The sequence below is a fragment of the Capnocytophaga stomatis genome (assembly GCF_002302635.1).
Classification (GTDB): domain Bacteria; phylum Bacteroidota; class Bacteroidia; order Flavobacteriales; family Flavobacteriaceae; genus Capnocytophaga; species Capnocytophaga stomatis.
The window spans coordinates 1207293-1264963 of record NZ_CP022387.1 but is presented as its reverse complement, the minus strand read 5'-3'; the positions used below and the strand labels follow the sequence as shown (position 1 = coordinate 1264963).

General features: G+C 35.7%; 56 protein-coding genes, 2 tRNA genes and 1 riboswitch (2 of these 59 cut by a window edge). Of the genes, 38 read left to right on the top strand and 20 right to left on the bottom strand.

The annotated features are described in order from the left end of the window. Positions 1-2178 carry the 5' portion of a DNA gyrase/topoisomerase IV subunit A gene (locus CGC58_RS05730; protein WP_095897128.1) on the bottom strand. Its footprint begins 414 nt before the window's first position, so 2178 of the gene's 2592 nt are visible here — the first part of the coding sequence; it begins with the start codon at positions 2176-2178; its stop codon lies beyond the left edge, outside the window. Between the two features lie 364 nt (positions 2179-2542). Between CGC58_RS05730 and CGC58_RS05725 the strand changes: the two genes are divergently transcribed. The 8 genes from CGC58_RS05725 to CGC58_RS05690 all read left to right on the top strand — a co-directional run bounded on the left by CGC58_RS05725 (position 2543) and on the right by CGC58_RS05690 (position 7167). Continuing rightward, a complete protein-coding gene (locus CGC58_RS05725) occupies positions 2543-2971 on the top strand; it encodes a hypothetical protein (RefSeq protein ID WP_157909206.1) in 429 nt (142 codons plus the stop codon). A 102-nt stretch (positions 2972-3073) separates the two neighbouring features. Beyond that, a complete protein-coding gene (locus CGC58_RS05720) occupies positions 3074-3898 on the top strand; it encodes a hypothetical protein (protein WP_157909205.1) in 825 nt (274 codons plus the stop codon). A gap of 87 nt (positions 3899-3985) precedes the next feature. Continuing rightward, complete coding sequence (locus tag CGC58_RS05715; protein ID WP_095897127.1) at positions 3986-4585, top strand: hypothetical protein; 600 nt, start codon at positions 3986-3988, stop codon at positions 4583-4585. 1 nt (position 4586) lies between these two features. Further along, complete coding sequence (locus CGC58_RS05710) at positions 4587-5192, top strand: hypothetical protein (protein WP_095895716.1); 606 nt, start codon at positions 4587-4589, stop codon at positions 5190-5192. 71 nt (positions 5193-5263) lie between these two features. Beyond that, a complete protein-coding gene (locus CGC58_RS05705) occupies positions 5264-5854 on the top strand; it encodes a hypothetical protein (RefSeq protein WP_232748867.1) in 591 nt (196 codons plus the stop codon). A 375-nt stretch (positions 5855-6229) separates the two neighbouring features. After that, positions 6230-6811: a DUF1287 domain-containing protein gene (locus CGC58_RS05700; protein ID WP_198540764.1), complete on the top strand. Its 582-nt coding sequence runs from the start codon at positions 6230-6232 to the stop codon at positions 6809-6811. Positions 6812-6822: 11 nt separating this feature from the next. Continuing rightward, positions 6823-7014, top strand: a complete 192-nt coding sequence (locus tag CGC58_RS05695; protein WP_095895712.1) for a DUF5522 domain-containing protein — start codon at positions 6823-6825, stop codon at positions 7012-7014. A 77-nt stretch (positions 7015-7091) separates the two neighbouring features. Further along, positions 7092-7167, top strand: a tRNA-His gene (locus CGC58_RS05690). Positions 7168-7313: 146 nt separating this feature from the next. On the opposite strand, the gene CGC58_RS05685 is transcribed toward CGC58_RS05690, so the two are convergent. Together CGC58_RS05685 and CGC58_RS05680 are read right to left on the bottom strand one after the other, a co-directional pair. Next, positions 7314-8051, bottom strand: coding sequence for an LVIVD repeat-containing protein (locus CGC58_RS05685; protein WP_095895710.1), 738 nt, complete (start codon positions 8049-8051; stop codon positions 7314-7316). Between the two features lie 12 nt (positions 8052-8063). After that, positions 8064-8567, bottom strand: coding sequence for a hypothetical protein (locus tag CGC58_RS05680; protein ID WP_095895708.1), 504 nt, complete (start codon positions 8565-8567; stop codon positions 8064-8066). 329 nt (positions 8568-8896) lie between these two features. Here CGC58_RS05680 and CGC58_RS05675 point away from each other — a divergent pair, with 329 nt between their 5' ends. After that, positions 8897-9634: a hypothetical protein gene (locus tag CGC58_RS05675; RefSeq protein WP_157909204.1), complete on the top strand. Its 738-nt coding sequence runs from the start codon at positions 8897-8899 to the stop codon at positions 9632-9634. A 9-nt stretch (positions 9635-9643) separates the two neighbouring features. On the opposite strand, the gene CGC58_RS05670 is transcribed toward CGC58_RS05675, so the two are convergent. The 7 genes from CGC58_RS05670 to dut all read right to left on the bottom strand — a co-directional run bounded on the left by CGC58_RS05670 (position 9644) and on the right by dut (position 14592). Further along, on the bottom strand, positions 9644-9877 hold the full coding sequence (locus CGC58_RS05670; protein ID WP_095895704.1) for a SemiSWEET family transporter: 234 nt from the start codon (positions 9875-9877) through the stop codon (positions 9644-9646). Positions 9878-9897: 20 nt separating this feature from the next. Continuing rightward, on the bottom strand, positions 9898-11058 hold the full coding sequence (locus CGC58_RS05665; RefSeq protein ID WP_095895701.1) for an ABC transporter permease: 1161 nt from the start codon (positions 11056-11058) through the stop codon (positions 9898-9900). 37 nt (positions 11059-11095) lie between these two features. Next, positions 11096-11488 carry a 30S ribosome-binding factor RbfA gene (rbfA, locus tag CGC58_RS05660; RefSeq protein WP_095895699.1) on the bottom strand — a complete coding sequence of 131 codons (393 nt, stop codon included), beginning with the start codon at positions 11486-11488 and terminating at the stop codon, positions 11096-11098. Between the two features lie 93 nt (positions 11489-11581). Continuing rightward, a complete protein-coding gene (locus CGC58_RS05655; protein ID WP_095895697.1) occupies positions 11582-12013 on the bottom strand; it encodes a GNAT family N-acetyltransferase in 432 nt (143 codons plus the stop codon). A 33-nt stretch (positions 12014-12046) separates the two neighbouring features. Continuing rightward, positions 12047-13366, bottom strand: a complete 1320-nt coding sequence (locus CGC58_RS05650) for a murein hydrolase activator EnvC family protein (protein WP_095895695.1) — start codon at positions 13364-13366, stop codon at positions 12047-12049. 9 nt (positions 13367-13375) lie between these two features. Further along, on the bottom strand, positions 13376-14131 hold the full coding sequence (locus CGC58_RS05645; RefSeq protein ID WP_095895694.1) for a DUF4292 domain-containing protein: 756 nt from the start codon (positions 14129-14131) through the stop codon (positions 13376-13378). Positions 14132-14157: 26 nt separating this feature from the next. After that, a complete protein-coding gene (dut, locus tag CGC58_RS05640; RefSeq protein WP_095895692.1) occupies positions 14158-14592 on the bottom strand; it encodes a dUTP diphosphatase in 435 nt (144 codons plus the stop codon). Between the two features lie 98 nt (positions 14593-14690). Here dut and CGC58_RS05635 point away from each other — a divergent pair, with 98 nt between their 5' ends. From CGC58_RS05635 to CGC58_RS05615, 5 genes are all read left to right on the top strand, one after another. Then, positions 14691-16967, top strand: coding sequence for a GH92 family glycosyl hydrolase (locus CGC58_RS05635; protein WP_095895691.1), 2277 nt, complete (start codon positions 14691-14693; stop codon positions 16965-16967). Between the two features lie 87 nt (positions 16968-17054). After that, a complete protein-coding gene (locus tag CGC58_RS05630) occupies positions 17055-17321 on the top strand; it encodes a hypothetical protein (protein ID WP_095895690.1) in 267 nt (88 codons plus the stop codon). Between the two features lie 74 nt (positions 17322-17395). Continuing rightward, the gene (locus tag CGC58_RS05625) at positions 17396-17704 is read left to right on the top strand and encodes a hypothetical protein (protein WP_095895689.1); all 309 of its coding nucleotides are present in this window, start codon (positions 17396-17398) and stop codon (positions 17702-17704) included. A gap of 356 nt (positions 17705-18060) precedes the next feature. After that, a complete protein-coding gene (locus CGC58_RS05620; RefSeq protein ID WP_095895688.1) occupies positions 18061-18753 on the top strand; it encodes a DUF6261 family protein in 693 nt (230 codons plus the stop codon). Between the two features lie 96 nt (positions 18754-18849). Continuing rightward, positions 18850-20037, top strand: a complete 1188-nt coding sequence (locus tag CGC58_RS05615; RefSeq protein WP_095895687.1) for a transglutaminase domain-containing protein — start codon at positions 18850-18852, stop codon at positions 20035-20037. A gap of 63 nt (positions 20038-20100) precedes the next feature. Here the strand turns inward: CGC58_RS05615 and CGC58_RS05610 are convergent, their stop codons facing one another. Continuing rightward, entirely contained in the window at positions 20101-20895 is a 795-nt protein-coding gene (locus CGC58_RS05610) for an IS5 family transposase (protein ID WP_095894635.1), read from the bottom strand. 164 nt (positions 20896-21059) lie between these two features. Here CGC58_RS05610 and CGC58_RS05605 point away from each other — a divergent pair, with 164 nt between their 5' ends. The 15 genes from CGC58_RS05605 to CGC58_RS05535 all read left to right on the top strand — a co-directional run bounded on the left by CGC58_RS05605 (position 21060) and on the right by CGC58_RS05535 (position 39835). Beyond that, positions 21060-21914 carry a hypothetical protein gene (locus CGC58_RS05605; protein WP_157909203.1) on the top strand — a complete coding sequence of 285 codons (855 nt, stop codon included), beginning with the start codon at positions 21060-21062 and terminating at the stop codon, positions 21912-21914. Positions 21915-22032: 118 nt separating this feature from the next. Further along, positions 22033-22482 (top strand): hypothetical protein, encoded by a 450-nt coding sequence (locus tag CGC58_RS05600; RefSeq protein ID WP_095895685.1) that lies wholly within the window; start codon positions 22033-22035, stop codon positions 22480-22482. Next, the gene (locus CGC58_RS05595; RefSeq protein ID WP_095895684.1) at positions 22479-22697 is read left to right on the top strand and encodes a hypothetical protein; all 219 of its coding nucleotides are present in this window, start codon (positions 22479-22481) and stop codon (positions 22695-22697) included. The genes CGC58_RS05600 and CGC58_RS05595 overlap by 4 nt, the downstream gene beginning before the upstream one ends. 153 nt (positions 22698-22850) lie before the next feature. Beyond that, positions 22851-23510: a septal ring lytic transglycosylase RlpA family protein gene (locus CGC58_RS05590; protein ID WP_317043849.1), complete on the top strand. Its 660-nt coding sequence runs from the start codon at positions 22851-22853 to the stop codon at positions 23508-23510. Positions 23511-23636: 126 nt separating this feature from the next. Beyond that, the gene (nhaD, locus tag CGC58_RS05585; RefSeq protein WP_095895683.1) at positions 23637-24962 is read left to right on the top strand and encodes a sodium:proton antiporter NhaD; all 1326 of its coding nucleotides are present in this window, start codon (positions 23637-23639) and stop codon (positions 24960-24962) included. 44 nt (positions 24963-25006) lie between these two features. Beyond that, on the top strand, positions 25007-25633 hold the full coding sequence (locus CGC58_RS05580) for a hypothetical protein (RefSeq protein WP_095895682.1): 627 nt from the start codon (positions 25007-25009) through the stop codon (positions 25631-25633). Positions 25634-25825: 192 nt separating this feature from the next. Further along, complete coding sequence (locus CGC58_RS05575; RefSeq protein ID WP_095895681.1) at positions 25826-29332, top strand: leucine--tRNA ligase; 3507 nt, start codon at positions 25826-25828, stop codon at positions 29330-29332. A gap of 33 nt (positions 29333-29365) precedes the next feature. Further along, positions 29366-30439 (top strand): DNA-binding protein, encoded by a 1074-nt coding sequence (locus tag CGC58_RS05570; RefSeq protein WP_095895680.1) that lies wholly within the window; start codon positions 29366-29368, stop codon positions 30437-30439. A 4-nt stretch (positions 30440-30443) separates the two neighbouring features. Beyond that, entirely contained in the window at positions 30444-30878 is a 435-nt protein-coding gene (locus CGC58_RS05565; RefSeq protein WP_095895679.1) for a type II toxin-antitoxin system death-on-curing family toxin, read from the top strand. Positions 30879-30984: 106 nt separating this feature from the next. Next, positions 30985-34305 carry an N-6 DNA methylase gene (locus tag CGC58_RS05560; protein WP_095895678.1) on the top strand — a complete coding sequence of 1107 codons (3321 nt, stop codon included), beginning with the start codon at positions 30985-30987 and terminating at the stop codon, positions 34303-34305. Positions 34306-34327: 22 nt separating this feature from the next. Beyond that, on the top strand, positions 34328-34849 hold the full coding sequence (locus tag CGC58_RS05555; protein ID WP_198540763.1) for a restriction endonuclease subunit S: 522 nt from the start codon (positions 34328-34330) through the stop codon (positions 34847-34849). Positions 34850-34861: 12 nt separating this feature from the next. Further along, the gene (locus CGC58_RS05550; protein WP_095895676.1) at positions 34862-35770 is read left to right on the top strand and encodes a DUF5655 domain-containing protein; all 909 of its coding nucleotides are present in this window, start codon (positions 34862-34864) and stop codon (positions 35768-35770) included. 154 nt (positions 35771-35924) lie between these two features. After that, a riboswitch (SAM-I-IV-variant riboswitch) is annotated at positions 35925-36023 on the top strand. Positions 36024-36083: 60 nt separating this feature from the next. Further along, positions 36084-36353 carry a hypothetical protein gene (locus CGC58_RS05545; RefSeq protein WP_095895675.1) on the top strand — a complete coding sequence of 90 codons (270 nt, stop codon included), beginning with the start codon at positions 36084-36086 and terminating at the stop codon, positions 36351-36353. A gap of 396 nt (positions 36354-36749) precedes the next feature. Then, on the top strand, positions 36750-38414 hold the full coding sequence (gldJ, locus tag CGC58_RS05540; RefSeq protein ID WP_095895674.1) for a gliding motility lipoprotein GldJ: 1665 nt from the start codon (positions 36750-36752) through the stop codon (positions 38412-38414). A gap of 80 nt (positions 38415-38494) precedes the next feature. Then, complete coding sequence (locus tag CGC58_RS05535; RefSeq protein WP_095895673.1) at positions 38495-39835, top strand: UDP-N-acetylmuramoyl-tripeptide--D-alanyl-D-alanine ligase; 1341 nt, start codon at positions 38495-38497, stop codon at positions 39833-39835. Between the two features lie 56 nt (positions 39836-39891). On the opposite strand, the gene CGC58_RS05530 is transcribed toward CGC58_RS05535, so the two are convergent. The 4 genes from CGC58_RS05530 to CGC58_RS05515 form a co-directional block, all read right to left on the bottom strand. Continuing rightward, entirely contained in the window at positions 39892-43176 is a 3285-nt protein-coding gene (locus CGC58_RS05530; protein ID WP_095895672.1) for a glycosyltransferase family 117 protein, read from the bottom strand. A gap of 369 nt (positions 43177-43545) precedes the next feature. Then, entirely contained in the window at positions 43546-44100 is a 555-nt protein-coding gene (locus CGC58_RS05525; protein WP_095895671.1) for a DNA adenine methylase, read from the bottom strand. A gap of 13 nt (positions 44101-44113) precedes the next feature. Continuing rightward, complete coding sequence (locus CGC58_RS05520; protein ID WP_095895670.1) at positions 44114-44560, bottom strand: antA/AntB antirepressor family protein; 447 nt, start codon at positions 44558-44560, stop codon at positions 44114-44116. Between the two features lie 3 nt (positions 44561-44563). After that, complete coding sequence (locus CGC58_RS05515) at positions 44564-44779, bottom strand: hypothetical protein (protein WP_095895669.1); 216 nt, start codon at positions 44777-44779, stop codon at positions 44564-44566. A gap of 102 nt (positions 44780-44881) precedes the next feature. Here CGC58_RS05515 and CGC58_RS05510 point away from each other — a divergent pair, with 102 nt between their 5' ends. From CGC58_RS05510 to CGC58_RS05500, 3 genes are all read left to right on the top strand, one after another. Next, entirely contained in the window at positions 44882-45532 is a 651-nt protein-coding gene (locus CGC58_RS05510; RefSeq protein ID WP_095895668.1) for a S24 family peptidase, read from the top strand. A gap of 662 nt (positions 45533-46194) precedes the next feature. Continuing rightward, positions 46195-47337 (top strand): energy transducer TonB, encoded by a 1143-nt coding sequence (locus CGC58_RS05505; protein WP_095895667.1) that lies wholly within the window; start codon positions 46195-46197, stop codon positions 47335-47337. Between the two features lie 114 nt (positions 47338-47451). Beyond that, positions 47452-47522: transfer RNA gene (locus CGC58_RS05500), tRNA-Gln, on the top strand. A 105-nt stretch (positions 47523-47627) separates the two neighbouring features. Here the strand turns inward: CGC58_RS05500 and CGC58_RS05495 are convergent. The 5 genes from CGC58_RS05495 to CGC58_RS05475 all read right to left on the bottom strand — a co-directional run bounded on the left by CGC58_RS05495 (position 47628) and on the right by CGC58_RS05475 (position 52585). Next, complete coding sequence (locus CGC58_RS05495) at positions 47628-48104, bottom strand: S-ribosylhomocysteine lyase (RefSeq protein ID WP_095895666.1); 477 nt, start codon at positions 48102-48104, stop codon at positions 47628-47630. A 61-nt stretch (positions 48105-48165) separates the two neighbouring features. Continuing rightward, positions 48166-49611: a tRNA (N6-isopentenyl adenosine(37)-C2)-methylthiotransferase MiaB gene (gene miaB / locus CGC58_RS05490; protein ID WP_095895665.1), complete on the bottom strand. Its 1446-nt coding sequence runs from the start codon at positions 49609-49611 to the stop codon at positions 48166-48168. 137 nt (positions 49612-49748) lie between these two features. Then, the gene (locus CGC58_RS05485; RefSeq protein ID WP_095895664.1) at positions 49749-50192 is read right to left on the bottom strand and encodes a hypothetical protein; all 444 of its coding nucleotides are present in this window, start codon (positions 50190-50192) and stop codon (positions 49749-49751) included. A 100-nt stretch (positions 50193-50292) separates the two neighbouring features. After that, positions 50293-52263 (bottom strand): DNA primase, encoded by a 1971-nt coding sequence (gene dnaG, locus CGC58_RS05480; RefSeq protein ID WP_095895663.1) that lies wholly within the window; start codon positions 52261-52263, stop codon positions 50293-50295. 4 nt (positions 52264-52267) lie between these two features. Continuing rightward, the gene (locus CGC58_RS05475) at positions 52268-52585 is read right to left on the bottom strand and encodes a YbjQ family protein (protein WP_095895662.1); all 318 of its coding nucleotides are present in this window, start codon (positions 52583-52585) and stop codon (positions 52268-52270) included. A gap of 119 nt (positions 52586-52704) precedes the next feature. Here CGC58_RS05475 and CGC58_RS05470 point away from each other — a divergent pair, with 119 nt between their 5' ends. From CGC58_RS05470 to CGC58_RS05445, 6 genes are all read left to right on the top strand, one after another. Then, complete coding sequence (locus tag CGC58_RS05470) at positions 52705-53322, top strand: hypothetical protein (RefSeq protein ID WP_095895661.1); 618 nt, start codon at positions 52705-52707, stop codon at positions 53320-53322. A 14-nt stretch (positions 53323-53336) separates the two neighbouring features. Further along, positions 53337-53882 carry a hypothetical protein gene (locus CGC58_RS05465; RefSeq protein WP_095895660.1) on the top strand — a complete coding sequence of 182 codons (546 nt, stop codon included), beginning with the start codon at positions 53337-53339 and terminating at the stop codon, positions 53880-53882. Positions 53883-53884: 2 nt separating this feature from the next. Beyond that, positions 53885-54475 (top strand): hypothetical protein, encoded by a 591-nt coding sequence (locus CGC58_RS05460; protein ID WP_095895659.1) that lies wholly within the window; start codon positions 53885-53887, stop codon positions 54473-54475. An 83-nt stretch (positions 54476-54558) separates the two neighbouring features. Continuing rightward, the gene (locus CGC58_RS05455) at positions 54559-56247 is read left to right on the top strand and encodes a glutamine--tRNA ligase/YqeY domain fusion protein (protein ID WP_095895658.1); all 1689 of its coding nucleotides are present in this window, start codon (positions 54559-54561) and stop codon (positions 56245-56247) included. Between the two features lie 65 nt (positions 56248-56312). Next, positions 56313-57017 (top strand): hypothetical protein, encoded by a 705-nt coding sequence (locus tag CGC58_RS05450; protein WP_095895657.1) that lies wholly within the window; start codon positions 56313-56315, stop codon positions 57015-57017. A gap of 475 nt (positions 57018-57492) precedes the next feature. Continuing rightward, positions 57493-57671, top strand: partial view of a phospholipase A gene (locus CGC58_RS05445; protein ID WP_095895656.1) — the beginning only. It continues 748 nt past the right edge of the window; the window shows 179 of its 927 coding nt (coding positions 1-179); it begins with the start codon at positions 57493-57495; its stop codon lies beyond the right edge, outside the window.

The following is a 57671-nucleotide window of genomic DNA, read 5'->3' as shown; positions in this document are numbered from 1 at the left end:
AGGAATCCATTTTTCCATAATCAAAATATTGTCATCGAAATGCAAACTCAGGTCGGGAATAACAGTTTTTACATTGCCATCTTTTGTAGCTAAAAGCAAACGGTCGCTGCCTTTGAAGGCTCCTAGTAGTTTTCCTCTTTCGTCTGTATTTAAGCGTTTTACGATGTCGTCAAACCAAATTTTTCGCGGTTTGAGAGTAGAAACGCCTTTTTCCTTCAGTTCGATGCGTTTGATTGGATATTTTGAAACGAGATTTCCTTTTACGCTACGCCCTTTTATCATCGTATCAGCAAAATCAATGTCCCATTTTAGTTTGCGAATGCTTCCTACCTGACGTAAATTCACGGTAACGATTTCTGCTTCTCCATTCGGATTAGCACTGAAATACAATATTTTAGAGTTTTTGTTGCTTGGGATAAGTTCGTATTCTTTATCGCGAATAACGCCTGTTACGTTAAAACGCTTGATGTATGAAAATCCCGTTTGTCCGTCTTTGTAAATTAGGTTGTAAATGGTGCGTTTGTCGTCTTTTTTGAAAACCGCAGCGTGGATAATATTCTTATCAACGTAAGTTTTGTCGCTGACTTTCACCACTTTCATTATTCCGTTTTCGGTGAAAACAATCACATCATCAATGTCGCTACAATCACCTATGTAATCGTCTTTTTTGAGCGATGTTCCCACAAAACCTTCCGCTTTATTGACGTACAATTTGATATTCCGAACAACTACTTTTGTGGCTTCAATATTGTCAAACGGACGAATTTCGGTTTTGCGTTCTTTTCCTTTTCCGTAAGTTTCTTTCAAACGTTTAAAGTGGTTGATGGCATAATCAATCAGATTTGCTAAATGATTCTTAATCTCCTCAATATCAGCTTCAATTTTTAGCATATTTTCATCTGCTTTGAAGGTGTCGAATTTGGTGATACGAATCATCGGGATTTGCGTCAAACGTTGCAAATGTTCGTTTGTAATTTCTTTGATAAGTTGTTCTTTGAAAGGCTCGAAACGGTTACGCAAATATTGGTAAAGTGTCTCTCTTTCAGAATATAACTTAAAATCAATGTACATTTCTTCTCGGATGAATATTTTTTCCAAAGAAGAAAAATGCCATTGTTCTTCAAGCTCGTGAAGTTCTACTTCCAATTCTTTTTTCAGAAGCTGAACGGTGTTGTCGGTGGAACGTCGCAGGATTTCCGAAACGGTCAAAAAATGCGGTTTGTTGTCCTGAATTACGCACGCAAGCGGAGAGATTGATGTTTCGCAAGCAGTAAAAGCATAGAGAGCATCAATGGTTTTGTCAGGCGAAATGCCAGGTGGTAAATGGATGAGAATATCTACATTTTTGGCAGTATTGTCATCAATTTTTTTGACTTTTATTTTTCCTTTGTCATTGGCTTTCAGGATGGATTCAATAAGCGAACCTGTGGTGGTTGAAAAAGGAATTTCGGTAATACGAAGCGTACTTTTATCCACTTGTGAAATTTTTGCCCGAACCCGAACTCGTCCGCCACGTTGCCCGTCGTTGTAATTGCTTACGTCCATAATTCCCGCAGTTGGAAAATCGGGATAAAGTTCAAAAGGCTGATTTTTCAAATATGAAATAGAAGCGTCAATCAGTTCTAAGAAGTTGTGTGGCAATATTTTAGTAGAAAGACCTACCGCGATTCCTTCCGTTCCTTGTGCCAATAATAAAGGGAATTTCACGGGTAAGTTAACGGGTTCTTTTTCCCGACCGTCGTAACTTACTTGCCATTCGGTCACCTTTGGGCTGAAAACCACATCTAACGCAAATTTGGAAAGCCTTGCCTCAATGTAACGTGAAGCAGCGGCGGCATCTCCTGTGAGGATATTTCCCCAAGCTCCCTGAGTATCAATTAGTAATTCTTTTTGTCCGAGTTGTACCAATGCATCGGAAATACTGGAATCACCGTGCGGGTGAAACTGCATTGTGTGTCCTACAATTTTGGCAACCTTATCCAAATGCCCTTTGTACAATTCCCTCATAGAGTGCATAATGCGACGTTGTACGGGTTTGAATCCGTCTTCTATGGCTGGCACGGCACGTTCCAAAATAACGTAGGAGGCATAGTCCAAAAACCAATTTTGGTACATTCCTGTGATTTTGATGATGCTTTCGCCCGATTGTTGCGGAGTTTGCGGTGTATTTTCTTCGATTGACATAAGGTAAGGATTTTGATAGCTTGCAAATATATGGAAAAATTGGCAAACTTCGGAATTTTGATTTTTGTTTTTAGCTGGGATGTGAAATGCTTAGAAATAAACTTTTGGAAGAATATCAAATGTTTGATTTTTAAGAATTAACCTTTTTAACGATTGCTTTTTGAACAATTATTTCAGAAAGTTAATAAAATACATTTCGGATATATTTTTAACAAATCTATTTTGATAAATTGAAAATAAAATCAAATATTTTTTATGATATAAATGTTAAATTTTGCTTTTTTATCGATTACTATTTTTTATTATCGAAAAATAGTTTTTATATTTGACATATAAAATTGTAATAGTTAAGAATGCTATGAAAGTTTTTTTTATATCTCTATTTTTCCACTTTTTTGTTCAAGCTCAAAATGATAAAACGTTTTATGTTTTAGTGAACCAAACTGAAAAACAGCATTTTGAGTTTAATAAAAAATATTCTGAGAAAGATAAAATATACGTGGTAAAGGTGAAAATTTTTCATAAAGATGAGATTGCGAAAAATAACGTGAAAAATAAGATTGTAAATCAGCCTATTACGAAAAACTATTATGAATTTGAATCTTACGAAAATCCTATTAGGGTAGAATCAATTGATAATCTGCGGGTTTATACTATTGACGACCTTCGCAAGAATTGTTATCCCATAAGTTTAATATGGTCTGATACAAGTTATTCCATAGTGTTTATTGAGAAAATAAAAACAGAATATTATCTGTGGGAAATGACACCAATATATGAGGAGTAAGCCATACTTTTAATTTTTTCAATTATGAAACAAAAACTTTTAATCATAACATTTTTATGCTCTTTTCTCGGGTTTTCACAATCTGAGAAAAGGTTTGTACTTTTGAGTGATATATTTCCTACAAATAGTAAAAGATACACACTCAATACCGAAAAAATGTATGGAATTAAGGCTCAAATAGAACTGTATAATCTTGACCATTATCAAGGATTATTTCTGTTTAGTGTGCTTCCTGATTTGGAAACGGGCGAAAATTGGGAAGAAATTTCTTATGTACTCATAGAAAATGTACTATTCACTGCGGAAGAATTTCAAAAAACTATATTGAACTCCAATGAACTTAAAATTTTCAATAAATATAGGTTAGTGAAAAAGGTTGGAAATAAATTTTTTGTAGCAAAAAATGTGCTTATCGAAAAGTTTAGAGTGCTTGATATTGAGACATCACTTAAAATTTCGGGCAGTAATATTATCAATCTTAAAGACAAAATTATGACTTACCAAGATGTTAAAAAAGCCTATCTGTCTCAAATTAGTGATAATTTTCCGATGGAAGGTTATGCGGACAAATATTCTTGGATAAAAAAAGAGTTTAGAGCGATTTATCTTTCAGAAATAGAACAAAAAAACAACGAAAAAGTATATCGTTTTTGGACTTTTGACGATTGGAATAAAGATTTTGAAAAACAGTATAAACGTTATGACGAAGGAATTAAGAGCACAGAAAGTTACAACTACCATCGTGGCATTGACCGCTTTGCGTATATTGAAGGCAAGGGGATTGTGGGTGGTTCGTATGATTTTTATTTTGACAGAAAACCTGATGGTTTCAAACGTGCTGTACGCCACGATATTATGTGGGCAAAAGAACCTTTCGAGCCTGATAATGAAACAAAAACCTCAAAAAAAATGAATTATCAAAGATAGCCTTGAAAAGGAATGAAAACTTTAATAAAATTAATTTTCTGTTCTTGCGTAAATTACGCAGGCACAGAAAAACTAAAACTACAAATAATGAGAAACAAGTTAATTATAGCACTATTTTTGTTTGCTTTTAAGTCGTATGCACAAATACCGAATAAATCGTTCTTTATAATCATTGATAATAAAGATGGAATTCAAAAAACGGAAAGCAGAAAAGTCAGAGCCAACGACGAAGGTACTGAATTTTATACAGAAAAAACAACCCATTACAAAGAACATCGAGAAATAGAGCTAATCTATGAAAGTGGTAAGACTAATAAAATTCACAAATATTTTTACGTAAACGAACCTGAAAATTGGCAAATTTCTTTCAGATTCAACAATCATTTTAACGGAGGTATTCGCAACAGTTGCATTTTAATGCTTCCGAAAGAAAGATTTAAAGAGATTGTTAAGCGCAAAGAAAATTATTATATAAAGAATTTAGAGAAAATATGGAAAGAAATGAAAGGAGATGCTATTTGGTTGTTTGTAGCTGCGTATAATTATTTTGATCAAAAAAGCTATCAAGGAGATGGTACGTACAGAGATAATGTATTTATGGTTTTTACTTCCGATTTAGAAAAAGATTATATACCCTGCTACGAAGCTGATGTTTTAATAAGTAGTATTGTAGAATATTGTAATTAAAATGAAAATCTTAATCACATTAATTTTCTGCGTTTGTGTAAATTTTATGCAGGCACAAATTAACCCAAGCTCCTTATTTTTGGTAATTCAAAACGGAGATAAAATGATAAAAAAAGAGTCCAGAAAAATAAGAATAGACTCCAATCCTAATGAATTTTATACTGAAGAAATAAAATATTTTAAAAATCATCAGGAGATAAGATTTAGCTACCCAAATGGAACATTTTCTGATTTTTATGAAGCTCATTATGCGAATGAAACTTTAAATTGGCAGGTTACGTTTCGTCATTCTCATATTGATGATGAAAAATCAGCTAACAATTATATCTTGTTACTTCCCAAGAGTATGTTCAAAAGTTATACTCGGAAGGGTAATGTTCATAATTTCAAAGATTTGGAAAGAAAATGGGATGTTATTAACATTGCTGATTTTTCCGTAAAAATGAGAACTAATCATTCAGAATATGTTTATAGACATTTATTTAATGGAAAATTCTCTGAGACCATAAGATATAACATTTTCATAGTCTTCTCTTCCGATTTAGAAAAGGATTATATTCCTTGCTATGAAGTTGATGTTTTAATAAGTACAATTGAAGAAGAATGAAAACACTAATCACACTAATTTTCTGTGCTTGCGTAAATTTTATGCAGGCACAGAAAAACTAAAACCCAAAAATGATGAAAAACACGTTACTCATTACACTATTTTTGTTTACTTTCAAGTTTTCATTTGCCCAAATAGCTACAAACCATCTTTTTATCATTATTGACAATAAGGACGGTATCCAAAAAACAGAGAGTAGAAAATTAAAAGGGAATGATAAAGATGGAGCTTGTATTGAGAAGACAAACATTTACAAAGAACATCGAGAAATAGAGCTAATCTATGAAAGTGGTAAGACTAATAAAATTCACAAATATTTTTACGTAAACGAACCTGAAAATTGGCAAATTTCATTTAGTTTTAATCATTATGCAAACGAAGGCACAATCAATAATTTTATTTTAATGCTTCCAAAGGAACGGTTTGAAGAAATCGCAAGAGAGAGATATTATGCAAACTATTTGGAAACATTATGGTCAAAAATAGACCTTAATACCATCGGACCATTTTACAGAAAATATGAATATTACGACAAGAGAGTTTCGTATGCGAAAGGAGTATATCGAAGCAATGTGTTTATAGTGTTTACCTCTGATTTAGAAAAAGATTATATTCCTTGTTACGAAGTTGATGTTTTAATAAGTACAATTGAAGAAGAATGAAAACACTAATCACACTAATTTTCTGTGCTTGTGTAAGTTTTATGCAAGCACAGAAAAACTAAAACCCAAAAATGATGAAAAACACCTCAATTGTAATCCTAACTCACAGTTGCAGAAGGTTTACTCTGACTGCGGGAAACTAACTCATAGTTGTAAAAGGTTTATTCTGATTGCGGGAAATTAACTCACAATTGCAAAAGGTTTATTCTGTTTGCGAGAAACTAACTCATAGTTGCAAAAGGTTTATTCTGATTGCGGGAGACTTTTACATTATCGTAAAAATTATAAAATCAATGCTGAAATTCAAATTTCTCAGAAGATAATGATTTTTGGCTTGAATTTTGATGAATCGCTGAGGTTGAAATGAAAAAAGCAATGAAAAAGATATTTTTTGTAATTCTGTTTGGTATTCTGACAGCCTTCACGCCTCAAAACGATTTCAGGAAAAAACTTTCCGAAGCCGCTATCAATATTATTAATCCTTCGGTTAGGTATGTTTCTGATTATGTGTCTATTTCATATCCGGGCGGAGATGTGCCAGCAAATACGGGAGTTTGTACTGATGTTGTTATAAGGGCTTATAGGAAATTAAATATCGACCTTCAAAAAGAAGTTCACGAGGATATGAAAAGAAGATTTTCTGCCTATCCAAAAATATGGGGACTTAAAACCACTGATAAGAATATTGACCATCGTCGAGTTCCAAATCTGCAAACTTTCTTCAAAAAACACGGAAAAGAACTTCCGATAACTAAAAATCCGGAAGATTACAAAGCGGGCGATATTGTAACGTGGATGCTTTCAGGTAACTTACCTCACATAGGAATTGTAATCGACAGAAAATCAAACGATGGCAAACGACCGCTAATAGTGCATAACATCGGAAACGGACAAATCGCTGAAGACGTACTGTTTAAATATCCGATAACGGGACATTATTTCTATGATGGTAAATAATTTGTAAGTAAATGCAAGAAAATAAGGAGAATAGAGATTTTTATTATTCCGAAAAAGGATATAAAATTTTTACGGAAGAATATCTTTTAAAAAGAGGATATTGTTGCCAAAGCGGTTGCAAACATTGTCCGTACGGATATAACAAAAACACAGGAAGTTTGAGGAAAAACAAATCTGAAAAAAAGAAATGGTTCTTCAACTAAAAATGAAAATTAATTTTTTCTGGCAGAAATTTTGCAAATACGAAAAGAATTATTACCTTTGCACCTGCAAATGAAATGGTGGTTTTAGCTCAGTTGGTTAGAGCGTCGGATTGTGGTTCCGAAGGTCGCCGGTTCGAGCCCGGTATTCCACCCAAAACATTTTCACATTTTAAAATTTTATGGTTACTGAGAAAGAGTGATTTTTGTATAAGAATCACTCTTTTTTCTGTTATATAAATGAAAAAATAAAAGGCAAACAAAACGTTTGCCTTTTTTTACGTATGATTTTTTGTAAAAGATTAATATCTTGTTGTGCTAATTACGTACAAATCCGTAAAATCTTCCTTAGTCCAGCCATATTGAGTGATTTCTCTTTCTCCAAAAGCAAAAAGTTTATTGTCGTAGAAAATCAAATCTTTAAAGCTTTTGTTTTCTGAATGAACAAGTGTCGGATTTGTTGGGTCTGTGATATTGAAGAATTTTAAATCGTCGTCGCAAACAGCCAAATAATTGCCTTTTAAAGCAAGTCCTTTGGGTTGTGTTAGGTTTCTTTCGTGAATTTTCACAGGGTTTTTTAAATTCCCGATGTCGTAAACTTGTAGCACATTCAAGTTGTTGCCACAAAAACTGTTGGAATGCAATGTAACGAAAGCGTGCGAAGCATTTGCAACAACGGGGTCGCAAGCGTTAAAGTGCCTGTATTCGGAAAGTTTCTCGGGGGCTTCGGGTTTTGCAATGGAATAAATGAACATTCCGTTTCGTGAACCGATGAACAAAAATTCATTCAATGAAAACAATGTTTCAATATCAAAACCCACATAAATAGTGTTTACCTTTGACGGATTTGTAGGATTTTGAACAGAAAAAACGTTCAGCCTTCCTGAATCCACCACGTACAAATAATCTCCAACCAAAGAAAAAGTTGCCAGCGAACCTCCCACACTGTCTGAATTTTTTCTAAGTGTGTCATTATTAGAATCTTTACTGCAAGAAATTATTACTAAAAGAAGTAGTAATACGGAAAATAATTTTTTCATATTGTTAAGAATTTATTTGTTTTTAACTCTTTTATGCCAATCTACCACCACTGTGCCTTCCGATGGAATAGGATAATAACCGTCAGGAGACCTCAGCACGGGGAAAGTATTTCGGATGCGGTCGTGAATTGTGATTTTATTTTGTGATAAGTCAAAACTAAAAGCAACCAAATCCACCGCCTGATTAACATACATAACCTCACCTCTTATAGCTAAATCGGTAGCTCCGGGGATTTTTAAAAAGGCTTTGAGAATAGGTTTTTCGGGGTCAGTATTATCATAGATGTAAAATCCTTTGTTAGTATCCCCGATGAACATATAATTGTCTTTAAGATAAATTTTTCCGGCATTTTTTACATTCACATTTCCGGAGGTTTTTACCAAAGCAATTGAATTTTCAAAAGCAGAACGCTCCATAGTTTCTGGTTCATAATCAGAGTAATAGATATCGTCTCTGCTGTGAGGACAAGAGTAGAGAATTAGGCTTGTCAGTACAAAAAGTAAGTAAACTTTCATAAATTTATTTTTAAGGGTTAATCTTAATAAAAATACTCTGGGCAAATGTAGATATTATTTTACAAACAAGCAATTTATAATGAATAAAAATAAGGCTCGTGTTTTTTTCTTAAGAACGTAATAAAAAGTAGCTTTTTTTGTTGTTGATGTAACTTTATACTGTTTTAAAAGCTTGTTTTTGTACTCGTGATGTTTTTTTAACATTTGTGTTTTTTTGTTTTTGATAAAAAAAGCGAATGTGTCGTGATTGTTTTGATAAATTTAGTTAAAATGATTTGTTTGTTAATGTTTAATTTTTATATATTAGCACCTTAAAAAGTAAATGTTTTATGAAAAAAATTATTTTAATAATATTGTTGGCTATCTCAATCAGTTCGTGCCAATGTTTGTTGTTGAAAACTTTTGCAATAACCAAATCGGCATTAAAACAAAAGCGGGTGATGATTAAGGGAGACAGAGAGGTAATTTACATCCCAATAGCTCATTTGGGCAAGCAGGCGTATTATGATGAAGTAAAAACTTTTGTAACAGAAAAACGCAACCAAGGTTATAAGATTTATTACGAAGCGGTTTTGGTAGATACTTCTGCTGTTAAAAAAGGACAATTAGATATATTATCTTTAAAAACAAGAAAACTAATAGGATACCATTTGTCTTTCAATTATGCTGACAAGGATAATAAATCACTACCCAAGTGTTATAAAAAATATGTAGGACAAACTTTAGAAAATACAGGGGTATTGCAAGAGATAGATGTAAATGCAGACCTACGGCTTGAAGAAGTTATTGCACGCTATGAAGCGAAATACGGTGAAATTCCGTTAGATGAATGTGATTATAATACGCCTTTAAATGCTCCTTATAAATGTAACGCTATACCTGATAAACATAGGAGTAATAGTGATTATAGCTTTACAAGAGAGTTTCGTGATGAGCATTTGAAGCAATTATTAATAAATAGCGAGGATAAGAAAATCTTGTTGCTTTACGGAAAAGCACATTGGTTACAAGCAATATGGCCTGCTTTACGTGATGAAGGTTTTGAGCTTGTAGAGGGAAAAATTTAGAGATATTTGTTAGTTTTTAGACTTGTTTTTGTTCTCTTTCCCCTTTTTTACAATATAAAAAACCTGCACAAAAGCCAGAAAAGCATTTGGCAGAATGATAGGAATGCTATCAATTGCAAAGCCATAAAAAACAAACAAAATGCAACCTACCAAATTAGTAATTCGGATATAAATGAGGTTGTCTTTTATCAAAAAACTCAGAACCACAAAAAAGGAAGCCGCATAACCAATCAAATCAATCATATATTTATAGTTTTTGGGGTTTATCTTTCAGAAATTTTTACTCTTGAAGAAGCTAAAAACGAAGCCAAAATTCCTAAAATTACAATTGTTCCGAAAACAATTAAAATGTTTATCCATTCAATTTCAATAGGATACGGAAGAGAAGGGCTTATCATAATCCATTGAAAATTTTTCTGTAAAAGAACAATAATAATCCCTAAAATCACGCCAACAAAAGCACCAATTACGGAAACCATTGTGCCTTGTAGGAAGAATATTTGTTGCATCTGTTTTTCTGTCATTCCTAAGGCATATAGCGTTTTTAGGTCTTTCTTTTTGTCCAAAATCATCATTATGATGGCTCCTACCAAATTAAACAAAGCAATGATAAGTACTAATATGAAAATGAGATAGATAGCTATATTTTCAGTATTTAACATTCTGTACAAAGCGTCATTGAGTTGGGCTCTGTTTTTTACGGTAATTTTCTCTCCAAAAATTGAATTAATAGCTTCAATTGCTTGTTTTTCAGAATATTCCGGAGATGATTTTATTTCAATTGCCGATATTTGGTTGGGTTGTAATCCTAAAATGTTTTGAGCTTCTGATAATGAGGAAAATACGTATTTTTTATCCAATTCCTCAGTTATCTGATAAATTCCCGAGACGATAGCAAAAGCCTCTCTGTAAGGTTTTGCTTCCCGTGTGATACTTCCTTTACCTGCCTTAGGAACAACGATTTGCAAAGGCGAAGAGCCATCGAAGAAAGCTAATCCTAAGTGATTAAAAATGGTTGCTCCAATCACCACACTTGGCGGACTAACATCCCAAGTTCCCAAAACTAAAATGCTATCTACTTTATTTACAGAAGGATAATTGTCATCAACCCCTTTTATGTAAGCAATGTGATTTTTCTCTTTGTGATTCAGAAATACTTGTTCCTCAATTATTTGGCTGAAACTCGCAACTTCTTTGGTGTTTCTTAATTTTGTTATTTCTTCTTCTGAAATTGAAATGGTTTTTCCCGTTTTAGGAAATATCTTTAAATCAGGGTCAAAGACAGAAGAGAACGAAAGCGTAAATGTCTTCAAACCGGCAAAACCTGCCAACACAATGAACAACGCCACGCCACCAATCACCACAACCAAGGCAGTAACCCGATTGATAATATTGATGACGTTTTGCGAGCTTTTCGCAATCATATAGCGTTTTGCTATGTGAAAGACGGCTTTCAAAAGCTTATGATTTTTTTCGTTTATAAAGTAAGTCGCGATTTTCTATCGGATTTTCCTCTCCTTTAAGAGATTTCTCAATTCCTTCGATATATTGCAGAGAATCATCTACATAGAAGAGCAAATCAGGCATACGTCTGAATTGGTTTTTTGTGATTTGTGATAATTCGTGCTTAATCATCGGTGTGTTGGAAGTCAATCCTTTAAGTATTTCAGGAGCTTTTTCTTCAGGAAATACGCTCAAATATACCTTCGCTACGGATAAATCTACCGTAATGTTTACTTTCGTTACTGAAATTAGCAAATTATTTTGTCCTGCATCGCGGATTGACTGTTGCAATACTTTGGCAAGTTCTTCCTGAATGATGCCTGCTATTTTTTTTTGTCTGTTACTTTCCATATGGCAAAGATAAATGATTTAAATTGAAAAGATAAAAATAAAATCTGAATTAGTTATATTGTTGATTTTATGTTAAATAATTCGGTTTTTAGCTTAATTACTTTTGATTGGCATCGCAAAAAGCGTGCTGTCTTTTTCGGAGAATCCCATTCGTTTGTATAAGCGATGAGCGGCTTCTCGTTTTGGATTAGAGTATAATAGTAATGTGTTTATTTCCAGTTCTTTAGCTTTGTCGATTAACGCTTGTACGAGGCGTTCGCCAATTCCTTTTTGTCGGTGATTTGATGAAACTACAACATCTTCAATCCAAGCTTTTCGCCCCGAAATAACATCGTAAACAACCATTGTGGCCATTCCTATGATTTTATTTTCATCGGTACAAACCACAATATGAGGTGGTTCGGCGAGTTGGAAAAGTTTTTCCAAAGGAGTTGTTTGAATGTCAGAAAGTTCGGAAAACAGAACTTGTATTTGATTTTCAACTGTTTCCGTTAAGTCCGATTTTTTGATGAAATGCATTTCCATAAAAGATTTATTTTTAAGTTTCTGATAATAAAGTTACATTTTGTGTATCCAATATTCTGGATTTAAGCGAGTTGTGTTCTTGTATAAGAAAAATTTCATTTCGGTTTTTCCGTTGCTGTCAGTGAAAATTTTTCCTAAAGATTCCTTTGTTTTTACTTTATCTCCCTTTTTTACATATACATCCGTTAGATTATAGTAAATGGAAATATAATTTCCGTGACGTACCTGAACCACTTTGTTGCTTCCTGGAATGGACTGAATAGCAGATACTTCGCCTTCAAAAACAGACCGTGCCTCGGCTCCTTTTTCCGTAGCGATAGTTACACCGTTGTTGTAATGCTTTACATCGGGGTACACAGGGTCGCTATATGTCCCGAATCCTTGTGATTTATAGCCCTTTACCACAGGCCAAATCAAGTTTCCTTTGTTTGCTTCAAAATTGTTAGCCACTTTTTTAGATTCGGGAGTGAGTACAAAGGAAATTTCACCCGAACTTATCGCCTGACCTTCCGTTTTATTTTTTCCTTTTGAATTGAGTGCTTTTTCTCTTTTGTTAGCTTCAATGATTGCTAAGCGGATAAGTCTTTGAATTTCACGGTCAATGGCATCGGCTTGCTTTTGTTTTTCTCGGATTTGCTTTTCGTAGTTACGCTCTTTTTGGCGTATGTTAGTGGCAAGCACTTCCAATTCTTTTTTTTCTTGCTGAAGCGTTTGTTCTTCTTTTCGGTTTTCTTCCAAAACAACTTTTTTCTCGTTGCGTTGTGTAATAAGCTGATTGTTAATTTGTTTTATTTTTTCCGACTTTACTTGGATTTCGCTTACTTGCTTTTTCCGATAATCGGCATATTGTTTCATATACGAAAATCGTTTGTAGCCTTGCCAAAAACTTTCTGACGAAAGCAAAAACATCAATCTGTTTTGGGAAGATTTACTTTTGTACGATTGCTTTATGAGCTTTGCATATTCCTGTTTATGGAATTTTAATTCTTTTTGCAAAACGTTCAATTGCTTTTCGTTTTCATCAATTTCTTTTGAAATAAGATTGGCTTGTTGCTGTGTAATTTGAATTAATCTTGTGCGGGCTTGTATTTTTTCATTGGCTTCCTCAATTTGCAATACGGTCGATTTACGTTGCTTTGTTTGCTGAGCTCGTAATTCCGACATTTGCTTAATTTGCTCAATAATAGCCTTTTTCCGTTCTTCTAAATCTTTTTGTTTGGTTTGAGCAGAAAGAAAGAAAGGCAAAAACAGAAGCAATATTTGAAGATGAGCAGTCTTGAATATTTGAAATTTAAAATCCCAAATATCCGATTTGCAAAATTTCCAAGTCCGAAGATTATTCCATTTTTTCATTTTCAAAAATTACTTAATTTCTTTCGTTCCTGACGGAATTTTGAAAGGAAAGTTTACATTTTCATTGAGTTTTATTCCGTTGAAAGTAAGCTCAATACTTGTGTTTTTATTTCCGTGTAAAGTGCTAACTTTCACTGTAGCAGGAATTAACACATTATCAATTTGTTGGTAAGAAAATTCGGCTTTGCCCTTTGTTCCTGAATCTCTTTCAAAAACATCAAAGAAACCAAGACGGAAATTCCCCGGGTTGATTCCGTACGTAACATCAATGTTTTGATTTTGTTTTGTCTCCAAAATATAATGCTGATTGCTTCCTTGCAAAAGTTGTGCTTCTTTTGTTAGCGGATAGATAGATTGCCCCAACAATAAATTTTGTAAATTTTCGAAATTCACATCAAATCCCAAAAGCTTACTGATGTATGAAAAATCTCCATCAAAATGCTCATTCTCCAACCTATTGTAATAACTTGCTTTTTCGGGAGTTATGAGTGCTTTTGCAATTCCTAATGGGGCAGAAAGCCAAATGGCTTTGTCTTTTTCCATTCGGAAACTCAGTGAGATGGATTGCGAGCCTTTTCCGTCATCGTATGAAGCCAAAACACTTCCGCTGAGGGTTTTGAATTCAGGGAAAGAACGTTTGTGCCACTCTACAATGTCTTTGGCTTTCAAATTTTTGTTTACCTCTTCTGAAGATACTAACGCTTTTTTTGATTTACAACTTGTTAAAAATAAGCAAACTGCAAAAAATGTAATTATTTTTTTCATTGTTTTAATCTGGTTTTGTGGAAGTTTTATTTCTGTCCTGTACTTCCAAATCCGCCTGCTCCTCGCTGGGTTTCAGTGAGTTCTGTTGCTTCTGTAAGCTGTGCTTTTTCATATTTTGCAAAAACCATTTGGGCTATTCGCTCTCCGTTTTCAATAGTGAAAGGCTCGGAAGAAAGATTTACTAAAATCACACCGATTTCACCACGATAATCGGCATCAATAGTTCCGGGGCTGTTCAAAACGGTAATTCCGTGCTTGGCAGCCAATCCGCTTCTGGGGCGAATTTGTACTTCATAGCCTTTCGGGATTTCCAAAAATAAGCCTGTTTTTACTACCACTCTTTCCAAAGGCTGCAAAACAATAGGCGTTTCCAATGAAGCTCGGATGTCCATTCCGGCAGAATCTTCCGTTTGATAACAAGGTAACGGATTTTGAGAAATATTTTTAATTTTTACAATCATATTTTTTTACTATATCAGAAGGGCAAAAGTACCAAAAATAGTTGAAAAGTTGAAAAAAATCTATACCTTTGAAACGTGTAATAAATAAATTAGTAGAGATGAACTTAAAATACACTGTTTTTTCAGCGTTAAGCATTTTGTTTTTAACCTCTTGTGAAGATAAAAAAACAACGAATCAGAATGTTGAACAACAACCTCCAAAACCGCTTACAAGTTACGTTGACCCTTTCATCGGAACGGGCGGACACGGGCATACCTACCCCGGAGCTACCACGCCCTTCGGAATGGTGCAAGTCAGCCCCGTAAACGGAATCAGCGGTTGGGATTGGTGCTCGGGCTATCATCACAGCGATACGCTTTTGATTGGCTTCGGACATCTGTCGCTCAGCGGAACGGGAATTGGCGACCTGAATGACATCTTGCTAATGCCCGTAAATCAAAAATACGACCTTTCCCAACTTTCCACCGGAAAAAAAGACCAATATCCCAAAGCTGCTTTGGAGTTCCGAAACCAAGTGCCGTATAAAGCACGCTATTCGCATCAAAACGAAAAAGCCCAACCCGGTTATTATCAAGTCTTTTTGGAAGATTCTAAAGTGAATGTAGAACTCACCGCCGATACATATTTCGGTTACCATAAATATTCGTTTCAAAAAGGCGACAAGCAATCCGTGATTTTGAATTTGGGATTTGCCATCAATTGGGACAATCCTACAGAAACTTTTATCAAAAGAGAAACCCGAAAACTTGATATAAATAATAACGGAAACATCATTACGGGGCATCGTTTCAGTACGGGGTGGGCAAAAAATCAAAAAGTGTTTTTCGCCATTGAGTTTTCAAAACCCATTCAGGAAATTCAACTGCAACAAACGGATAAACAAATCACTTCGGGGCAATTTTTCTTCGATGAAACCTCTGGGGAAGAACTAACGGCTCGTGTGGCGATTTCTTCCGTAAGTGAAGACAATGCGTTGGCAAATTTGGATTTGTACGACAAGCGTTCGTTTGAGGAAGTCCGCCAAAAAGCTCACGACACTTGGCAAAAGCACCTTTCTTCCATAGAAATTGAAACGCCTGTGGATTCGCTCAAAACCATTTTCTACACGGCTTTGTATCACACGCAAATTGCTCCCGTAACTTTTTCCGACAGAAATGGGCAGTTCCGTCAGCAGAATGATAAAATCACCCAAACAGACGGTTTTACGGCATATTCAACGCTTTCCCTTTGGGATACTTTCCGTGCTGAAAATCCGATAATTACCTTGCTTCAACCTGAAATTGCTGCCGATATTGTCAAGTCGATGTTGGCCTATTCGGATGTGATTGGAAAATTGCCCGTTTGGACGCTCTACGGAAATGAAACCGATTGTATGACGGGTTATCATTCCATTCCCGTGATTGTGGAAGCCTATTTAAAAGATGTGCGTTCGTTCGATGCCGAAAAAGCATACCAAGCAATGAAAAAAACGATGTTGGGCGAGGAACGCGGACTGAAATTCTACAAACAATACGGCTACATTCCGTTTGATAAATGGGACGAGTCCGTAACCATTTCGTTGGAATATGCCTACGATGATTGGTGCGTAGCTCAAATGGCAAAAGCCTTGGGGAAAACCGATGATTACGAGTTTTTTATGAAACGAAGCGAGGCTTACAAACATTTGTTGGACACCGAAACGGGCTTTATGCGAGGCAAATCATCAGACGGAAAATGGCGTACGCCTTTTGACCCAAAACACTCCAACCACCGCGAGGCAACCGACTACACCGAAGGAAACGCTTGGCAACATTCGTGGTTTGTGCCTCACAATCCGCAAGGATTTATCGATGCTTTCGGCGGAAAAGAAAAATTCGTACAGCATTTGGAAAAACTCTTTACCGAAAGTTCCGAAATTACGGGCGATAATGTTTCGGCGGATATTACGGGGCTTATCGGTCAGTACGCTCACGGAAACGAACCGAGCCATCACATTGCTTACCTTTTCAACAAAGCAGGAAAACCGCATCGCACCCAATATTGGATAAACGAAATTTTGAAAACGCAGTACAACACTACGCCCAACGGCTATTCAGGAAATGAGGACTGCGGACAGATGTCGGCTTGGTATGTGTGGAGTGCAATGGGCTTGTATCCGATGAATCCCGCTTCGGGCGAGTATGAAATCGGGCGACCGCTATTTGAAAAGGCGAAAATCAATCTGCCTAACGGAAAAATATTTACCATCATTGCCGAAAACGTTTCTGCGGAAAATATGTACATTCAGTCGGCAACGCTCAACGGACAAAAATTAGAAAGAACCTTTATCACCGATGAAGAGTTAAAAGCTGGTGGCGAGTTGAAATTGGTAATGAATAAAACACCGAAAAAATAATAATGTAAGGGCGGAATATATTTCTTCTCTACATCCAAAAGTGTATAAATCTAAATTATAAAAAAAATAAATTTAAATTATAAATATATGAATATCAAAGAGATTAATCCGAATGCAGTTGTAGTAACCACCTCTTATGTTACACAAAATCAATGTCCTATTGTTTCTGTTTTTTATGATGAAGATGGTGATCTTCAGGTTTTTAGTCAAGAAGGTGCCGATATGGAAAAAGTACAACTCATTACCTTTCAACAAATAATTACTATTGACCCAAGTCTTCTTACAATTGGCAATCTCAACAAAGGAGAACAATTTTACAGAGATAGTCCTAAGGAACAATGGAGAAAAATATAAACCATTTATAATTAAATGTATGAAAATTTTTGAATCAGAAATACAAAAATATTTAAATTGAGACCAATTCAGGTATGAGAACATACATAAAGAAGGAGTATAGCAAAAGTATTTTTAAAAACTACTATGCCTTTTTTGATGATTTTTTGTTCAAGTATGGAGTTATATCCATTAATATTCATGGAATTACAGATAAAGAAAATAAATTTATACCTTACTTAAAGTTCGCTAAAAAGAATATTTTTAGAGAAAATGAAGGCTTTTTGGATTTGTCAAGTCAAGGAGTTAGTGGAGATGTAGCTCAAAGATTAATGGCGAATTATTTAATTTCAAATTTGAATTTTGTGCCATTGGATAGACTTGAAAATTGGTCTGATGATTGATTTGATAAAATAGAAATTCATAATATCCATTCTTTATACTATTTTCTTCAATCATCGTGAGGGAAGCAATAGGAAAATTCCCAAAGGTCAAATCAACGTGAGGGAGGTAATGGGAAATTTCCCAAAGGTTAAATCAACGTGAGGGAAGTAATAGGAAAATTCCCAAAGGTTAAATCATCGTGAGGGAGGTAATGGGAAAATTCCTAAAGGTCAAATCATCGTGAAGGACGTAATGAGAAAATCCCCATTATGGCATTCAAGGGAGGGTTAGCGATTTTTACTTAAAATTTCTGAAAAGATAAATTTGTTTTCTAAAAAAATAGAAATATCTTTGTGATATCAAAAATGTTTTTGTTATGAAGAAATTAAACTCAAAAGCACGTGTATCGGAAGTGGCAGACGTTGCCCACCGTCTTGTAGGGCAGTTTGCTCAGGAAACCACATTGCAAAATGATGCTTTCCTAAAAGGAGTATTTACCAAGATGGAAGCCCAAACTACCGAAATTTCGGTAGCTCTGAAAAAGGAAGCCGCCATTTCTAGATTGGAAGAAGCCGATGACCTTCGTGATGAAACCATCGGGAACTTCAAACAGATTCTGCTGGGGTACAAAGCGATGCGTTCTGCCGAAATTAAAGGATGGGCAGAGCGGTTGTACGCCGTTTTTGACCGTTACGGAATGCGTATTACGCGGGAGAATTATTCGAGTGAATCGGCACATATTGAGTCGCTCTTACGAGATTTGTCAGCGTCAGATTTGCAGGACGCCATTAACGGACTCTCGGGCGTGGCGGAAACCATAGAGGAGCTTCGCACGCGTCAAACGGCTTTTCATACCGAGCGAATGGCGTATGAAAAAGCCGTGTCGGAACAAGGAGCAACGGCTTCGGCAACTTCGCTGAAAAATCCTTTGTTGGAGCTTATCAATACCAAATTGGTAAGTTTTCTCACCGCAACGCAAGAGGAAGAACCCTACAAGAAATTTGCCGGCGTAGTGGCACAAGTTATCGGCGAGATGAACGAAACCGTTTCCCGCCGAAACAAAAAGTAATCCTCAAAAGAGCGAAAATTTTTTCGCTCTTTTGTTTGTATTGCTATCAACATTAAAATCACTTTAAGAGTACTAACAATTAAATATATAAATACAATGAAGAATTTACTGTTATTTTTAACGAGTTTCTTGTTTTTGATGGCTTGCCAAAAGGAAGAAAATCCAAAAAGCGAGGAAACAGACATTCCACAGACTTCCGTTTTTGCTACCGATGACGGGGCGACTGCCTTAAACGGAACAAAAATGGAAAATTTCAAACAACTTTTGGAAAAGACCAACCTAAAATACATTTCCACACCATACGAACCGCATCTTACTGCCTCTCAAATAAGTGAAATAAAAAAAATAACCGACAATTTAACAGTGCAGGGTGATGCATCAAAAACTTTTAAAAACATCTTCGACTGGGTACATAAAAACATCCGATACAATCTTTCAGACAATGAACCCTATGCGGTGTTTCGCAATCGTGTGGCGGTATGCCAAGGATATGCCAACTTGTTAAAAGTGATGCTTGAAACGCAAAACATACCGGCTATCGTTGTTTATGGTAATCTGAAAGACCCCAATGCAAGAGGTGCTAACGACACGTCGTTAGGACACGCTTGGAACTATGTGTTAATCAACGGAAAATGGATGGTCAGCGACCCCACCAACAACAGAAATTTTAAAGCCGATGAATTTAAAACGTATGCCCATTTAGAACCGATGTATCTGAATACCCATCTGTTTGAAGACGATAACTTTGCGTATGCTTATAACGAAGGAAGATTGTCAATCCGGAAGGTAAAAAAAGGCAATGAAAAATTGATTGTTCCGTTTAGTGTGATGGGATTTCGCATAACGGCATTTAATCCTGACCAAGAACTTCCTAATACTATTAAAGAGATTTACATCGGTAAAAACATTACCTCTCTGGGAAAAAACATTGTGGGGCTTAAAGCGTATGCCGGTAACATCGAAAAAGTATTGATAGATACGCAAAATCCGCAATTGGAAGAATACAAAGGAGTTGTTTACCAAAAGGGTGAATCTGTACCTTATCTTATTCCTAATAAGTTGCAAAAAATGGAGTTGAAAGGCATTGAAAAAGTTGGAAAAAATACAATTTTCGGGCATAATTCAGTTACCGAAATTATTTTTTCAAAAGATACTAAACGTATTGAAGCATACGCCGTAGAATCTTGTCCGAATCTTACACAAGTACGCGTCCACAAAGACACTGAAATCCAAGAGAATGCCTTTTACAGATGCTCACCCAATCTCAAAATTGTAAAATTCTAAAAAAACAGAGTAGTTTTTTAGTTTTTAAAATTTTTTACTCTTTTGTTTTTTTAATAAACTTGTTTAAACTTTTCGAATAAATGTTAGTATAATCCCTAGATACAACATAGCCATCCAAGTTGTGTTTAGGGTTTCATATCTTATAATCAATCCTTTAAAACCATCAAGCCACGCAAAACTTCTCTCTATTTTAAACCGATTTTTATATAATTCTTCGTCAAAATAAATATTTTCATTTTGTCCATTTCTGGGATTTTGTTTGATATTAGGTATTATTTCTTTTTCCTGTAAAAAACTTTTTAAGTCTCGGCTATCAAAACCTGCATCTGCATTGACAAACAAGCCTTTATGCTCTATTTTCGCTTCCTCCAAAAGATTCAAAATCTCTTTTAAAACAAAGTCTATATTATTCAAATCGTGATGATTACCGGATTTTGGACTACCCATTGCTAAAATTTGCCCCAAATTATCACACAGAAAGATAGAATTCGTGGTCTTTGACTTTTTTCTTAACTGATAACCAACAGATTGTCCTCCCATTCGACATCGAGTATGACTACCATCAAGTTGGACGCTTGATAAATCTAATTTTCTCCGATTCTCAAGCAACAAATTAAGCCAAATTCGCTTAAAACTACCATCTTTACTCCATTTATTGAAATAATAATAGACTGTTTGATAGCTTATTTTTTGGTCTTTAAAATACACTTCTACCGGAAGTTCCCTCCACTGGCAACCTGTTTTTAATCGTTTGACTATCAGAAGAAAAATTAATGATAAATCAAATTTTGTTTTAAATCCTCTTTTTCCAATACTCAAATGGGAAATAATCCATTTTTTTATTATATCTTTGCTCAAAGTTCCTTGATTTTCATTTTGTTATGCAAAACAAAAATGCTAAAAATTCTTGGAACTTTTAATTTTCCTCTTAAAAAGTTTAGACAGGTTTAATGTGAAAAACAAACGAAAATGCCCATCCAATGAGAGAATTTTCTTTTTTTTATATTTGAAAGGGTTTAATTATGAGAAGATTATATGTTATATTTTTGATAAACGGTTTGTTTATATGCTCCTTAACCAGCCAAACATTGATTCAACAAATTGAAGAAATTTATAGTAAATTGGATTCTGTTTCATATATTGAAAATGTAATATTATCATATAAAGAAAATTTATTTAAGGAAAATAGAAAATTTACTGATTTGATGTTGGAATTTCGGGAAAATTACGGTGAAACGGACTCTATTCAAAGGCAAAATATGTTCAACAATATTATGAAAAAACATAATATAGCAGAATTGAGGTATAAAGAGGAATTAGTTAATAAAAAAGTATGGGAAAAGATAGAATCTGCATTCGGAAAAGAAATAGCGATTGCTTATTCAAATCTTGATGGTTCTTCTCAAAAACAGCATATATATGATAGCATCTTAGGAGTGTTTTATAAGACTTCAATGGAAAGAAATTACAGTAAATTCATTTCTCTAATTAAGGATAAGTCTGTACATTATGTTTTGAATTTAGAATTGAAGAGTAGAAAAATGTTACAAGTGGACAAGAGCGATTTACCGTTTAATCTTTTTTGTTTTGATAAAAATTATAAAAATGACTTGTATGTTTATTGCGAAAATGGGAAATACAGTTGGCAAGATAATCGTTATAGAACATTTTCAAAACAAATCAGTAAAAAATTTTCTAAAGCATTCAGAAAAATAATGCAGAAAAAGCCTAAGTATTTATTGTACTGTTCTGAATTGGAAGGAATGAATACTATCTTGTATGTGTTGAATGACAAGATATTTGTTTATAGAATTACAGAAATGCAGGAATATAAATTAGAAGAATATGTTCAAGAAATTTTAAATTTTTGTAGATAAAGTGAGATATTTTTCTCTGGTTTGATTAATCATTTTTTTAACGAAGCGGAAAAAGTGTAAGATAATAATGAGAAGCGAAAATATTTTCATCCTTTTCATAAGCTAAATAACTACTATTATGAGAAATGGTTTATTATTAATTGCATTATGTGTTTCTCAATTTGGATTTTCACAAAACCAACTTGATTCAAAAGTGACTCTCAGTCTGGGGCATCAGTTACCACGTACACCTCGATGGAATGTGGATTATGTATATTCCTTTAACGAACAATACGGATTAGGAATGCAGATAGGCTATGGTAACTATTTTATTATGCCTCTAAAATTTGAATATATTGATACACGATTGCCTTTTGAAAAGGATTATTCACTGTTTGAAATCCGTCCTGAACTCTATTATAATATAGTTCCAAATTTGAAAGGAATACAATTTTTTGCTTCTGCCGAATTTTTCTACATCAAACACTCAGATAAACTTACCAATTATTCTTATTATAATCCGAATGGAAATGGATTTTTGTGCTATGAATCAGCAGTTTATCGGCGAATAAAAAAGGAAGTAATATGAATATTTCAGTAGAAACCAATATCACTCCAAGATTTTTTGTTCGGATAAAAACAGGATTAGGATTACGCTTGTGCTATGTACAATTGTCAGAAATTGTGAATACAGATAATCAATCAAGAAAGGATGTTATTCTTTTTCCACAGTATCTCTCTAAAGAAGGAAAAGACTTTGGGATTAATTTGCACTTCGATATACGTGTTGGGTTTCGTTTCTAAATATTAGGTTAAATCAACGTGAGGGAAGTAATGGGAAAATTCCCACGAGTTAAATCAACGTGAGGGAAGTAATGGGAAAATTCCCACAGGTCAAACCATCGTAAGGGGAGCAATGGAAAAAATTTTATGTAAGAACAAAAGATAACGTCATCTATGAAAAATACTCTCATCAAAAATGATGGTTGTAATTTTTTCATTCTGAAGAAATTTTGGGGAGATTCTGAAAAAATAAATATTTTTGCATACAAAAACGAAGAAATGAAACAAACAATTACTAAACTACTTACACTTTTGCTTCTGATAGGTAGCGTAACGGCTTGTAGCGGGCAGAAGGTCTATAATGAAAACTCGAAAAAACAAACCGTAAAAACCAAAAGTACAAAAACTCATAAAAAGAGCGTTTCAGCCAAGAAAAAAAGTACAAAGCCTCAAAAGAAAAGCGTTTCCCAAAAAACATCTCACAAAAAGGAAACAAAGCCTGCTTCGGCTAAAAATATTGTGCTTCTGCCTACCGAACCCTATAAAAAACAAGTAATCGCCACCTATTATCACGATAAATTTAACGGACGCAAAACTGCCAATGGTACTATCTTTGACAATACCAAACAAACCGCAGCACATCGTACGCTTCCTTTTGGTGCTGTGGTTAAAGTGATTAATCGCATAAATGGCAAATGGATTTATGTTACGATAAATGACAGAGGTCCCGTGAAGAAAACCAGAGAAATAGACCTAACCCGAAGAGCTTTTATGGACATTACCGATGATACAAAAAAAGGAGAATTGCTGGTAGATATCGAAATAGTAAAGTAAAAAAATCTGTACGTACATATTTTTGCGAATTTCGTATAAAAAAAAGATAATAAAGTCGTTATATATATACTTTTATATTACATTTGCACCCGAAATAAAAATATTTTAATATTCAGGATTACAAGTATGGAACTTTGGGTTGTTACCATCTTTTTTATCGGCTATCTTTTTATTACGATAGAACATCAGGTAAAAATTGACAAAACGATTTCGGCTTTGGGGATGGCTTCGGTTTGTTGGGCGTTGTTGAAAACGACAAATCTTACGGTTTTTGACATAGGAAGCGAAGGACTCGAACCGATTAATCTTGAGGATAATACGTCGGCTATTGATGGTATTTTATTGCATCATTTGGGTAAGGTAGGAGAAATTCTTTTCTTCCTCATCGGTGCGATGACTATCGTAGAAATTATTGATATGCACCGAGGATTTGAGATTATCAAAAAGATTATCAAAACCAGAAAGAAGAAAAAACTACTCTGGATTTTAGGCATAGTGGCGTTTCTTCTCTCGGCTTTAATTGATAATCTTACGGCAACAATTGTATTGATATCTATCGTTCGTAAATTGGTTCCGCTTCGTAACGAACGTATGTGGTATGTTTCCCTCGTGGTTATTGCTGCCAATGCGGGCGGTGCGTGGTCGCCCATAGGTGATGTAACCACAACAATGCTTTGGATGGCGAACAAAGTAACTCCTGCAAAATTAACGGAATATGTGCTTATACCTTCAGTTATCTGTTTTGCAGTTCCCTTTTTGGTGGCTTCTTTTCTGCCGGTGTTTCAAGGGAGATTGGATATTCCGCGTTCGGACAAAACGCAAGCTTTTAAAAGTAGTATGCCAGTACTCATCATAGGATTTGTATCGATTATTTTCGTTCCTATTTTCAAAACGGTAACCGGATTGCCTCCGTATATGGGAATGCTTTTTGCTTTGGCTACGATGTGGTTTTTTTCGGAATTACTCAAACCGATTAAAGAATTAGATGAAGATTTAGCAATTTCATTCTCAGCACATAAGGCATTGTCCCGTATTGAAATGTCGAGTATTTTATTTTTCTTAGGAATTTTGCTTGGTGTGGCGGCGTTGGAGTCCATCGGGGTGTTGTATAATTTTGCTAATATCCTGAATGAAACTATTCCGAATCAAAATATTGTGGTAGCTTTATTGGGTATTGGTTCGGCAGTAATTGATAACGTTCCGCTTGTTGCGGCGAGTATCGGGATGTTTCAAGAGCCTATCGATAGCGGGCTGTGGCATTTTATTGCTTTTGCAGCAGGAACGGGAGGAAGTTTGCTTATTATCGGTTCGGCAGCAGGAGTGGCAGCGATGGGAATGGAGAAAATCGATTTCTTTTGGTATGCTAAAAACATCCTTTGGTTGGCATTGTTAGGTTTTGTTTCTGGGTTCCTATTTTTAGTATTGCTGGAAAGTTTCCACGTTTTTGGATAAAGGGTTGATTTTTAGTTAGTAATAGATTTGATTTTTTGATAATTATGAGAAAACTAAATTATATTTTTGGGTTTCTTATTGTGTCGGCAATAAGTCTCTTGAGTTGCAAGAAAGATGATAATTCGGAAGAAGTTCCGCAATTGGAACCGCCGTATATTCGTATGAAAGTGGATGGCAAATGGTGGAATGCAAACGACAAGCTGGAAGATTTCACGGTTTATCCGGCGGCAGAATCACAAGCGAAGTATCCTTGGGAAATGGGCGTGAAAGGTGTTAATAAAGAAACTTGGGAAGATGATTTATATGAATTCAGAATTCGTTTTCCGTTTAAAGAGAAACCTCAAGTGGGGAAAACCTACACTTTTCAGGTAACTAACCAAAGCGAATTAAATTTCGATTTGAGATTTTTCGACAGACCTATAGGCAGAAATATTTCCGGATATTACAGGTATTCATCTCACTTTGCTGTGTACATCAATGGTCGTTTCAACAAAGTGGAATCTCATCCTTTTACCGTTACCATAACAGAGTTAAAACAGATGCAGGCAGCTCCTGATGGTTACGCAGAATATCTTGTTTCAGGCACGTTTTCTGGTAAAATGATACATAAAGAAAGCAAAAAAGTGATTGAAATTACTGACGGAGAATTTAAATCGGTAATCAAGAAATAGTTTTAAAGTTTAGATAGAAAACTTTTTGGAAAAATAAAAGAGTCGTTCTTTGAAAAGAATGGCTCTTTTTTAGTTTGTATCTTTTAAGGTATTACTCTTCAATTTTTTGTTATTGTTGCCAGAAATTCATTACTTTTGCGTCTTTAATCAGATTATTAACAATTTAAAATAACCGCGTGTGCGGCTCGCACTATGAACTACAACCATAAAGACATCGAAGCCAAATGGCAAAAATATTGGGCAGAAAACCAAACTTTTAAAACAGAAAACTATTCAGAAAAACCGAAATTTTATGTGTTAGATATGTTTCCGTATCCATCGGGAGCGGGGTTGCACGTGGGGCATCCACTTGGGTATATTGCATCAGATATTTTCGCACGATACAAACGCCACAAAGGCTTTAACGTTTTGCATCCGCAAGGGTACGATTCGTTCGGATTACCTGCCGAGCAATATGCCATACAAACAGGGCAACACCCCGAAAAAACCACTCGTGAAAACATCGCTCGTTACCGCGAACAGCTCGACAAAATTGGCTTTTCGTTCGATTGGAGTAGAGAAGTAAGGACTTCAAATTCCGATTATTACAAATGGACACAATGGATTTTTATTCAATTGTTTCATTCGTGGTATAACAACACTACCAATAAAGCGGAAGATATCCAAACACTTGTTCAGCATTTTGAGAAATTCGGAACGGAAAACCTAAATGCTGCTCAGACCGAAGAGCTTCACTTTACCGCCGAGCAATGGAAAAATTACAGCGAAGAAGAAAAACAAAACATTCTACTCAATTATCGTTTGGCGTTTCGTGCCGAAACTACCGTTAATTGGTGTCCGGCTTTGGGAACGGTTTTGGCGAACGACGAGGTAGTAAATGGCGTTTCGGAACGAGGCGGATATCCTGTTTTTCAAAAGAAAATGACGCAATGGAGTATGCGTATTACCGCTTATTCCGAGCGATTGTTGCAAGGCTTAGAAACGGTGGATTGGAGTGAATCCGTAAAAGAAAGCCAACGCAATTGGATAGGAAAATCGAAGGGAGCGAAAATTATTTTCCCCCTAGCCCCCGAAGGGGGAACAAATCCAAAGGCGGATAAATCGTTCAAGCAAGGGTATATGACAGGAGGGAATAATGCCCATCTTTTGGCTGAAAAAGCAAAAGATTTACGAAATAATATGACCCAAGCCGAAACTATTCTTTGGGAGGAGCTAAAATCTAAGAAATTAGATGCTAAATTCAGAAGACAACACGTTATTGGCGATTATATCGTTGATTTTGTATGCCTTGCCAAAAGGTTGATTGTGGAAGTCGATGGAGGATATCACAATTCTGAAAATCAGCAAGTTTTAGATAAAGAACGAACAGAAATTCTAAATGAATTGGGCTTTGAGGTTATTCGATTTACAAATGAAGAAGTTATTGCTGATTTAGAGAATGTTCTTCAAAAAATACAAGAAAAATTAGCTTTAAAAGTTGATGTTCGAGAAGAAATTAGTGTGAGTGCATCGGTTTGTCCCCCTTCGGGGGAACGGGGGATTGAGGTGTTTACAACAAGACCCGACACCATTTTCGGCGTAACTTATCTCACTTTAGCTCCTGAACACGAATTGGTTTTACAAATTACAACTGAAGCACAAAAACAAGCCGTTTTGGATTATATTGAAGCAACTTCCAAGCGTTCGGAAAGAGATAGAATGGCGGATACCAAAACTATTTCGGGAGTGTTTACGGGAGCTTATGCTGTCTGCCCAGCAACAGGCTATTACTTGCCAATTTGGATAGGTGACTATGTGTTAGCAGGTTACGGAACGGGAGCTGTAATGGCGGTTCCTGCGGGAGATGAGCGTGATTATGCCTTTGCAAAACATTTTGCGGGTGCGGAAGGAATGCCTGAAATCATTAATATTTTCGATAAAGATATTTCAGAAAACGCATTTACTGAAAAAGGCGGTTTCAAATTGCAAAATTCGGATTTTCTCAACGGAATGGATTACGAAGAAGCCACAGAAAAAATCCTTGAAGAATTGGAAAAAACGGGAGTAGGGAAGGCTAAAATCAACTACCGACAAAGAGATGCTATTTTCTCGCGTCAGCGATATTGGGGCGAACCTGTGCCTGTTTATTATAAAAACGGAATGCCTTACACGTTGCCACTTTCAGCCTTGCCGTTGGAACTTCCTGAAGTGGAAAAATACCTCCCAACCGAAGATGGTGACCCGCCGTTAGGAAACGCAAAAGAATACGCTTGGAACGAAGCCGAAGAAAAAATCGTAAGTACTGATTTGATTGACAATCAATCGGTTTTTCCTTTGGAACTTTCTACGATGCCGGGTTGGGCGGGGTCGTCTTGGTATTGGCTTCGCTATATGGACGCACATAACGAAAAGGAATTTGCCTCGCAAGAGAACCTAAATTATTGGCAAAATGTAGATTTGTACATCGGTGGAAGCGAACACGCCACAGGGCATTTATTATATTCGAGATTTTGGAATAAGTTCCTTAAAGACAGAGGATTTATACAAGCTGAAGAGCCGTTCCAAAAGATGATAAATCAAGGAATGATTTTAGGAACAAGTGCGTTTGTATATCGTGTTATTTTTAAAGATATTACAGAGACGATAGAAAGTATTAGAGGTCTTTTGGGAGAAAATATTACGTTTTCTGATGCAGAAAAAACGAAAATTAAAGAGTTAGAAGAAAATAATAATGTTTTTATTTCTTATAACATTCTGCAAAGTGTAGATGATGATATGCCTAAATTCGGAGTGGGACAAATCTTACAAAGTAGTGCAGTAAATACAAAACTTACAAAAAGAATAATTGAAGAATTAGGTTTAGATATAAAAGAGGATGGTATTGTAATAGATTTGACTCCAATTCACGCCGATGTGTCATTAGTAAACAATGCTTCGGAATTGGATATTGAAGGGTTTAAACAATGGCGACCTGATTTTGCCGATGCGGAATTTATTTTGGATGAAAACGGAAAATATATCGTTGGTCACGAAGTCGAAAAAATGTCAAAATCTAAATACAATGTAGTGAATCCTGATGATATTTGCGAGCAATACGGGGCGGATACCTTGCGTTTGTACGAAATGTTTTTAGGTCCGTTGGAACAGGCAAAACCTTGGAATACCGCAGGAATTACGGGCGTTTCGGGCTTCTTGAAGAAGTTTTACAACTTGTATTTTGATGCCGATGCGGTTTCCATTTCTGACGAAGAACCGACCAAAGAAGAATACAAAATCTTGCATACGCTCATCAAAAAAGTGGAGTACGACATTGAGAATTTCTCGTTCAATACTTCGGTGTCGGCATTTATGATTGCGGTAAACGAATTGCAAAAAATCAAATGCAACAAACGAGCGATTTTAGAGCCTTTGGCGGTACTTATTTCGCCGTATGCACCGCACATTGCCGAGGAGCTTTGGGAAGTTTTAGGACACAACGAAAGCATCAGCCAAGTGCCGTTCCCAACTTTTGAGGAAAAATATTTGGTGGAAGACAGCAAGGAATACCCAGTGAGTTTCAACGGAAAAGTGCGTTTCAAAATCGAATTACCATTGGATTTACCAACCGACGAAGTAGAAAAAATCATCTTGGCAGATGACCGCACCCAAACCCAACTCGGCGGAAACCCTCCCAAGAAAATTATTGTAGTTAAAGGGAAAATTATTAACATTGTACAATAAATTTTTTCTGTTTTTGAAAGAAAATAATATGCTATGAATCATGATTTTACAAAATCTTCAATAGACAGGCAAAACATACTAAATAACCCTAAATATGTAGAAAATATTCAACAATATTTAGGCGTTAGTGGAATGTTTTATAATGAAGAATATCGTTTTACAATAGCTCAAACTGCTGATTTTTATGGAGTTAGTCAAAAAACAATTAGAAGATACATAGATAATCATCAGCAAGAGTTGGAACACAATGGTTATTGTGTATTGAAAGGTCAAAAGTTAAAAGAATTTAAAGAACTTTTTGGCTACCTAATTTATGGAGATATTGAAGAAGATTTCACGATGGACATTGATGTCCATCGTGAAACACAAAATACTGATAAACAAAAACTTAAATCGATTAAAAATTTAGGAGTTTTTAATTTTCGTTCATTTTTAAACATTGCAATGCTTCTTACAGAAAGTGAAAAAGCCAAGCAAATTCGTTCTGTAATTTTAGACATTGTGATTGATACACTTAATGAAAAATTAGGAGGAAATACCAAATACATCAATCAAAGAGATAGCGATTATATTATTGCCATTTTAGAAGAGCCAAGGTATCGGAAAGAATTTACCAGTGCATTAAATCGGTATTTGGAGATGGGCAATGCAAAATATAGTATCTATACCGATGCGATTTATCAAGCGATTTTTTTAGAAAACGCCAAGGAATACAAACAAATTTTGGACTTAATAGACACAGAAAATGCAAGGGAGACAATGTATGCAGAGGTATTGAGATTGATAGCATCGTTCGAAGTTGGGATTGCCGATGAAATGAAAAAAATTTTTGAAGAAAAAGGCAGAAAATTATTCCCCCAAGAATTGGATAAATTGATTAATAATTTTGCTTCCCAAAGATTTTGGATTCCTCAATTAGAAGATGTTCGTACAAAAATGGCTTCACGAGATTATGGTTTTCGTAAAGTTGTACATCAACGATTAGAAAACTATATTCAAAGCGTTCCAAAGGGAGATTACGACCGATTTTTAGGCGAAAATAGCAAAACTTTACAAGAACAAATACAAGAAAATATAGATGTTTTTTTGCGTTTAAGAGAAAAATAAAGTGATGGAATTCAGATATTTTGATGTAAAATACGCACTAGAAGTTCAAGATTTTATTATTGAACAATCAGGAGGGAAGAAAGGGTTACTGAATGATGGCTTACTGAGAAGTGTTTTGGAACATATACAAAATGATTGGTATTATCCTACTTTGGAAGATAAGGTTTGTCATTTGTTATTTTCTATAAACAAAAACCACGCTTTTAATGATGGAAATAAAAGGAGTTCTATTTCTTTATCAGCATATTTTTTACAAATCAATGGCTTTGATTTTCTTGTAGGAAAATTTATTCGAGAAATGGAAAATATAGTTGTGTATGTAGCTGATAACAAAATAGATAAAGAGTTGTTACACGAAATAATCTGTGAAGTTGTTCAGAAAAATGAATTTTCAGACACACTGAAATTTAAAATAATAAACGCATTAGAAAAAGAATAATAAAACGATAGAAACCCACCGTGGTGAAAGGGAAAATCGTGAATGTGGTGGTGTAGGGACGAGATATATCTCGTCCTCTATACAAATATATTAAAAAGAAAAAATAATGATTACCAAAAATAACTTCAAACAACTGCTCACACATTTAGGTTTTGCAGAACACAAAAATATATTTACCAAGAAAATTCACAGCTACGAACTAAAAGTGGATTTCAAAAATGAAAATCTGATATACCCAGATGGACTTACCGCCCATCGTGATACGACCAAGAATTTTTCGCAACCTGAAAATTTTGTAGTGTTTGAGTGTGTGCATAATTTACTTCAAAGTGGTTACAAACCCAAACACATTATTTTGGAACAAGGTATGCCGGGTGGACACGGAATGACAGGCGGTTTTTGTGATATTATTGTGCAGGACAACGATAAAATTCCATACTTGCTTATAGAATGTAAAACAGCAGATGACAAAAAAAGCAAAGAGTTTTCCAAAGCGTGGAACAAAATGAAGAAAGATGGTGGACAGCTTTTCAACTATTACAACAGCTATCGCCAGGCCAAGTGGATTTGCCTTTATACGACCGATTTTGATGAAGAGACACAAAAACACAGCCCCCTCTATCATCTGATTTCAATGCAGGACAATAACGAGTATTTGCAAACCAACAGCCATTTTCGTAGTTTTAGAGAAGTTGCTGATGCCAATAGTGGCAAAGAAGAATATTTTAAAGTTTGGAAAGAGACTTATCAGTGCGATTTTATTTCTCATAATTTATTTGAAAGCGAAATTTTTAAAGTGGGTAATCGCCCCTTTGGTATTGATGATTTAAAAATCGTTGATGGTGAAACCATTGCCAAAAAATACCACCAATTTGCTACCATTATGCGTCAGCACAATGTATCGGGGCGTGAAAATGCCTTTGATAAGCTCGTCAATCTATTTTTATGCAAAGTGGTGGACGAAAACAAAAATTCCGATAATTTAAAGGTTTATTGGCGTGGGGCAGCATCAGACGACCATTTTAGCCTACAAGACCGCCTGCAAAAACTCTATAAGGTGGGAATGTTTGACTTTTTGGGCGAAGATGTTACTTATATTGAAGAAAGTGAGATTGAAAACGCCTTTAAATTTTTCAAAAATAAAAAAGACGAAACCAAAAAGACCATTTTGGATTATTTTAAACAGCTCAAATTCTATTCTAATAATGCCTTTGCGTTTTTAGATGTGCATAATGAAAATCTGTTTTTACAAAATGCCATCATTTTAAAAGAAGTGGTGCAAATGCTCCAAGACATTCGCCTAAAAAATGAAGACGAGCAACATCAGTTTTTGGGCGATTTGTTTGAGGGCTTTTTAGACCAAGGGGTGAAACAATCCGAAGGGCAATTTTTTACGCCAATGCCGATTGTCAAGTTTTTAATTTCGTCTTTACCATTAGAGCAGATTTTACACAACGAAGCCACACCCAAAGTGATTGATTATGCTTGTGGGGCGGGGCATTTTTTGACTGAGTATGCCACTCAAACCAAACAAATTATCGGCAGTGGCGACAAAGAAAAATTAAACACGCACTACCAAAACATCTACGGCATAGAAAAAGAATATCGCCTTTCCAAAGTGGCAAAGGTTTCGGCTTTTATGTACGGGCAAGACCAAATCAACATCATTTATGCCGATGCGTTGGCGAAAAACTCGCGTATTAAAAACAATGATTTTAATGTATTGGTTGCCAATCCGCCATATAGCGTCAAAGGATTTTTAGCCACGCTTTCTGATGAAGACAAGCAAGCCTTTGATTTATACGACAACCTTTCCGAAGACAGCTTTAATTCCATTGAAACCTTTTTTATAGAAAAAGCCAAGCAACTGCTCAAAACTGATGGCGTGGCAGCGATTGTTTTGCCGTCGTCTATTTTGACCAATGGCAATATTTATATCAAATGCCGTGAGATTATCCTTAAATATTTTGATTTGGTAGCAATTGCCGAATTTGGTTCGGGGACTTTTGGCAAAACAGGAACCAATACTGCCACTTTGTTTTTAAGACGAAAAGAACAAAAACCTGATATTGCCGAGCATTATAAAAATCGTGTAGAAGAATGGTTTAAAGGCGATTTTAATACTCAAATCCAGCAAATATTTGCTGATGAACATTTGTTGCAAAACTATTGTACGCATTGCGGATTGGATTTCTCCGAATATAAAAAATTCTTGCAAGGGCAAGAAAATACCATTTTTGACAGTGAAATTTTTGCCGATTATAAAAAGGAATTTGATAATTCAACAGAAATCAAAGGTAAGAATGGATTAAAATCAAAACAATATTTTAAAAAGTCGTCAAAACAAGAACAAGAAGATTTGTTAAATGAAAAATTTAGAGAGAAAGTTCTGCAAAAAGAGAAAGAAAAAGTCTATTTCTATCTCTTGGCACAAGACAATACAACCGAAGTACTCATTGTAAAAAGTCCTGAGGATAAAAAAGCAAGAAAAACCTTTTTGGGCTATGAATGGAGTAGTGCCAAAGGTAACGAGGGAATAAAATATTTGGGTGGAACGGAAAGAAAAGAAAACGAAGATGATACCTTGGAGGTGCTAAAAGGTATCTATGGTATCCAAACCCCACTATTCAATCCCAATCACTTAGGCGATGAAAATAAGATAAACACCTATATCCGCAAACATTTTATGGGTGAGTCTTTTACCATTTCCGAAGAAAATAAAGACTTTGTAAGTCTATTGCCCTTGACGGATATGCTGGATTTTTCACGCACTTCCTTTGATAAGGTTTTAAGAACGAGTGTACAGAAAAAGATTGAGGTGAAGAGTAAGTATCCGTTGGTGAAATTGGGGGATGTTACGGAAATTTTGAGTGGCGGTACACCTGATACAAAAAATAGCGAATATTGGAATAATGGCACAATCTGTTGGGCAACATTAGTGGATACAAAAAATAAATATTTAACAGATACTCAAAGAAAAATTACGCAAAAAGGACTGAGTGAAAGTAGTGCTAAGTTACTTCCTATCAATACGGTTATTTTTTCAAGTAGAGCAACGATTGGCGAGGTAACGATTGCGAAAGTTGAGACCTCTACCAATCAAGGTTATAAAAATTTTATTTGTAATGAGCGTAAAATTAATTATCTGTACCTATATTACATTTTAAAAGACCAAGCCAAAAATATTGAAGAAATTGCTGGTGGAATGACCTATAAAGAAATTAGCAAAACAGATTTGTCAAATTTTAAAATCCCCCTGCCACCTTTACCTATCCAAGAACAAATCGTCGCCGAGTGCGAGAAGATAGACCAAGAATATGAAAACAGTCGTATGTCCATAGAGGCGTACAGGGGCAAAATCGCTCAAATTTTCCACGATCTCCAAGTTTTGGAAAAAACTGAATGGGGGGGGGGTAAAACGCTTTAAAATCAGCGAGTTATATATATTGTTGAAAAGAGGGAAATCACCAAAATATGGCAATTCAAACATTCAAGTTATTAAATCAGGACAAGCCAGAGGGTATTCCCAATTTGATTTTTCTCAGCCTGCTTTTGTAAGAGAAGATTTTGTTTTAGATGAAAGAAAATTGCAAAAAGGCGATATTTTAATCAATTCAACGGGTGTGGGTACAGCAGGAAGAGTAACCTTATTTGAGCTTGAAGGGGATTTTGTCGCCGATAATCATATTACGATTTTTAGACCCAATGAAAAGCTCATTTCTAAATTTGGGTTATATTCATTAGCCAATATTGGATTTAAAACAATTGAAAGTATGGCAAATGGGGCAAGCGGTCAGATTGAATTAACGATTGACACTATTAAAACAATTTCATTTTTAGTTCCCCCACTTGCCAAACAGCAAGAAATCGTTTCGGAAATTGAGGGTTACGAAGTAGAAATAACCAAATTAGAGCAAATTATGGCACAAAGTAGCCAGAAGAAAAAAGCGATTTTAGAAAAATATTTGTAAAAAATAGAACCAATGAAAATCTATCATAAAACCAAAAACATTCTATCCGATTTAAAGGAGATCCCCTTTAAGTTGGAACGCGATATACAGCGATTATTGGAGCAGAATTTGGAGCAAGTTACAGGTTTGGAGCTGGTAAAATCCGAGTTTAAAGTTCAGGAGCAACGCATAGATACTTTGGCTTTTGATGCCGAAAGCAAGTCGTTTGTCATTATAGAATACAAGCGTTCCCACAATTACAGCGTGTTTGACCAAGGCGTGGGCTATCTGCGTACGCTCTTGCAATACAAAGCCGATTTTGTACTGGAATACAACGAAAATTTAGGAAAATTACTCAAAAAAGACGAAGTAGATTGGTCTCAAAGTAAAGTTGTTTTTGTTTCACCAGCCTTTAATTCACATCAGAAAAAAGCGGTGGATTTCAAAGATTTGAATATCGAACTTTGGGAAATTAAGCAATTTGAGGGCGACATTATTACCATCAACGGACTGAAAAAATCAGCTTCTGCCCCGAGCGTAAAATTGTCGGCTCAAAAAGAAAATGCTCAGCTTCAAGAAATCACCAAAGAGCTAAAAACTTACACCGAAGAAGATTTACTCAAAGGAAAACCCGATGAAACGTTGGAACTTTACGAAGAAGTGAAACAAGCGATCTGCAACCTTTCCCCAGAAATAGAGGTGGTTCCACAGAAACATTATGTGGCGTTTAGGATTGGAAAAAGAAATATTTCAGATATAGAAATTCAAAAAAGTGGACTGAAATTATTTATCAATAAAAAGATAGGAGAACTTGATGACCCTAAAAAACTAATGACTGATGTTTCTAAAAAAGGACATTTGGGCAACGGCGATTATCAAGTCAAAATCTCCGACCTCAAAAATATAGAATATTTGATGAGTTTGGTAAAACAAGTCTTATAAATAATGAGTGGATATTCTCTTATAAATCCCTGAATCTATCTTTCAGGGATTTTTGTTTTTATTCATAAAACAATTTTTAGTAAGTCATTTTTGAAGTTTTTTCTTGCAGAATTGAATAAAATTTGCAGTAAATATAAAAAATGTTTTACCTTTGTGCCATCATCAGGAGTTTCTGAGTGTCAGAACACCAACCGAGCTAAAGCCAGCCACGGTGGTTTAGAATGAGGGCAACCTGCCAAAAACAAAGGTTTCTTCTATTGTGACTTCATAACTTCTGTTGTAGGTGTATTAATCAATTATAACATACAATACAATGGAAAGAAAAGAAAAAACACTTCAAGATTTTTTTCAGGATTACAAACTTCGTTTCTCAAAAATGACAATTGATGAGTTAATAGAGGTTTTTAATAGAGAGGTAGGTAATATGGGCTGGGTAGGCATTCGAGGTGCTTATTTAGCTGCCTTACATCAGGAATTTCTTAGCAGGGAATTTGATTGTAGTCAATTTATTTTTGAGGATTCAACGTCCTTACAATATAAAATTCGTCTGGAGGGCAAAAAGTTAGTGCAGATTATTGACTAAAAAGCACATCTTTTGAAAGAAGAATCGTGAATTTAGCAATGCAAAAACGAGATTGAGGTGGAAAACTTTGGTCTCGTTTTTCTATTATCAGAAGCCAAATTCAACTTAAACGTACAGGGACTTTATTGAATTTTTTGAAAAAATATACGGATTTTAAGCAGTATTCTCGCAAAAAAAGACATCTGAAAATGTTAAATTTTTTGATAAAAACGTATTAATTTTTTTCTAAACAAAATAACTTTATGCTGGGTTATTTTGTTGTAAATAAGCGTTTTATGTTTGATTTATTGTAGGTTTGCTAAAGGGTAGGAAGTTAAAATGTTCGGATTATAACTTTTATTATAGAAAGTTTTGCTATCTTGCACCCGAAATTTATGCTAACAATATAGGTTTACTATGAAGAATAATCTGCTTAGAATTTTCGTTGTAGTGGCTATTTTTTCAGGTTTGTCCTTAACTACAAGTTGTGGAAAGAAATCTGACAAAAATATTTCAAATGCAACAGGATGGAAAATTAACTCTAAAGAGGGGGGCTTTCAGTACAATACTGACTTTAAAGAACAGGAAGCCGCTCCGGGACTTGTGCTTGTAGAAGGAGGGACATTCACTATGGGGCAAGTTCAAGATAATGTGATGCACGAATGGAACAACGTTCCTACGCAGCAGCACGTACAGTCATTCTATATGGATGAAACAGAGGTTACCAACAAAATGTATATGGAATATTTGGATTGGTTGAAGCACGTATTCCCTCCAGACCAAGAACAATACAGAAACATATATGTAGGAGCTTTGCCAGATACGTTGGTTTGGAGAAGTTCGCTTGGTTTTAATGAATCAATGGTAACAAACTACTTGCGTCACCCGGCTTATGCGGAATATCCTGTTGTTGGGGTGAATTGGGTACAAGCTGTTCAATTCAGTGTTTGGCGTACAGACCGTGTGAACGAAGCTATTTTGGAAAAATCTGGGTATTTGAATAAAGATACTCGTTATCAAGTAGATTCAGAAAGTACTTTTAGTACAGATGTATATCTTAACACTCCATCAAATTCATACGGAGGAAAAGTTTCTGAATTCGCAGGTAAAAAAGCAGTTACTAAGGAAGGAGAGCCAACTTACGCAAAACAAACAAGCGGAATTTTGGTTCCTGAGTATCGTTTACCTACCGAAGTTGAGTGGGAGTATGCTGCCAAATCGTTGAACGGAATTCGTGAGTACAATAATATCAGAGGAAGAAAGAAATATCCTTGGGACGGGGCGTATAGCCGTTCCACAAAACGTGCTACACGGGGTGACCAATTGGCTAACTTCAAGCAAGGAAAAGGAGATTACGGCGGACTTGCAGGATGGTCAGACGATAGAGGTGATATAACAGTTGCGGTAAAAACGTATCCGCCAAATGACTTTGGGTTGTATGATATGGCAGGAAACGTAGCTGAGTGGGTAGCCGATGTTTATCGTCCGATAATTGATGACGGAGAGAGCGACTTTAACTACTATCGTGGTAACGTGTATATGAAACACGCTATCGGAGAAGATGGCAAACAAGTTGTGGTAACGGCGGATAATATCAAGTATGATACACTTAGCAATGGTAAAATTATTGCAAGAAATCTTCCAGGAAACTTAGCAACAGTGCCTATTGACGAGAATGAAACATACTTGCGTTACAACTTCACGCGAAGTGATAACAGAAGTTTCCAAGATGGAGATAGATCTTCTTCACGTGGATATTACGGAAGCAGAGATGAGTTAGCTTCTTCAAAAGAGGAGAAAGACCACAGAAATACAATGTACAACGCTCCGAAACATAAAATTGAGAAAGATTCTATGGGATTGAGTCGTATATTTGATAAATCGAACGAGCGAACAACGTTAATTGATGACGAAGTACGCGTTTATAAAGGAGGTTCTTGGAGAGACCGCATATTCTGGATTGACCCTTCACAAAGGAGATATTTGCCTCAATACATTGCAACTGACTACATCGGATTCAGAAATGCAATGAGCCGTGTAGGAGCAAAATCATCCAGAAAAAATAAAACTCCGAAAGGTTAGACTTATTATCCAATATTAAAATTGAAAACTCTGTAGATATAGCATTTACAGAGTTTTTTTAATGAAATATCAACTTATTTATGGAAGACTTATACAGAAAATTTCTTGCTTCGTCAGGTGTTTGCACTGATAGTAGGAATGTTGCCAATAATTGTATTTATTTCGCTTTAAGAGGTGATTCTTTTGACGGAAATTTATTTGCAGAAGAAGCTCTTGAAAAAGGAGCATTATTCGCTGTTGTAGATAATCCTAATATAAAATTATCCGAAAAAACAATTTTGGTGGAAAATGTGCTTGCTACTTTGCAAAACTTAGCAAATTATCACCGCAGAAAGCTCAAAACTCCTATCATAGGAATTACAGGGAGTAACGGAAAAACAACAACCAAAGAGCTTATAAAGTCGGTTTTGTCGGAAGCATTTAACGTGGTGGCGACACAAGGGAACTTGAATAATCATATCGGAGTGCCTTTGACACTTCTTTCAATCACGCAGGAAACAGAAATCGCAATTGTTGAAATGGGAGCAAACCACCCTAAGGAAATAGAGTTTTTATGTTCAATTGCCGAGCCTGATTATGGCTACATTACAAGTATCGGAAAGGCTCATTTAGAGGGATTTGGCAGTTTTGAAGGTGTTGTAAAAACAAAAGGAGAACTGTACGATTATCTAAAAAAGAATAATAAAACTATCATTTTCAACAATAATGATGAACTTCAAAAGAAATTGTTGAGAGATTATCAAAATGTGTATTCTTTTGGAAATCAGAAGGGAGCTAATGTTTTTGTTGAGTGTTTGGCAACCAATCCGGTTGAAGTTTGTTTTAAAGAAACTTCTGTTAGGGAAGAACTGAAAACTTCCGAAGGAGTAACGGAAGTTCCTGAAATTGAAGGTTTTTCTGATGAAAAAATATACTTGAAATCTCATTTGGTAGGGAAATACAACTTTTCAAATATTGCTGCGGCGATTGCCTTTGCAAAGTTTTTTAAAATATCATCAGGAGCGATTAAACGAGGGATAGAAAAATATATTCCTGCCAATAATCGTAGTCAAATTCTCAATCAAGAAACGAACACAATTTTGTTGGACGCCTACAACGCGAATCCCAGCAGTATGTCGGAAGCTATCAGGAATGTAGCTGAATTAGAGGGGTTTGAAAAGAAAGTTCTTGTGCTTGGCGATATGTTTGAGCTTGGTGATTACGCGGCTCAAGAGCATCAAAATGTTGTGAATTTGGTTGAAGAAAATGTGTGGGAAAAAGTATTTTTCGTAGGAGAAAATTTTTATAAAACAGAGACCAAATATCCTAAGTTTAGGAGCTTTGAAGACTTTCAAAAAGCCTTTTCTCTGAAAGATTTTTCGGATAGTTTTATTCTCATTAAAGGCTCAAGAGGAATGGCTCTTGAACGAATATTAAAATAAAATATTAATGTGAAAATCGGATAGTTAAACGTTTAACTATCCGATTTTTTGTGTTCTTAATTTGTTATTGAATCCAGAGAATCTTTTACAGTATCGGGCTTCGTTAGCGAGTCATTTTCAATAGCTTCGTACTCTTCAAAGTCTTCTTCACTTAGGAAAGGAGAAATTAGTTTTTTGAGTAATTGATATTTCTCGTCGTATAACTTCTTGTCAAATTCTTCTATTTCAACGAGTAATCCCATATAATATCGTATCGTAGTGTCAATATTTTCGTATTGTTGATAGATTTCATTTGCAGGAAGTTGCGTGTAGTAATTCAACTCTTCTTCGTACTTTTTCATCACTTTTTTAGCCAACTCACGCCCTTTTTCAGCCTCACCTACCTGATAATAGCCTTGAATGAAAGGAGAAAGGAATGTGTAATAACCATAATGTTCCATCGGCATATTTTTCATAGCCAAATTGATGATGTTTTTAGCTTTGTCAATTTTCTTTTCCTCAATTAACTTTTCAAGCAAGCGAGCTAAATTTATACGGAAAGAAATTGAACTTCTGCGAGTTTCAACATCGTGATAGATATTTGAATCTCCCATATTGCCCCATTTCCATTTTGTCACGATGTCATACATTAAATCGCTGTCAATGCGTCCCATTTCGGAAGAATTTTTCTTAACAGGAGTTTTGATAGGCACTAATTTGTAAACCAATCCGTCCAATTGCAAATAATCCTTCATCCAAATGTATTCCTCGTCGTCAAAGCTTCCGCCTGTGAAGTAAATAGGGCGTTTCCAATCGTTGTTGGCGATTATATCGAGCATCATCAAGCGGGCTTTATCAATGCCGTTAGGTAACTTAATATCAATGTAATCAACGATTAAATGAGCGTCTTCAGGTTTTACAACACCGCTTTTCAGAACGTTTTCTTTATTTACTGGAATGCGAATTTTGTTGGTTGGATAGTAATGAATTGTTCTTCCGTCTTCGAGTACGTTTTTAGTATTTGGGTCATCGCTGGCAATCCAATTCATTAAGTCTTTTACATTCCACACGTTTTTGGTTCTTTCTATGAAATAAACCGCATCACGAACTCCGTAAGCGTACTGACTATGCTTTAATTGCGACGGAATTGGCTCGCTTTCATAGGCTTTTCGCTTCATTTGGTCGATGTACCAATCGGTTTGAAGCAAACTTGTGTTGATGGTTCGTACATCGGTTCGGTAGCCTTCAATTTCTTGAGCATACCAAAGTAAGAACGTGTCATTATCCCCGATGGTAAAAATCATAGCTCCTGTATCTTCAGAAATAGAATCCAAATAACAATGTGCGATTGCCTGAGCCGAATACTTTTCGGAGCGGTCGTGGTCATCCCAATTCTGGTAAGCCATCAGGGTAGGAACGCACAAAAGGGAAACGATAACAGCAATTGGAGCAGATAATTTCTGGCTTGTTGCTTTTCTAAGAAGCTCGAAAAGAGCATACACACCAAAGCCAATCCATATCGCAAAGGCAAAAAATGACCCAACCAAAGCATAATCACGTTCTCGTGGTTCAAACGGTTTTTCGTTGAGATATACTTTCAAGGCTAAACCTGTGAACATAAATAGCACGAACACTACCCACGTCTTTTGCTCACTTTTTAGCGACATAAATACCAAACCTAAAATACCTAAAATCAGCGGTAAAAAGAAATACGTATTTCGTGCTTTGTTGTTCAAAACATCTGACGGAAGATTGTCTTGCGAGCCTAATCGCATCGAATCGATGAAATTAATGCCACTGAGCCAGTTTCCGTGGTCATTATTCACTTTTCCTTGTATGTCGTCTTGTCTTCCCACGAAGTTCCACATAAAATAACGCAAGTACATATAGCTCATTTGGTAACTGAACATATATTGCATATTTTTGAAGAAACTTGGCTTCTCAACATCTAAATAACTGCTAAATCTGTTCAGGAATAGCTCATATTCATTAGGTGTAACTCTTCCTAAGTTTACCTGTTTTTTGAATTCATTAACCGCCTGATGGAGTTCTTTGTTTGAGAAATATTCCGGTTTGATTGAAAAATCAAGAAGACCTGTCAGCATCATATAATTCGCAGCGTGCTGTGCACTCCACATACGCGGAAGCAAGCCTGTGTGTTTTGAGTTGGGCGAAACTCTGGCGTTTTTATAGTGATTTACAATGATGTATTTGTTGTTTTCGTAATCCCTTTCGTATTTGGGTTTGTCATCTTTGTACGGATTTTCTTCATCTTGCCCTGCGTATTTGTCTGAAAACATTGGTCCGTAAAACAAGTGAGTTTCAGGGTATTGTTCTAACTTATAATAAGCTAATAACAAACGTGCATCGGTAGGGCTATTTTCGTTGATAACTACATCGGCATTGGCACGAATAGGAATCATCAGCCACGATGAAAATCCTATGAAAACAAACATTATACAAAGCGTAATTGTTTGTAAATAAACCTTTTGTTTTTTAGCGGCATAACGAAGCACAAAGAAAAACGCAATGATAATTGAAAGCCCCGCTGCGATTGTTCCCGAATTGAAAGGCAAACCTAACGAGTTTACGAAAAAGACTTCCAAATTCCCGAAATAAGCCAGCGTATAAGGAAGTATTAGCTTGAAAATCAGTAATAAAATTGCAATGGAAATCACATTTGCAATCACAAAGTTTTTAAAATTCTTTTTGTAATTACTGTTGAAGAAATAAAGCATCCCGATTGCTGGAATGGTAAGCAACGCCATAAAATGCACGCCGAATGATAATCCTATTACTAATGAGATTAAAATCAGCCATTTATCGCCTCGTTCTTTGTGAAGATTGTCCGTCCATTTGATTCCAAGCCAGAACATCGCAGCCATAAAAAGCATTGCCATTGCATAAACTTCAGCTTCAACGGCGTTGAACCAAAAACTGTCGGAAAAAGTATAAGTCAAAGCACCTACCAAACCACTTCCTAAAACAGCAATTACTTGAGGTACAGGTAGTTCTTCTGTCTCTGGAATGTTTTTGAAGGCAATTTTTTTAGTGAGATTTGTAATGATAAAGTACAGAAACAGAATCGTGAATGCACTCGAAAATACGGACATATAATTCACAAATAAAGCTACTTTTTCAGCCTCAGGAGCAAAAAAAGCGAAAAAAGCTCCCATCATCTGGAAAAACGGTGCTCCCGGCGGATGTCCTACTTCCAATTTTGCTGCGGTGGAAATGTACTCTCCACAATCCCAGAAGCTTACGGTTGGTTCTACGGTTAATCCGTAAGTTACTAAAGCGATGAAAAAAGTAACCCAACCTACAATAAGGTCATATTTTTTGAAATCCTTGTTTGTTAACATATTTTATTGATTTGAAAAAATAAACGTAAATCCTCAAATTTTTGAAGAAACTGATTAAGTTTGCGAATATATGAAAATAAAATAATAAATCTCACATTTCAAGCGAAATAATATCGAAAAATCAGGAGATGAATCGCTTTTGCTGGAAAAAATATTATCGGTTGGCAAATATTTTTCTATTTTCTATTTCTGCTTTGAAGAATGTTTATTTTTTACTTTTAAAATTGTTAATCAAATGTTTTATTTTTATAATCCGCAAAATGAAATGTCCCAATTTTCAAAATGAAATGTACATTTTTTGAGGATTTTTTATACACCGCAAAGATATTCAAAAAACGTAAAAACACGGCTCAATTGCCGTGTTTTTTGTTACAACTCATAATTCGCTGTCAACACTTCAATACGCTTTTTACCAGCGGTTTTACTACTTCCCAAATGCAAGGTGATTTCCTTTTGACACCAGCCAAACTCCTTTACGCACTTCAATAACTCGTTATTCTGATACGAACTTAACAAAAACTTGCCCTTAGCCTTTGATAATGCGTTAAGTAAGTCGTTAAAATATTCCTGCGTATAACCGCCATAATGCCCTTGGTTCGCACCCACGTAAGGCGGATCACAATAGATAAACGTTTTTTCGCTGTCGTGTGAAGAAATCACTGCACAGGCATCATTATTCTCAATTTGAACGTGTTTCAAACGTTCGGTATAATCCTCTGAAAATTGCAACACTTTGTTAATCAATCCTCTTTCGTTCTTTCCCGTGCGGTCGAAACGACAGTTTACAATCTGATTGGAAAAACCCGCATTGGTCGCATACCAAAACGCCCACGCTCTTTTCACGGGCGAAAACAAAAAAGGCGAATGATAGATTACCAATGCCGATTTATATGCCTCACGACTTACTATTGTTTTATTAACCAACGCTTTAAGAGCTTCAAAATCCGACTTTAAAACATTGTAGAAGTTTACCGGCTACCACATCGCCACGCAACAGGTTGGCACGGATGAGTTCTATGAGCTCTATCTGTTGCTGATTGCGTTTGCCACTGGGCAGAAGTTTGGGCTGTGGCTCTTTTGCTTTTTTCTCCATTTCGATAAAATAAAGCCTTGCCAACTTGCCTTTTTCGTTTCGCTCCACCATACTTAGCTCCTTTGCCATATCTATACTAATGGCGTATTCTTTTAATGGTCGTCCGCCGTTTGAGTTTTCGCCAGATTTGGCGAAAACCACAAAATCTTGATTTTCAACAAATCCATAATCCTCTATTCTGTCTTTAATCCAGTTGGAAAAATCTCTACCAACTTCAAGGAATTGATGCAATTCTCTTGCGTTTACGGCTCTTTGTCCGTTTTGCTCTGTGATTGTTATTAATTCTGTCATAATTTATTGATTTATAACGTTATTTAATACTACTTTTGTTACTTCATTTACAGCCTTTTCGGCTTTGTAATAGTCTTTTTTAATATCTTCGGCTGTATTACTTACTCGGTCGCCTGCCAACGCCTTGCGGACAAAATCAACCGTAACGCCGTAACTTTTAGACAATTCATTTATAATACTTTGATTGTACTTGTATTTTTTATTCTTACCTTTGCACATCGTCCTGTTTGTATTGTTTCACGGGACAAAATTCGCGACAAATTTCGAAATAACAAAATAAAATTCGAATTATTTTTCGAATATTTTTAAAACTGATTGATTATGAGTAGTATAAATTTTAGAATCAATGAGCTTGTTTCTCATTTTTCTAATGGAAATAATAGTGATTTTGCTAAAAAAGTCGGAGTAAATGAAGCCAATGTTCGTAATTATATATCGGGAACCGAACCTAAATTCGGTTTTTTAGAGAAAATTACAAATGCTTTCGAAATAAATTACGAATGGTTGCTTACAGGCAAGGGTGAGATGCTTAAAAGTGAGCAAAACTTACCTGTTGCTACCTATACAGAGAGTCTTAATGAGGGGATTCCGCTTATTCCGTTGGATGCAATGGCGGGGATAGGTAGTGGGGAAGTTTCTGTGTTAGAGCTTGATTGTGAGCGTTATGTAATACCAATGTTTAGAGGTGCGGACTATCTTATTCCCGTAAAAGGCTCGTCAATGATTCCTAAATACAACAGCGGTGATGTGGTTGCCTGTAAGAAATTATCCCTGCAAGATATTTTCTTTCAATGGAATAAAGTATATGTATTAGATACAGAGCAAGGAGCGTTAATTAAGCGTGTTTGTAAAGGTTCAGATAATGAACATATTACACTCGTTTCCGACAATGAAAAATACGAGCCGTTTGAGTTGCATAAGTCTCAAATATATGCCATTGCCTTAGTGGTAGGGGTAGTTAGGTTGGAGTAAAATGTAAAATAAAATGTGTCGGTTCAGTCATACCCCTCGCAGAATAAGCACAACAAAACATCTAATTTAGTATAAATCAATATTTTGTATTTAAAAATTCTATTTTTTAAATGGTAATCCTCCCCTTGTAATTCTTAAAAACATAGGGGTAATATTATTTTTTTACACCAGCACCCCCATTTTAATAAGGGTGTAAAACAAGTAAAATGTAATAGCAAATGTAATAACAACTATAATAGCAACTACTAAAATACCTGTTTTTCGGGGTAGTAGTTATCATTTTCGTTGGGGTACGCAAATGGTGGGTTGGGCGGGTCCCGGCAGGGGGTTCCGGCAACTCCGGAGACATAAAAAAAAGCCCCAAAAGGGCTTGTTTTATTGGGGTTTGGTAGTTTTTAGTACCTTTGTGCCTCATAATAGTAGTTACAGCAAATTATATGGTAATTTCGGGCTTTTTAAATGGTAATTAAATAGTAGTTAATAGTAATTGTTGTACATTTGGTTTTGTTTCCATTTTCGGGCTTTTTTGGTTGTAACTCCCTTATTTTTAATGTTTTTTCGGGCTTTTTTGGTTTGTATGTTTTTGTACATTACATTTTAACCCCCTTATTTTGTGATAAAATGTTTATATTTGCTATTATTAACATAAATTTTGGCTGTGTATGAAGAAATATTTTCTGCTCGTTGTGACAATGATGTCTTTTTCAGTGTATGCTTTCAAAGCTACTGAAAGTTATTTTTCAATAGAGAAAGATTCTGTTTTGCCTGATAATTCCCTTGCTATTGAGAAAGTGGAACCCGATGAGTATCCCAAAATGAGTAATTGTCAGGACGCAAACGGAACCATTGAAGGATTTAAAAAGTGTCTTGTTGCTTATTTTAAAGAAAATGTGCAAAACGCTGAAAATCTTGAGGGAAGAGTCTATCTTGTGTTTAAAGTTAATGCCGATGGGAAGATTGAAAAAGTAAGAATTCATTCCAATCAAAATGCTTTAATTGAAGAAGGAGAACGACTTTTAAAGCAGATGCCTTTGTTCGTTCCTGCTCAAAAAGCCGGAAATCCGATTGAGTTTACGTACACAATGCCTCTGACATTCAAGAGAGAGAAAGCCCTCAAGCAGGAAAAATATTTTTCTAATCCTGATGTGGAGGCAAAATGGGAAAGTTGTGAAAGTGCAGAAGATGAAAATAAATCTTTAGGTAAATGTATTCGAAAATTTATGTTTGAAAGGATAGCGACGGAAGATGACGGAGAAGAAAAATCTGTTTATATGTTATTAAAAATTGATTCTGACGGAAATTCTATGGTTGAGGGTATTGAAGGAGAAGATGAGGCTTTAGCAAGAGAAGTGTATCAAAAATCAAGAGAATTTCCAAAATTTATTCCGGCACGAAAGAACGGAAAGTTAGTAGGTTCCATTAATTTTGTTCCTATTATATTTAATAAAAAGGAAACATATGATTCATCCACCCCTCCTGATGTTTATCCGCAAATCAAATCTTGTAAGGATTCGTTCTTTACTTTTGGAAGTTTTCAGAAATGTTTGAATGAACACGTGCAAAGAAATTTTCAATATCCGGAATTGGCGGCGAAATATAACATTCAAAGAACTGTTTATGTTGTTTTTAAAATAAAGGAAGATAAAAGCGTTCAAATATTAGCAGCTTTGGGTGATGAAACTCAAATTTTAAGAAATGAGGCGATACGTATTATTAAAAAACTTTCGGTAAAAGCTCCGGCAATGAAAGATGGCAAACCTACTTTTTTAGTTTTCATTTATCCGATAAATTTTAAATTGAATTAAGTGTTTGATTTTTAATATGTTTTGTTCTTTTATTTAATGCGGAGCTAAATTTTTTCTGAAAAATATTTGGAAGTTAAAAAAAAGATTGTATCTTTGCACCGCAAAAATAACCAATGGCTCATGGTGTAATGGTAACACAGCAGATTTTGGTTCTGTTATTCAAGGTTCGAGTCCTTGTGAGCCAACGAAAACCTCTTGAGAAATCAAGAGGTTTTTTGTATTTACAAAGTAAAAACAAAAAACTCCAAATCATAATTAATAATTTGGAGTTGTGTGATGATAATTATCTGTTAATTAGGATAATTTAGATTTTCTTCTTTTAGATTGTAAAGCACTTCTTCAAGATATTTTTTCGCTTCGTATTTTGCCATTGGGAGGTTGTTATTGTAAAAATTTCCGCATTCCATTGCCGATGCTCCCGGTATTTCTCCTTCAAAATCAGCCATATATTGGAATAATTCGGTAATTAACGGAACAATATCTTTTGACGAAAAATCTCCTGCCAAGATAAGATAATTTCCTGTTTGGCAGCCCATTGGTCCCCAGTAGATGATTTTGTCTTTCCAATCGCTGTTGCGTAGCCAAGTCGCTGCTAAATGCTCAATGGTGTGAATTTCAGCAGCTCCTAAAACAGGTTCGCGATAAGGCAACTTCATACGAATATCAAACGAGGTGAGTACCTCTTTCCCTACATAATCTTTGCGAGAAACGTAAATTCCTCGCTCTAATTTTAAATGGTCAATACAAAAACTTGCTATTCTTTCCATAATTGTATGATGATTTTGTTTTTATCTAAATAGGAATTTTAAAAATTAAGTCAGCTTTCAGTTACATCATATCGCTATACCCAATGGCTTTTCCGATAAGGGTGGTTGATGTGCAACTTTCTATCTTAACGTTCACAAAATCACCTACTTTGTAATGCTCTTTTGGGAAAACAACTACTGTGTTTTGTGTATTTCTTCCCATCCATTGTTCGTCTGATTTCTTGGAATTTCCTTCGATGAGCACTTCGCAAATTTGTCCCACTTTTTCCTGTGTGCGAAGAAGACTGTGTTTCTGCTGTAAATCAATGATTTCGGAAAGACGGCGTTTTTTGACTTCCTCAGGAACATCATCTTCGATTTTGCGTGCAGCAAGCGTTCCTGGTCGTTCCGAATAGGCAAACATAAACCCAAAGTCGTATTTTACGTACTCCATAAGTGAAAGTGTGTCTTGGTGGTCTTCTTCCGTTTCAGTTGGGAAACCTGCAATCATATCTTGTGAAATGGCACATTCAGGAATGCGTTCACGGATGTTATCAATTAATGTAAAATATTCTTCTCTTGTATGTAATCGGTTCATTGCCTTTAAGATACGGTTACTTCCGCTTTGTACAGGCAAGTGAATATATTTGCAGATATTGTGATGTTTTGCCATTGTGTCAATCACATCAAGAGTCATATCTTGCGGGTTGGAAGTGGAGAAACGAATACGCATTTTTGGATGAGCAACAGCCACCATATCAAGTAGTTTTGCAAAATTCACCGCAGTGGCTTTTTGCATTTCGCTGGCTTTGTCGAAATCTTTTTTCAGTCCGCCACCGTACCAAAGATAACTATCCACGTTCTGACCTAAAAGCGTAATTTCTTTAAATCCTCTCTCTTCTAAGTCTTTGATTTCATTTAGTATAGAAAAAGGGTCGCGACTTCGTTCGCGTCCGCGTGTAAACGGAACAATACAAAAAGTACACATATTGTCGCATCCACGTGTGATGGAAACGAAGGCTGTTACTCCGTTGCTGTTCAGCCTGATGGGTGAAATGTCGGCGTATGTTTCATCTTTTGAAAGAATTACATTGACAGCTTCACGTCCGCCTTCTACTTCTTGCAGAAGGTTTGGTAAATCTTTGTAAGCGTCAGGACCTACAACCATATCCACAATTTTTTCTTCTTCCAAAAAGGCGTGTTTTAGTCGTTCAGCCATACATCCCAATACGCCCACTTTCATTGCAGGGCGGCTTCTTTTGATAGAATTGAATTGTTCCAATCGTTTGCGAATGGTTTGTTCGGCTTTTTCCCGAATAGAACAAGTGTTAAGTAGCACCAAATCAGCTTCTTCAAGTGTTTGTGTGGTGTTGTAACCTTGCTCGGAGAGAATCGAAGCCACAATTTCGCTATCCGAGAAATTCATTTGGCAACCGTAGCTTTCTATATATAATTTTTTGTGATTGTTCGTATTTGCTTCCAAAACAAGACTTTGTCCTTGCTTTGATTCGTCAATAACTTTTTCCATAGTGATGATTTTTATCAAGGGGCAAAGATATGAAATAATTCATAATTAACAATCTGTGCCAACAATTGTGCTGAAAATGAGGGATTAAAAAAGACCGCCTTAGCAGTCTTTTTGATGTTTTTAGCCTTCAAATTGAATTATTCAGCTTGCAATTCAGAAATTTTCTTAGTCCATTCTGACCATTTTGTGGCATCTTCAGGAGTTAATTTTTTGGCTGTTTCCTGCATTTTTGTTTGCCATTCAGCAGCTTTCGCTTGAAGTTCTTTCACTTTTTCAGCACTTCCTGATTTCACAGCTTCAGCAGATTCTTTCAAGTAATTGGTGTACTCATCGGCTAATTTTTGAGCTTCGTCACTGCTGAATTTAGGTACTTCAATTCCCGATACCAAATCTTTCATTTTTTCTTGAGCATTTTCAACAGCTTTGCTTGCTTCTTCCTTCATTTGGTTCATAGCATCTTTACTTTCTTCTTTTGCTTGTTCCATTGCTTCTGTTGCTTTTTGTTTTGTTTGATTGAAGCTATCACACGAAACTAACGTCATAAGAGCAACTGATGCTAAACTTAATACTACTTTTTTCATTTTGTTAAAATATTTAAAATTAAACCACTAACGAAATACAAAGATATAAACTTTTTTCAATAAAAAAAGTTTTTTTGAGTTTTTTATGCTTGAAAGTCAATTAATTCACAACACGATTGAGGCGTTTTCCCAATATTTTTTGCAGTTGTATGTAATTCAAAACTTCTTCCAACATTTCGCGTTTTTGGTCTTCGTCGGAATTGCTAATTTTTGCAGTGATGTTTTCTATTAGATGGCTAACCAATAACTTACGTATGTTTAAAATGATGTCTGAAACAGCCAAATCGATGTTTGCATCTTTGTCTTTCGGCACAATATCTTTCCGAAGCCAATCGTGTAATTGCAAATTTTCATCTTCCATAATAATTTGCGAAACTTTCTGGCTAAGCTCCATCGGTAATTGATTGATGAAAGTTGCTAATTGATACGATTCTTCCGCTTGGTTGAACTGTTCCATTGCCAAATCATAAATGTTTTTGAAATCAGGATTGGCAAACTGAATTTCGTCCTCGTGAAGTTCAAGGTAAATTTTTTCGTAAACTTTCAGTTCTTGCTGAATTTTTTTCTCTTCCAATTTGCCTTCTTCATCAACTTGAAGTATGGAATCCGTAAACACGCAAGTTCTATTTCCGTACAAAAGAAGATGCTTGATGAGGTCGTGTTCCAATATTTCCAGTCGGTTCACGGCCATTTTAGCTTGTTCTTCCTTACTTCGAGTGACTTCGAGCGATTGGCGTTTTTTGCGTTCTACTTTTTGTCCTTCGTAGAAATCTTTTTTCAAGATTTGAGAAAGTGTGGAGAAAAGCACTTCTTCCGAAATATCCATAATAACGGCACATTCACGCACGTACACTTCTCGCTTGATAGAATCAGGAATTTTTGAAATACTTTCCACCATATCACGAATGGTTTCGGCTCGTTTGATTGGGTCATTTTTAGCCTCTTGCATCAAAAGTGAAGCCTTAAAACGAATAAAATCAGTGGCGTTTTCTTCCAAATAAAGCACTAAATCCTCATAGGCTGTTTTTCGGGCAAAACTATCAGGGTCTTCTCCTTCGGGAAAAGTACAAATTTTAACATTCATTCCCTGCTCCAAAATCAAATCTACTCCACGGATAGAAGCTCGAAGTCCTGCGGCGTCTCCGTCGTAAAGCATTGTTATGTTGGTGGTTAGTCTGTTTATTAATCGGATTTGTTCAGGGGTGAGTGCCGTCCCGCTTGATGCTACTACGTTTTCAATTCCTTTTTGGTGCAATTGAATTACGTCGGTGTATCCTTCAACCAAATAGCAATTATCTGCCTTGGCGATGGCTTGTTTGGCGTGAAAAATTCCGTATAGAATCTTACTTTTGTGATAGATTTCACTTTCGGGTGAGTTGAGATATTTTGCGGCTTTTTTATCCTGCGTAAGAATACGACCTCCGAAGCCCAATACGCGTCCGCTCATTGAATGAATGGGGAACATTACTCTGCCTTTAAATCGGTCGAATTTTTTATCTTCTTTAACGATGGTCAGTCCTGTTTTTTCGAGAAATTCAAGCTGATAGCCTTTTTTTAAGGCCGTATCGGTGAGGGCTGTCCATTCGTTAGGTGAATATCCCAAACGGAATTTTTTGATAGTTTCGAGCGTAAAACCTCGTTCTTTGAAGTACGTCATCCCGATGGCTTTTCCTTCCTCAGTTTCGGTCAAAACTTCTTCAAAATATTTTTGGGCAAATTCCGAAACAATGTAAAGGCTTTCCCGCTCATTGGCTTTTTCTTTCTCTTCGGAAGAAATCTCGGTTTCTTCAATTTCAATATGATATTTTTTTGCCAAATACCGAATTGCTTCCGGATAGGTGAAATGCTCGTGTTCCATCAGAAAAGCGATGGCATTCCCTCCCTTTCCGGAAGAAAAATCTTTCCAGATTTGCTTTACGGGCGAGACCATAAAACTTGGAGTCCGTTCATTGGAAAAAGGGCTAAGTCCTTTATAATTAGAACCTGCCTTTTTCAGTTGAACGAAATCACCAATCACTTCTTCGACCCGCATTTGGTCGTAAACTTTGTCGATGGTATTTTTTGAAATCATATGTTTAGATAACTACTGCCGTTCCGCTTGCAGTTACCATTAGCATTCCTCCGTTGCTTCCAACGGTTTCATAATCAAGGTCTATGCCCACTACGGCGTTTGCTCCCATCATTGAGGCACGTTGTTGCAGTTCGGCAAGAGCTGTGTTTTTGGCTTCGATGAGCACTTTTTCGTATGTAGTGGAACGCCCACCAAAAAAGTCGGTAAGCCCAGCCATAAAATCCTTAATAGCGTTGGCTCCGATGATGGTTTCTCCCGTTACGATGCCTTTATATTCTTTGATAGGATGCCCTTCAAGAGTTGGGGTTGTTGATAGAATCATTTTGTAATTTTTTAAAGGTTACTTTCAATATAGCACAAAGGTAGAAAATTTATTCCAGAATCCGAAATATTTTGTACTTTCGCACTTGATGAAAATTCGTGAGACGAAAGTAAAATTATATGAATTACAATCAAGAAGTTAAAATTCTTCAACAGCAAGTACCCGTTTCAATGTCTCAAGCCTTGAAGCTACTGAGAAATGCTAACGGAAATGTATCCTTAGCTTTGGAGCAATTTCATCAGGAAAACATTGCTCGTATCTGTGAAGAGACTGAATGTAATCCCGTTTTGGCTCGTGAATTTTATGAAAAATGGAATTATAATCCTGAAAAAGCAATTGTGAAAATCCTGAAAAAACCTGTTGTTTTTACAACTTCCTCCAGTCAAGATAAAAGTAAAATAGGTTACGTTATTTACGGATTAGATGAAAATTTTGATTCTTTCTCGGGGAAGAAAGGGATTTCTGCTTTTATTTCCGAAGCTGATTTTGAATATATTAAAAGTGAATTTCAAGCTTTTTATCCGCGAATAAATCCGCTTTTTGATGAAATGGAAGAAGAATTTAACGCAACTTCCGATAATGTTTTTGATAGGCAAATTTGTTTGGAAATTATCGAAAGATTACAGCAAAAAGTATTTGATAGTGAAAATGTTACAAAGTTTGTGAATGATTTGCTTTGGTGGCTTCGCAAACAATTGGAATATGCTCATTATATCAATTTTTACGGAAATTTATAAATTGAAAATAGAAAATGAAACAAACAATTTTAAATGAATTACGCTCCACTATCGGAGACGAAACCATTGATTTTTATGTGTTTGCTGAGCGGAAAGTGCCTCTAATAGCTTCGTTTTTATATATATTTGTAGGGATTTTTTTGATATTGGTCTCAGAAATAGGAAAATATTTTGACAGTTCAAAAAGAGATTTTAATATTTTCGATAGTGTAAATATTATTTTTGCACTTATAGGGGTAACATTGTTAGTTTGGGGAGTGGTTTCTTTCTTTCAAAACGGAGGTCATTTTGTTGGAACTCCCACACGCTTAATTCATTACAAAAAAGGTACTGCCAAAATATATCCGTGGGTTGATTTTACAGGAAATGTTGATATGAACCCTTCCAAGCGTTATATTACCTTTTTTCTGCATAGCAATCGAAAGGTAGAAAAAGGAGTTAATATGTATATGATTTGTGATGTAATTAATTTGTTTTCAGCGGATAACATTTTAGAAATAGAACGAATTTCTCGTCAGCGAATTACCGAAAATAAAGATATTAACAAATTTGTATTTTAACAATGAAAGGAACAATACCTCGGTCACTGAATTATGTAATTAATGGTGAAAATGTGGAATTTCTTAGTTTTTCCCAACGAAGTGCCACTTGGAGCAATGTGATTATATCATTTGTTATGGGTTTGATTTTTAGCGGAGTAGGTCTTTTTGTTTTAAATATCGAAATGGATTTATTTGCCCTTCTTCGAGGAGAATACGAAGAAGTCAGCATTAAAACACTTCTTTCTGAGAGTAGATTGCCTGTGTTGATTATAGGAAGTTTATTTTCGCTTGCAGGTGTATGGGTTTTTGTGTCAGCTATTTTTATGATTTTCAGCGAAGGAGGCTATTTTGTAGGAACGCCCACAAGGCTTATTCATTACAAAAAAGGAGATGTGAAAATCTATATGTGGGAACTTTTTACCGATGAAATAAAAGTGAATATAGACAAAAACTACATTCGATTTACATTGAAAATTGGCAAATATGAAAGAAAAGACAAAACCGAAGTTTTCGTTTCCTATAAGGTTGAAATTATTTCCGCAGAAAATATTTCCAAAATTGAAAAAGTAGCCCGTGAACGGATTCGTTCTCTCAGTTATTTGGCAAAATAACGCTTGAAAAATAAAAACCTTACATTGAGTGTACGTTTAATTTTCAAAAAATCTTTAACTTTGTAGCTTCAAATTAGAAATTTATGTCAGAGGAATTAAAAGAACAAAAATCAAATAATTTTATCGAAAATATCATCGAAGAAGATTTGGCTAACGGATTTTCTTCCAGTAAGTTGCGTTTCAGATTTCCGCCCGAACCTAACGGATACCTTCACGTGGGACACGCCAGTTCAATATGTTTGAATTTCGGCTTGGGATTGCGATATAAATCGCCTGTGAATCTGCGTTTTGACGATACCAATCCGTCCAAAGAAGAGCAAGAATACGTTGATGCCATCAAACGCGATGTGGAATGGCTCGGATTTGAGTGGGACAGAGAGTGTTACGCTTCCGATTACTTCCAAGAATTGTATGATTGGGCGGTTCAGCTCATCAAACAAGGAAAAGCCTATGTGGACGGGCAAACTTCCGAAGAAATCGCCAAGCAGAAAGGAACTCCTACGCAAGCAGGCACTGAAAGTCCGTACCGAAATACTTCCGTTGAGGAGAATTTACAGCTTTTCGAGCGAATGAAAAACGGTGAATTTGAAAACGGAAAATATGTGCTTCGGGCAAAAATTGATATGGCTTCGCCCAATATGTTGATGCGTGACCCGATTATCTACCGAATTATGCACGCTTCGCATCATCGTACTGGAAATCAGTGGTGTATATATCCTATGTACGACTGGGCTCACGGCGAAAGCGACTATTTGGAACAAATTTCACATTCCATTTGTACACTCGAATTTTTACCTCATCGCGAGCTATATGATTGGTTTTTAGACCAAATTTATGATGAAAAATTGGTTCGCCCCAAACAGCGTGAATTCGCTCGCCGAAACCTTTCGCACACCATTGTTAGCAAACGAAAATTGTTGCAATTGGTTAATGAAAAGCACGTTTCGGGCTGGGACGACCCTCGTATGCCTACCATATCGGGCTTACGCAGAAGGGGTTACACGCCTGAATCTATCCGAAAATTTGCTGACACTATCGGAATTGCCAAACGCGAAAACTTGATTGATGTTTCGTTGTTGGAGTTTTGCATTCGTGAAGATTTAAACAAAAAAGCCAATCGCGTAATGGCAGTGCTCGACCCTGTTAAAGTGTTGATTGCCAATTATCCAGAAGGAAAAGAAGAGTGGCTTGATGCGGAAAATAATCCAGAAGAAGAAGTTTTAACATTCCGAAAAGTGCCTTTTTCCAGAGAAATTTATATCGAACGAGAAGATTTCCGAGAGGAAGCCAACAACAAATTTTTCCGATTGAAATTAGGAGGCGAGGTACGTCTGAAAAACGCGTATATTATTAAGGCTGAGCGTGTTGTAAAAGACGAAAACGGCAACATCACCGAAATTCACTGCACCTACGACCCCGAGAGCCGTAGCGGAAGCGGAACGGAGGCGAGTAAACGCAAAGTGAAAGGTACATTGCACTGGGTATCAGTTCCTCACGCTGTGGAGGCAGAAGCACGAATTTACGACCGCCTCTTTACCGAGGCAGAACCAGACCGCCAAGAAAAGGACTTTTTGGAGTACGTAAATCCTGATTCGCTCAAAATTACCACCGCTTACGTAGAGCCGAGCCTGAAAGAAGCCAAAGTGGGCGAAGGTTTTCAATTTCAGCGATTGGGCTATTTCAGTCTGGACCCTGATTCAACCGCTGAAAAATTGGTGTTCAATAAAACTGTTGGACTAAAAGATACTTGGGCGAAAATTGAAGAGAAATAATAATTTACGCAAAGGCAATGAAATTCGTTGCCTTTGTTTTATTAATAACCAAAATAGAATAGAATATGAAAAATCAATTTTACCTTTTTATTAGCTTTGTATTGTTCTGTTTTTTAGCATCTTGCAGTTCTGTTAAGTTAGATGGTGGAACTAAAAACACAAGCCAAGTTGGAAAAATAAACGACATAACGTTTATTGGCAAAACAGAAAATATCCAACATCAATCCAAAAAGATAGGGAGTTTTGTGTTAAGAGAGGATTTTAACGCTGAGTTGAGCAATATCAAAAGAAAGATAACCGATTTTGCCAACGCAAATGGTGGTAATTTGTTTGAAATATCTGAAATTGGTTTTGCAAAGAAAGGACATTCTTTTTATGTAGAAGGGGAGTTGTATTACAACGAAAATTTAACGGAAATCCGTTCGCAATTCGATGAAAGTTGTGCCGTAAATATTATTTTTCCAAAGTTTGGAGCAGTTTTGACTTTTTCAGTAGATATTGAAATTGAGGGAGATATATACGAAAAAGTAACCTACAAAGAAAAAGCTATCAGAAAAGAATTTGCGGATTGCGACCAAGAAGTTGCCATTTTTGTCAATAAAAACAAAAATATAGTGAAACTCAATGGGATGTCGAAGTATTTTTTCATTCAGCGTCAAGGAGGAATGACGGCTGTGGCAGGCGGAGGAGTAGGAGTGATCATTGGCGGTTTTATTCTGACAGAGATAGAAGATGCTGATTTAGGAAGAATTATGACCTTGTTGCATTAAAAACGATTTTATTTTTAAAAGAAGAAAAAATGCTCAAAAGGATTCTTATTTCATTGGTAATAAGTGTTTTATCGTTCTGTTTGATAGTGTATTTGTCGTATAATTTTTTGATGTGGCTTTCCCCTCCAGTAAAAATAATTGATGGAGAGGTACGTGTCTTTATGCCACTCGGAGCAGTTTTTTATTCGTTAATATTCGGAATAATAGTGGCCGTTGTCGGATTTGTGGTGAGCTTTCGGAAGGTCAAAAAACAAAAATAAAGAAAACCACGACCAAAATCAAGAGATTTTGGTCGTGGCTTGTTTTAAAAAGAGAGTGATTTTTTCACTTTTATTAAAAAAGTTAGGTGAAAGGCTTGATAAATTGCCAAAAATCAAAAATGAAACTATATTTGCCCGCTTAATATCTATTTCTGCAAAAAGGAATTAGATATATTTTTTGTTTTTAATGTTTAAGAAAATACAGAATTTAAAAAATGAGAAAATTACTTTTTACGTTGTTTTTAATTGTTGGTTCTATTTTGGTTAGTTATGCTCAGGAAACAGAGTTACCTCAGCCTGAATCACCTACTAAAGAGGTAAAACACGGACGTTTGGGGCGTACTCTTTCGCAAATGTTTGAAATTAGTGATGAAGACCAAAAGGGAATGTTCCG

What these genes read in the sequence shown, in the direction of transcription:
- CGC58_RS05725 (WP_157909206.1), top strand. Translation starts at nt 2,543, where the DNA reads ATGAAAGTTTTTTTTATATCTCTATTTTTCCACTTTTTTGTTCAAGCT.
- CGC58_RS05715 (WP_095897127.1), top strand. Translation starts at nt 3,986, where the DNA reads ATGAGAAACAAGTTAATTATAGCACTATTTTTGTTTGCTTTTAAGTCG.
- CGC58_RS05710 (WP_095895716.1), top strand. Translation starts at nt 4,587, where the DNA reads ATGAAAATCTTAATCACATTAATTTTCTGCGTTTGTGTAAATTTTATG.
- CGC58_RS05705 (WP_232748867.1), top strand. Translation starts at nt 5,264, where the DNA reads ATGATGAAAAACACGTTACTCATTACACTATTTTTGTTTACTTTCAAG.
- CGC58_RS05700 (WP_198540764.1), top strand. Translation starts at nt 6,230, where the DNA reads ATGAAAAAGATATTTTTTGTAATTCTGTTTGGTATTCTGACAGCCTTC.
- CGC58_RS05695 (WP_095895712.1), top strand. Translation starts at nt 6,823, where the DNA reads ATGCAAGAAAATAAGGAGAATAGAGATTTTTATTATTCCGAAAAAGGA.
- CGC58_RS05685 (WP_095895710.1), bottom strand. Translation starts at nt 8,051, where the DNA reads ATGAAAAAATTATTTTCCGTATTACTACTTCTTTTAGTAATAATTTCT.
- CGC58_RS05680 (WP_095895708.1), bottom strand. Translation starts at nt 8,567, where the DNA reads ATGAAAGTTTACTTACTTTTTGTACTGACAAGCCTAATTCTCTACTCT.
- CGC58_RS05675 (WP_157909204.1), top strand. Translation starts at nt 8,897, where the DNA reads ATGAAAAAAATTATTTTAATAATATTGTTGGCTATCTCAATCAGTTCG.
- CGC58_RS05670 (WP_095895704.1), bottom strand. Translation starts at nt 9,877, where the DNA reads ATGATTGATTTGATTGGTTATGCGGCTTCCTTTTTTGTGGTTCTGAGT.
- CGC58_RS05665 (WP_095895701.1), bottom strand. Translation starts at nt 11,058, where the DNA reads ATGATTGCGAAAAGCTCGCAAAACGTCATCAATATTATCAATCGGGTT.
- rbfA (WP_095895699.1), bottom strand. Translation starts at nt 11,488, where the DNA reads ATGGAAAGTAACAGACAAAAAAAAATAGCAGGCATCATTCAGGAAGAA.
- CGC58_RS05655 (WP_095895697.1), bottom strand. Translation starts at nt 12,013, where the DNA reads ATGGAAATGCATTTCATCAAAAAATCGGACTTAACGGAAACAGTTGAA.
- CGC58_RS05650 (WP_095895695.1), bottom strand. Translation starts at nt 13,366, where the DNA reads ATGAAAAAATGGAATAATCTTCGGACTTGGAAATTTTGCAAATCGGAT.
- CGC58_RS05645 (WP_095895694.1), bottom strand. Translation starts at nt 14,131, where the DNA reads ATGAAAAAAATAATTACATTTTTTGCAGTTTGCTTATTTTTAACAAGT.
- dut (WP_095895692.1), bottom strand. Translation starts at nt 14,592, where the DNA reads ATGATTGTAAAAATTAAAAATATTTCTCAAAATCCGTTACCTTGTTAT.
- CGC58_RS05635 (WP_095895691.1), top strand. Translation starts at nt 14,691, where the DNA reads ATGAACTTAAAATACACTGTTTTTTCAGCGTTAAGCATTTTGTTTTTA.
- CGC58_RS05630 (WP_095895690.1), top strand. Translation starts at nt 17,055, where the DNA reads ATGAATATCAAAGAGATTAATCCGAATGCAGTTGTAGTAACCACCTCT.
- CGC58_RS05625 (WP_095895689.1), top strand. Translation starts at nt 17,396, where the DNA reads ATGAGAACATACATAAAGAAGGAGTATAGCAAAAGTATTTTTAAAAAC.
- CGC58_RS05620 (WP_095895688.1), top strand. Translation starts at nt 18,061, where the DNA reads ATGAAGAAATTAAACTCAAAAGCACGTGTATCGGAAGTGGCAGACGTT.
- CGC58_RS05615 (WP_095895687.1), top strand. Translation starts at nt 18,850, where the DNA reads ATGAAGAATTTACTGTTATTTTTAACGAGTTTCTTGTTTTTGATGGCT.
- CGC58_RS05605 (WP_157909203.1), top strand. Translation starts at nt 21,060, where the DNA reads ATGAGAAGATTATATGTTATATTTTTGATAAACGGTTTGTTTATATGC.
- CGC58_RS05600 (WP_095895685.1), top strand. Translation starts at nt 22,033, where the DNA reads ATGAGAAATGGTTTATTATTAATTGCATTATGTGTTTCTCAATTTGGA.
- CGC58_RS05595 (WP_095895684.1), top strand. Translation starts at nt 22,479, where the DNA reads ATGAATATTTCAGTAGAAACCAATATCACTCCAAGATTTTTTGTTCGG.
- CGC58_RS05590 (WP_317043849.1), top strand. Translation starts at nt 22,851, where the DNA reads ATGAAAAATACTCTCATCAAAAATGATGGTTGTAATTTTTTCATTCTG.
- nhaD (WP_095895683.1), top strand. Translation starts at nt 23,637, where the DNA reads ATGGAACTTTGGGTTGTTACCATCTTTTTTATCGGCTATCTTTTTATT.
- CGC58_RS05580 (WP_095895682.1), top strand. Translation starts at nt 25,007, where the DNA reads ATGAGAAAACTAAATTATATTTTTGGGTTTCTTATTGTGTCGGCAATA.
- CGC58_RS05575 (WP_095895681.1), top strand. Translation starts at nt 25,826, where the DNA reads ATGAACTACAACCATAAAGACATCGAAGCCAAATGGCAAAAATATTGG.
- CGC58_RS05570 (WP_095895680.1), top strand. Translation starts at nt 29,366, where the DNA reads ATGAATCATGATTTTACAAAATCTTCAATAGACAGGCAAAACATACTA.
- CGC58_RS05565 (WP_095895679.1), top strand. Translation starts at nt 30,444, where the DNA reads ATGGAATTCAGATATTTTGATGTAAAATACGCACTAGAAGTTCAAGAT.
- CGC58_RS05560 (WP_095895678.1), top strand. Translation starts at nt 30,985, where the DNA reads ATGATTACCAAAAATAACTTCAAACAACTGCTCACACATTTAGGTTTT.
- CGC58_RS05550 (WP_095895676.1), top strand. Translation starts at nt 34,862, where the DNA reads ATGAAAATCTATCATAAAACCAAAAACATTCTATCCGATTTAAAGGAG.
- CGC58_RS05545 (WP_095895675.1), top strand. Translation starts at nt 36,084, where the DNA reads ATGGAAAGAAAAGAAAAAACACTTCAAGATTTTTTTCAGGATTACAAA.
- gldJ (WP_095895674.1), top strand. Translation starts at nt 36,750, where the DNA reads ATGAAGAATAATCTGCTTAGAATTTTCGTTGTAGTGGCTATTTTTTCA.
- CGC58_RS05535 (WP_095895673.1), top strand. Translation starts at nt 38,495, where the DNA reads ATGGAAGACTTATACAGAAAATTTCTTGCTTCGTCAGGTGTTTGCACT.
- CGC58_RS05530 (WP_095895672.1), bottom strand. Translation starts at nt 43,176, where the DNA reads ATGTTAACAAACAAGGATTTCAAAAAATATGACCTTATTGTAGGTTGG.
- CGC58_RS05520 (WP_095895670.1), bottom strand. Translation starts at nt 44,560, where the DNA reads ATGACAGAATTAATAACAATCACAGAGCAAAACGGACAAAGAGCCGTA.
- CGC58_RS05515 (WP_095895669.1), bottom strand. Translation starts at nt 44,779, where the DNA reads ATGTGCAAAGGTAAGAATAAAAAATACAAGTACAATCAAAGTATTATA.
- CGC58_RS05510 (WP_095895668.1), top strand. Translation starts at nt 44,882, where the DNA reads ATGAGTAGTATAAATTTTAGAATCAATGAGCTTGTTTCTCATTTTTCT.
- CGC58_RS05505 (WP_095895667.1), top strand. Translation starts at nt 46,195, where the DNA reads ATGAAGAAATATTTTCTGCTCGTTGTGACAATGATGTCTTTTTCAGTG.
- CGC58_RS05495 (WP_095895666.1), bottom strand. Translation starts at nt 48,104, where the DNA reads ATGGAAAGAATAGCAAGTTTTTGTATTGACCATTTAAAATTAGAGCGA.
- miaB (WP_095895665.1), bottom strand. Translation starts at nt 49,611, where the DNA reads ATGGAAAAAGTTATTGACGAATCAAAGCAAGGACAAAGTCTTGTTTTG.
- CGC58_RS05485 (WP_095895664.1), bottom strand. Translation starts at nt 50,192, where the DNA reads ATGAAAAAAGTAGTATTAAGTTTAGCATCAGTTGCTCTTATGACGTTA.
- dnaG (WP_095895663.1), bottom strand. Translation starts at nt 52,263, where the DNA reads ATGATTTCAAAAAATACCATCGACAAAGTTTACGACCAAATGCGGGTC.
- CGC58_RS05475 (WP_095895662.1), bottom strand. Translation starts at nt 52,585, where the DNA reads ATGATTCTATCAACAACCCCAACTCTTGAAGGGCATCCTATCAAAGAA.
- CGC58_RS05470 (WP_095895661.1), top strand. Translation starts at nt 52,705, where the DNA reads ATGAATTACAATCAAGAAGTTAAAATTCTTCAACAGCAAGTACCCGTT.
- CGC58_RS05465 (WP_095895660.1), top strand. Translation starts at nt 53,337, where the DNA reads ATGAAACAAACAATTTTAAATGAATTACGCTCCACTATCGGAGACGAA.
- CGC58_RS05460 (WP_095895659.1), top strand. Translation starts at nt 53,885, where the DNA reads ATGAAAGGAACAATACCTCGGTCACTGAATTATGTAATTAATGGTGAA.
- CGC58_RS05455 (WP_095895658.1), top strand. Translation starts at nt 54,559, where the DNA reads ATGTCAGAGGAATTAAAAGAACAAAAATCAAATAATTTTATCGAAAAT.
- CGC58_RS05450 (WP_095895657.1), top strand. Translation starts at nt 56,313, where the DNA reads ATGAAAAATCAATTTTACCTTTTTATTAGCTTTGTATTGTTCTGTTTT.